Source organism: Sneathiella sp., assembly GCF_047631475.1.
In the GTDB taxonomy this organism is placed as follows: domain Bacteria; phylum Pseudomonadota; class Alphaproteobacteria; order Sneathiellales; family Sneathiellaceae; genus Sneathiella.
Map to the genome: position 1 here is coordinate 57672 of NZ_JBLHZT010000011.1, position 40843 is coordinate 98514.

The 40843-nt window shown below is 49.3% G+C and carries 38 protein-coding genes (1 of these 38 running past the window's edge); 11 read left to right on the top strand and 27 right to left on the bottom strand.

Annotated features, from left to right (window positions below; genetic code table 11):
* Nucleotides 1-99, bottom strand: partial view of an Lrp/AsnC family transcriptional regulator gene (locus ACJAYR_RS06650; RefSeq protein WP_415235865.1) — the start only. 366 nt of this gene lie to the left of the window's left edge; only the first 99 of its 465 coding nucleotides appear in the window; it begins with the start codon at nucleotides 97-99; its stop codon lies beyond the left edge, outside the window.
* 197 nt (nucleotides 100-296) lie between these two features.
* Here ACJAYR_RS06650 and ACJAYR_RS06655 point away from each other — a divergent pair, with 197 nt between their 5' ends.
* Nucleotides 297-1790, top strand: coding sequence for an inorganic phosphate transporter (locus tag ACJAYR_RS06655; protein ID WP_415235866.1), 1494 nt, complete (start codon nucleotides 297-299; stop codon nucleotides 1788-1790).
* Nucleotides 1791-1796: 6 nt separating this feature from the next.
* On the opposite strand, the gene ACJAYR_RS06660 is transcribed toward ACJAYR_RS06655, so the two are convergent.
* The gene (locus ACJAYR_RS06660) at nucleotides 1797-2693 is read right to left on the bottom strand and encodes a LysR family transcriptional regulator (protein WP_415235867.1); all 897 of its coding nucleotides are present in this window, start codon (nucleotides 2691-2693) and stop codon (nucleotides 1797-1799) included.
* A 98-nt stretch (nucleotides 2694-2791) separates the two neighbouring features.
* On the opposite strand from ACJAYR_RS06660, the gene ACJAYR_RS06665 reads away from it, so the two are divergent.
* A complete protein-coding gene (locus ACJAYR_RS06665) occupies nucleotides 2792-3256 on the top strand; it encodes a PaaI family thioesterase (RefSeq protein ID WP_415235868.1) in 465 nt (154 codons plus the stop codon).
* Between the two features lie 17 nt (nucleotides 3257-3273).
* Here ACJAYR_RS06665 and ACJAYR_RS06670 read toward each other — a convergent pair whose 3' ends face one another.
* The gene (locus ACJAYR_RS06670) at nucleotides 3274-3966 is read right to left on the bottom strand and encodes an NnrU family protein (RefSeq protein WP_415235869.1); all 693 of its coding nucleotides are present in this window, start codon (nucleotides 3964-3966) and stop codon (nucleotides 3274-3276) included.
* 101 nt (nucleotides 3967-4067) lie between these two features.
* Nucleotides 4068-4319 carry a hypothetical protein gene (locus ACJAYR_RS06675; protein ID WP_415235870.1) on the bottom strand — a complete coding sequence of 84 codons (252 nt, stop codon included), beginning with the start codon at nucleotides 4317-4319 and terminating at the stop codon, nucleotides 4068-4070.
* 125 nt (nucleotides 4320-4444) lie between these two features.
* Between ACJAYR_RS06675 and gpt the strand changes: the two genes are divergently transcribed.
* The 5 genes from gpt (at nucleotide 4445) to ACJAYR_RS06700 (ending at nucleotide 10773) form a co-directional block, all read left to right on the top strand.
* Complete coding sequence (gpt, locus tag ACJAYR_RS06680) at nucleotides 4445-4936, top strand: xanthine phosphoribosyltransferase (protein ID WP_169542799.1); 492 nt, start codon at nucleotides 4445-4447, stop codon at nucleotides 4934-4936.
* A gap of 42 nt (nucleotides 4937-4978) precedes the next feature.
* Nucleotides 4979-5740, top strand: a complete 762-nt coding sequence (locus ACJAYR_RS06685) for a hydroxypyruvate isomerase family protein (RefSeq protein WP_415235871.1) — start codon at nucleotides 4979-4981, stop codon at nucleotides 5738-5740.
* A gap of 84 nt (nucleotides 5741-5824) precedes the next feature.
* Nucleotides 5825-7624 carry a chloride channel protein gene (locus ACJAYR_RS06690; RefSeq protein ID WP_415235872.1) on the top strand — a complete coding sequence of 600 codons (1800 nt, stop codon included), beginning with the start codon at nucleotides 5825-5827 and terminating at the stop codon, nucleotides 7622-7624.
* A 7-nt stretch (nucleotides 7625-7631) separates the two neighbouring features.
* Nucleotides 7632-9929 (top strand): ATP-dependent helicase, encoded by a 2298-nt coding sequence (locus ACJAYR_RS06695; RefSeq protein WP_415235873.1) that lies wholly within the window; start codon nucleotides 7632-7634, stop codon nucleotides 9927-9929.
* Complete coding sequence (locus ACJAYR_RS06700) at nucleotides 9913-10773, top strand: 50S ribosomal protein L11 methyltransferase (RefSeq protein ID WP_415235874.1); 861 nt, start codon at nucleotides 9913-9915, stop codon at nucleotides 10771-10773. Before ACJAYR_RS06695 ends, ACJAYR_RS06700 begins: the two co-directional genes overlap by 17 nt.
* Before the next feature lie 55 nt (nucleotides 10774-10828).
* On the opposite strand, the gene ACJAYR_RS06705 is transcribed toward ACJAYR_RS06700, so the two are convergent.
* On the bottom strand, nucleotides 10829-11350 hold the full coding sequence (locus tag ACJAYR_RS06705; protein WP_415235875.1) for a DUF1127 domain-containing protein: 522 nt from the start codon (nucleotides 11348-11350) through the stop codon (nucleotides 10829-10831).
* 46 nt (nucleotides 11351-11396) lie between these two features.
* Nucleotides 11397-11681 (bottom strand): hypothetical protein, encoded by a 285-nt coding sequence (locus ACJAYR_RS06710; RefSeq protein ID WP_415235876.1) that lies wholly within the window; start codon nucleotides 11679-11681, stop codon nucleotides 11397-11399.
* A 208-nt stretch (nucleotides 11682-11889) separates the two neighbouring features.
* On the opposite strand from ACJAYR_RS06710, the gene ACJAYR_RS06715 reads away from it, so the two are divergent.
* Nucleotides 11890-13896, top strand: coding sequence for an aminopeptidase P family protein (locus ACJAYR_RS06715; RefSeq protein ID WP_415235877.1), 2007 nt, complete (start codon nucleotides 11890-11892; stop codon nucleotides 13894-13896).
* An 8-nt stretch (nucleotides 13897-13904) separates the two neighbouring features.
* Here ACJAYR_RS06715 and ligA read toward each other — a convergent pair whose 3' ends face one another.
* The 3 genes from ligA to ACJAYR_RS06730 are packed head-to-tail and all read right to left on the bottom strand — an operon-like array spanning nucleotide 13905 to nucleotide 18517.
* Nucleotides 13905-16010 carry an NAD-dependent DNA ligase LigA gene (gene ligA / locus ACJAYR_RS06720; RefSeq protein WP_415235878.1) on the bottom strand — a complete coding sequence of 702 codons (2106 nt, stop codon included), beginning with the start codon at nucleotides 16008-16010 and terminating at the stop codon, nucleotides 13905-13907.
* A gap of 6 nt (nucleotides 16011-16016) precedes the next feature.
* Complete coding sequence (recN, locus tag ACJAYR_RS06725; RefSeq protein WP_415235879.1) at nucleotides 16017-17678, bottom strand: DNA repair protein RecN; 1662 nt, start codon at nucleotides 17676-17678, stop codon at nucleotides 16017-16019.
* Nucleotides 17679-17689: 11 nt separating this feature from the next.
* Nucleotides 17690-18517, bottom strand: coding sequence for an outer membrane protein assembly factor BamD (locus tag ACJAYR_RS06730; RefSeq protein ID WP_415235880.1), 828 nt, complete (start codon nucleotides 18515-18517; stop codon nucleotides 17690-17692).
* Between the two features lie 374 nt (nucleotides 18518-18891).
* Here ACJAYR_RS06730 and ACJAYR_RS06735 point away from each other — a divergent pair, with 374 nt between their 5' ends.
* Nucleotides 18892-19278: a helix-turn-helix domain-containing protein gene (locus tag ACJAYR_RS06735; protein WP_169542807.1), complete on the top strand. Its 387-nt coding sequence runs from the start codon at nucleotides 18892-18894 to the stop codon at nucleotides 19276-19278.
* A gap of 73 nt (nucleotides 19279-19351) precedes the next feature.
* Here ACJAYR_RS06735 and lpxC read toward each other — a convergent pair whose 3' ends face one another.
* The 17 genes from lpxC to ACJAYR_RS06820 all read right to left on the bottom strand — a co-directional run bounded on the left by lpxC (nucleotide 19352) and on the right by ACJAYR_RS06820 (nucleotide 39056).
* A complete protein-coding gene (gene lpxC / locus ACJAYR_RS06740; RefSeq protein ID WP_415235881.1) occupies nucleotides 19352-20287 on the bottom strand; it encodes a UDP-3-O-acyl-N-acetylglucosamine deacetylase in 936 nt (311 codons plus the stop codon).
* A gap of 191 nt (nucleotides 20288-20478) precedes the next feature.
* Entirely contained in the window at nucleotides 20479-22161 is a 1683-nt protein-coding gene (gene ftsZ, locus ACJAYR_RS06745) for a cell division protein FtsZ (protein ID WP_415235882.1), read from the bottom strand.
* Between the two features lie 109 nt (nucleotides 22162-22270).
* A complete protein-coding gene (ftsA, locus tag ACJAYR_RS06750) occupies nucleotides 22271-23512 on the bottom strand; it encodes a cell division protein FtsA (RefSeq protein WP_169542809.1) in 1242 nt (413 codons plus the stop codon).
* 5 nt (nucleotides 23513-23517) lie between these two features.
* Nucleotides 23518-24558: a cell division protein FtsQ/DivIB gene (locus tag ACJAYR_RS06755; protein ID WP_415235883.1), complete on the bottom strand. Its 1041-nt coding sequence runs from the start codon at nucleotides 24556-24558 to the stop codon at nucleotides 23518-23520.
* Nucleotides 24546-25457, bottom strand: a complete 912-nt coding sequence (locus ACJAYR_RS06760) for a D-alanine--D-alanine ligase (RefSeq protein WP_415235884.1) — start codon at nucleotides 25455-25457, stop codon at nucleotides 24546-24548. Before ACJAYR_RS06760 ends, ACJAYR_RS06755 begins: the two co-directional genes overlap by 13 nt.
* Nucleotides 25454-26404, bottom strand: coding sequence for a UDP-N-acetylmuramate dehydrogenase (gene murB, locus ACJAYR_RS06765; protein ID WP_415235900.1), 951 nt, complete (start codon nucleotides 26402-26404; stop codon nucleotides 25454-25456). Before murB ends, ACJAYR_RS06760 begins: the two co-directional genes overlap by 4 nt.
* Nucleotides 26405-26409: 5 nt before the next feature.
* Entirely contained in the window at nucleotides 26410-27834 is a 1425-nt protein-coding gene (gene murC, locus ACJAYR_RS06770; RefSeq protein ID WP_415235885.1) for a UDP-N-acetylmuramate--L-alanine ligase, read from the bottom strand.
* Entirely contained in the window at nucleotides 27831-28976 is a 1146-nt protein-coding gene (murG, locus tag ACJAYR_RS06775; RefSeq protein ID WP_415235886.1) for an undecaprenyldiphospho-muramoylpentapeptide beta-N-acetylglucosaminyltransferase, read from the bottom strand. Before murG ends, murC begins: the two co-directional genes overlap by 4 nt.
* Nucleotides 28976-30097, bottom strand: a complete 1122-nt coding sequence (ftsW, locus tag ACJAYR_RS06780; RefSeq protein WP_415235887.1) for a putative lipid II flippase FtsW — start codon at nucleotides 30095-30097, stop codon at nucleotides 28976-28978. The genes murG and ftsW overlap by 1 nt, the downstream gene beginning before the upstream one ends.
* Nucleotides 30094-31467: a UDP-N-acetylmuramoyl-L-alanine--D-glutamate ligase gene (murD, locus tag ACJAYR_RS06785; RefSeq protein ID WP_415235888.1), complete on the bottom strand. Its 1374-nt coding sequence runs from the start codon at nucleotides 31465-31467 to the stop codon at nucleotides 30094-30096. Before murD ends, ftsW begins: the two co-directional genes overlap by 4 nt.
* A gap of 4 nt (nucleotides 31468-31471) precedes the next feature.
* The gene (gene mraY, locus ACJAYR_RS06790) at nucleotides 31472-32560 is read right to left on the bottom strand and encodes a phospho-N-acetylmuramoyl-pentapeptide-transferase (RefSeq protein WP_415235889.1); all 1089 of its coding nucleotides are present in this window, start codon (nucleotides 32558-32560) and stop codon (nucleotides 31472-31474) included.
* A 2-nt stretch (nucleotides 32561-32562) separates the two neighbouring features.
* A complete protein-coding gene (locus tag ACJAYR_RS06795; protein ID WP_415235890.1) occupies nucleotides 32563-34002 on the bottom strand; it encodes a UDP-N-acetylmuramoyl-tripeptide--D-alanyl-D-alanine ligase in 1440 nt (479 codons plus the stop codon).
* Complete coding sequence (locus ACJAYR_RS06800) at nucleotides 33999-35453, bottom strand: UDP-N-acetylmuramoyl-L-alanyl-D-glutamate--2,6-diaminopimelate ligase (protein ID WP_415235891.1); 1455 nt, start codon at nucleotides 35451-35453, stop codon at nucleotides 33999-34001. The genes ACJAYR_RS06795 and ACJAYR_RS06800 overlap by 4 nt, the downstream gene beginning before the upstream one ends.
* Entirely contained in the window at nucleotides 35440-37224 is a 1785-nt protein-coding gene (locus ACJAYR_RS06805) for a peptidoglycan D,D-transpeptidase FtsI family protein (protein ID WP_415235892.1), read from the bottom strand. The genes ACJAYR_RS06800 and ACJAYR_RS06805 overlap by 14 nt, the downstream gene beginning before the upstream one ends.
* Nucleotides 37221-37646, bottom strand: a complete 426-nt coding sequence (locus ACJAYR_RS06810; protein ID WP_415235893.1) for a hypothetical protein — start codon at nucleotides 37644-37646, stop codon at nucleotides 37221-37223. The genes ACJAYR_RS06805 and ACJAYR_RS06810 overlap by 4 nt, the downstream gene beginning before the upstream one ends.
* Nucleotides 37643-38596, bottom strand: a complete 954-nt coding sequence (rsmH, locus tag ACJAYR_RS06815; RefSeq protein ID WP_415235894.1) for a 16S rRNA (cytosine(1402)-N(4))-methyltransferase RsmH — start codon at nucleotides 38594-38596, stop codon at nucleotides 37643-37645. Before rsmH ends, ACJAYR_RS06810 begins: the two co-directional genes overlap by 4 nt.
* Nucleotides 38589-39056 (bottom strand): division/cell wall cluster transcriptional repressor MraZ, encoded by a 468-nt coding sequence (locus tag ACJAYR_RS06820; protein WP_415235895.1) that lies wholly within the window; start codon nucleotides 39054-39056, stop codon nucleotides 38589-38591. The genes rsmH and ACJAYR_RS06820 overlap by 8 nt, the downstream gene beginning before the upstream one ends.
* Nucleotides 39057-39474: 418 nt before the next feature.
* On the opposite strand from ACJAYR_RS06820, the gene ACJAYR_RS06825 reads away from it, so the two are divergent.
* Nucleotides 39475-39945, top strand: coding sequence for a Dps family protein (locus tag ACJAYR_RS06825; protein ID WP_415235896.1), 471 nt, complete (start codon nucleotides 39475-39477; stop codon nucleotides 39943-39945).
* A gap of 70 nt (nucleotides 39946-40015) precedes the next feature.
* Nucleotides 40016-40480, top strand: a complete 465-nt coding sequence (locus ACJAYR_RS06830) for a YaiI/YqxD family protein (RefSeq protein WP_169542822.1) — start codon at nucleotides 40016-40018, stop codon at nucleotides 40478-40480.
* A gap of 12 nt (nucleotides 40481-40492) precedes the next feature.
* On the opposite strand, the gene ACJAYR_RS06835 is transcribed toward ACJAYR_RS06830, so the two are convergent.
* Nucleotides 40493-40843 (bottom strand): NAD-binding protein (locus ACJAYR_RS06835; RefSeq protein ID WP_415235897.1); only part of this gene is annotated, 351 nt, incomplete at its 5' end.

The following is a 40843-nucleotide window of genomic DNA, read 5'->3' on the forward strand; positions in this document are numbered from 1 at the left end:
GGCCGTTATCGACAAACCCACTTGTCTACCGACCTCCGCATAAGCAATTCGACCATCTTTCTGGGCTATATTTAGAATCTTTCGATCCAGGCGATCCATTCCAACACTCATTTTGACGAATAAATTTCTGTGAATCTTTATAATAGAAGAAAAAATAGAATGTAAATCTGATATTTGTAGAAAATATAACTTATAATTCAAAATTATAATTCTTCCATTGCCTTTCTCGAGCTTTCTTTCTAATACTCTGCCAATTGCGAATAATGACAAATCCGAGACAGTCGATAGGCGGGCCCGTGGTTAAAAAGACGCTGGATAAAGATCTAGAACGCATTGTTCAGATCGAGACACAAACGCTTCAAGCAACCCAAACATATAAATCGCTTGCGATTGCCCTTTTATTCTTGCTGGGCGTCTGGCTGTTTGCCGCAAGTATCATTGGAACGGGTGAACATTCGACGCTGATTATCATCGCGGCGATCATTGGCGGTTATATGGCCCTGAATATTGGTGCCAATGACGTTGCCAATAATGTGGGGCCGGCCGTTGGTTCAAAAGCTCTGTCGATGTTTGGCGCACTGATAATTGCGGCTATTTTCGAAGCCGCAGGTGCTATTCTGGCCGGTGGCGATGTGGTTTCTACCATTAAAAAAGGGATCATCGATCCAGCGGGCGTGGATAACAGCCAGATCTTCATCTGGGCAATGATGTCAGCTCTTTTTGCAGCCGCCGCATGGGTTAACATTGCAACCTGGGTTGGCGCCCCTGTCAGCACTACACATGCTGTCGTAGGTGGCGTTATGGGGGCAGGTATTGCCGCCGCTGGCTTTGGCATCGTCAATTGGCCGACCATGTACAAGATTGCTGCAAGCTGGGTTATTTCACCGGTCATGGGCGGCGTGATCGCCGCTTTCTTTCTAGCAATCATAAAATACAACATCATTTATCAAGAAGACAAAGTTGCGGCGTCGAAAAGATGGGTTCCAATCCTTGTCGCTATCATGGCTGCTGTATTCTCTTCCTATTTGATCATGAAGGGCCTGAAACGGATCTGGAAGCCTGATTTTCTTGTCATTTGCGGATTGGCGCTGGGAGTCCTTGTCGCCACCTATTTGATCGTTCGCCCGATCATTGCAAAAGCCGCGGTCGGCATGGAAAACCGGAATAAATCAGTCAGAACCCTGTTTACAATCCCTTTGATTTTGGCTGCAGCGCTCTTGAGCTTTGCCCATGGTGCAAACGATGTTGCCAACGCGGTTGGCCCGTTGGCGGCTATTGTTGACGCATCTGTTAGTGGTGAAATATCGGGCAAGGTCGGTATTCCATTATGGGTCATGGTAATCGGAGCCGTCGGAATCAGCGCCGGGCTTTTCCTTTTCGGACCCAAACTTATTCGCACCGTTGGTGAGCAAATCACCAAGATGAACCCGATGCGCGCATTTTGTGTGGCGCTATCAGCCGGCATTACAGTTCTTATCGCCTCGGCTTTGGGACTGCCTGTGAGCTCCACTCATATTGCCGTCGGTGCTGTATTTGGCGTCGGCTTTTTTCGGGAATGGATAACTGAAAGGCGAGCGCAGCGTCTTCGCAGCGAAATCCAGAAAAGCAAAATTCATCCTGAAAGTAACTTGCCGGGAACCGCGGAAGATAAAGTAATTTCCAAACGGAAAAAGCTGGTTCGCCGTTCTCATCTTATGACAATCGCGGCCGCCTGGGTAATTACTGTGCCGTGCGCGGCGCTCCTGTCAGCCGGTATTTTCCTGCTCATTTCAAATTTCACATTAAACTAATCTGGTTTAGGGCAGACCATGGGCCAGAAATTCCTGGTCTGCCTTTATCGCATCGAACAGAAAATCCAGTACCGCCCTTACCTTGGGGGTATTCTGCAACTCTTTATGTGTAAGCACCCACAAATCGGCGCTTCCGGAAAGCGTTTCATCAAACAATAGATGCGTATCCGGGAATTGGGACACCATATAGTGCGGTGCAAACAGAATGCCGGCACCGCTTCTCACCGCCTGGATTTGAGCCGCGACCGTATCCGTTTTCAAAACAACATCTGCAGGCCCAACAATTTGTCGCAACGTTGATGTCAGGATAAAGCCGTTCCCGCTGTGATTCCAATCGATGAATTTGTGATATTTCAGCCTGTCCGGCGTTTCTGGGCGCCCAAACCGGTCGATATAGGCAGTGGACAGGTAAAATCCAAAACCAACCTGTCCTGCGACCCTACCGATCATTGTGTCGTGTGTGGGATCGTTAATACGAACCGCGATATCAGCTTCACGCCGCCGGGGGTCCAAAGGTTGAACATCCAGAAGAAGCTCAAAGACAATTTGCGGGTACTGGGTTTGAAATTCGGTTAATTTCCGGGTTAGCCAATACGCACCAAAGCCTTCCGTCGTAGAAATCCGAATGCGGCCGGAAAATTCTTTATCAAGGCCTTCCAACCGCTGCTCTACCGCTGCAAACTCCGAGGAAATGCCCTGAACATTCTGAAGGATTTGCATACCTGCATCTGTCAGAAAATACCCGTGTGATGCACGATTGAACAGAACGGTACCGGTGCGTTGTTCCAGTTCCGCGATTTGCCGGCCCACTGTCGGTTGGCTGACGGACAGCCTTCGCGCCGCCTTAGAAAGGCTCCCCTCTTCCGCAACAGCCAGAAAATAACGATATGTATCCCAATTCATATTTATACATTTTTGTATGAAGATTATTCATAATTAGCATATTTTCGTTTAAACAAAAATGACTATATTCTTGGGAGTTATCTCTTGAGTAGGAAAATATGATGCCCAGTACCCCGGACAAAAAATCATTCCCCAGTGAATTCAGCCAAATGACTGGTCTTGAACAGATGCAACTGGCATTCATGAGTGGAAATCGGCCACCAATTGCCGAGACCATGAGCATCGATTTGGACAGTATTGAACACGGCAAAGTTGTCTTCTCAGGGGAGCCGGCGGAAAAACACCTGAATCCGATCGGCTCTATCCATGGCGGATATGCTGCAACGATCCTCGATTCCGCGTTGGGATGCTCCATCCATACAACACTGGAGCCCGGAGAAAAATATACGACTGTCGACCTAAATGTAAAATATGTCCGCGGCATGAAACCGGGAATGGGGCGGGTAACCTGTACCGCCGAAGTTATTCATAAGGGCCGTAAAATTGCAACTGCTGACGCGAAGCTTGTGGGCGAAGACGGTAAAATCTACGCCCACGGAAATACCACCTGCATCATTCTCTGAATTCAGGTTCTAAACACTTACATTGGGAACGGGGAAACACCGATCACCATAGTATGGAGGTGGAAAAAGGCGAAAAAGACAAAAACGCCAAGCAAAACTTTCCACCAAAGCGCCTTCACCGACAGGCTGGCACGCCCGCGAATGACGGCCAAGAACGGAACATTTGACGTATGGGCAATAAAGTCTTTCCAGTCGGCCCCGACTTCCCGTGCGCGCTTTGCATCAATGAGAAAGGTTCCCGCAAGCGCGAGGCCGCCCATACCGCCAAAGAAAATCAGGGATTTAAGGTCGCCGTTATTTAATAGATGCACCCCCGCCCAAAGGGTCAAAGACCACATTAGGGGATGGCGTGTAATGGCGTTCAGGCCACCCCGTGTTTTTTCATCATTGATTTTTTTCTGCCCGCCGATCGCTGTTGCGCTGGCGCCTGTATAAGGACCAACAAACAAAATGGACGCAAGAAGCATGACACCAATTGCGACATACCGTGCCCAATTCCCGACTTCCCAATAAACCGGGCCGTATGGGGCCTCAAAATAGGCCCAGATCATCCAGATCAGAGACAGGGCCGACAGGAGACTGTATCCTCCCAAATATCCGTTCAAACCAATTTTTTGAATGATTGCTTGTCTTAAAAAACTTGACGGCAAAATATGTATCGCAAGAAAAAGAGCTGTGGCAAAAGCCAACGCTTCTATCGTACCGGTCATGGAGCCCCCCATTTAACAACTTTAATATCGCGCAAGCTTGGCACACTGCCTAACCAAGAACCAGTCTGAATTTTATCAATCTTGTAAAAGTGCGATCCCGCTCACTTATTTGAAGCGACAGCCTGATTTTCGAGGACGGCAAAACCTTTGTCCGTCAATTTACAAACAAGCCAGTCTTTCTTGATGGGATTAACAAACCAAGGCTCTGCCCAACCCGCCTTGATGCAGCTTCGAATGGTAGCCGGGTTGATCTGCTGGCCATTTCTGTCAAACAGAGGAAGTTTTCCCCCGGCTTGGGAATGGCCTAACTTTAGATAACGCAATTGCGCCTCTGATGGAGATTTTTTGCCCATTCGCTTATATTAACCGGTTTTACGAAAAAAATACACAAATTGGGGAGCTGACGTCATTCTAGCCCTTTTCAAAAATACCTAGTCGGTCTAAAGAACAGAAACGTTATAACATGAGGTCTGAAGAGATGTCCGAAGAAGCTGATTATACAAAATATTTCCCCGTGTCATGGGAAGAGTTGCATCGCAATGGTCGAGCATTGGCATGGCGGTTAATGGAATTAGCGCCGTTTAAGGGGATTGTTGCGGTTACGCGCGGTGGTCTGGTGCCTGCGGCAATTGTCGCCCGTGAACTAGATGTTCGCAACATTGAAACTGTTTGTATCGCGGCTTATCGCGACGACAAGACTGTGGGCGAAGTGAACATTATTAAAGGGCTGGACATTCCAGATAATGGAAAAGGCTGGTTGATCGTCGACGACCTCGTCGATAGCGGCATTACGGCTAAATATGTCAGAGACATGATCCCGGAAGCGCATTTCGCAACCATATATGCCAAGCCGAAAGGCCGCCAGCGCGTTGACACATTTATAACAGAAGTCAGTCAGGATACCTGGATCCTGTTTCCCTGGGATCAGGCGCCGTCTTTTGCAAAACCGATTGTAGAAGAAACCCGCTAACGTTTCATCAGGAGACATCTCATTCCGCACTTTGCCGCAAATTTGAGTTTCTTATTTCAGGACGTCTCATTTCTGGATCGATTTTCTCATGCGGCGAATGCAGGATTTAAAGGGGTTGAGTATTTATTCCCGTATGATTGGCCTGTTGATACACTGAAAAAACATCTGGATCGCCTCCAATTGACACAGGTACTTTTCAATCTATCGCCTGGCGACTGGTCCGCAGGTGACAGAGGTCTTGCTGCCCTTCCTGCGCGGCAACTCGAATATCAGGCCTCTATCGAACAGGCTTATCGTTATGCATCGGCACTGAACTGCCAAAAATTGCATGTCATGTCCGGACTTAAAGATGCCACGCTCTCCCAAAGCCAACAACTCGATTACTTTCAGCAGTCCCTTGAGAAGGCAATTTCCTTTGACCCTTCTCAGACCCTTACATTCCTGATCGAGCCCATTAACAACCATGACATTCCGGGCTATTTACTGAACGACTTTGATTTGGGTTTAAGGCTGGTGAAAGAGCTCGATACTCCAAGAATACGGCTTCAGTTTGATATGTATCATTGCCAGAGAATTCATGGCGATGTGAGCCGCCGTCTTACGGAAGCCCTCCCCTACGTCCACCATATTCAAATTGCCAACACACCCGGAAGAACCGACCCTGATATCGGAGAGTTAAATTATCCATACCTTTTTGATATGCTTGACAGAGAAGGCTACGAAGGTTGGGTTGGCTGCGAGTACAAACCTATCCAGCGGTTCGACGCCAAACCGTTTCAATGGATGAACCCGTATCTCGAATAATGCATCGGCAACCGCGCCAGTTCCGGTCATCAAACAGCATCGCACGCTTGCGGGGCAATAAAAATAAGTGATAACAGTAAGCATATGGCTTTATTTGGACACAACCTAAAACAAAAAGATCTGATTACCTCGATCAAATCTTTGCGCAGTAATCTCTCGTTAAAACTAACGGTCGCGTCGCTGCTTGTTGGTCTTCTGGCCGGATATGGCGCTCTGCTGTTTAGACTGCTCATCAATAACGTTCAAGAAATTTTCTATGGTTTTGATAGTGAACTGGTCGTTACCAATGCTCAAAACCTGCCTTGGTGGCAATTTCTGATTGTCCCTGTTCTCGGCGGTTTGATTATCGGTGTTTTCCTGAAATATTGCATGCCCGACAGACGCCCGGAAGGTGTTGCGGATATTATCGAGTCTGTCTTGGTTAAGCGAGGGAAGATGAAGTTAGTACCGGGCATTGGAACCTTTCTGACAAGTGCCGTCTCGCTCGGCACCGGTGGGTCGGGCGGCCGCGAAGGGCCAATTGCCCATTTTGGTGCGATGTTGGGCAGCCAGCTCGGTCAAAGAATGCGCATTCCTTCAGCCTACTACACAACCCTTATCGGGTGCGGTGTCGCCTCTGCCGTTGCCGCGTCTTTCAACGCCCCCATTGCCGGTATGTTCTTTGCTCTGGAAGTTGTGATTGGCTCTTTCGCTACCCAGGCGGTCGCCCCTATCGTTCTGGCATCCGTCATCGGCACCGTCGTTAGCCGCGTTCATCTTGGTGACTTTCCCGCATTTATCATCCCCAATTACCAGATCGTTTCCTGGTGGGAAATTCCGGCGATCGGTCTGCTTGGCGTCGTCTCTGCCGTTGTCGGGCTCTTGTTTATCTGGAGTATTGGCTTTTCAGAACGGACCATTGACCGCTTTAAGATTCCGGAGATTTTGCGCCCTGCCTCAGGCGGACTGGTTCTCGGTGTTATCGCATTGATGTTTCCGCAGATTATTGGAGCAGGTTATGAGGCGACTGATAGTGCCCTTAAGGAAGAATATGACCTGATACTTCTTCTGTCGCTTATTGTTGTAAAAACAATCGCCGTTGGAATTACGACAGGCAGTCGATTTGGGGGCGGTTTTTTCTCGCCCTCGCTCTTTGTTGGGGCCATGACCGGCGGTGCATTTGGTATCATCGCCGCGTCAGCGTTTCCTGAATTAGCCGCCAGCAATGGGTTATATGCAATCATTGGGATGACGGCAGTAGCCTCTTCCGTTTTGGGCGCGCCCATTTCAACAATTCTCATCGTGTTTGAGCTAACCGGTGATTATAAGATCGCCATCGCGGTTATGCTGGCAGTTGCCGTTTCAACGCTTATTAGCAAACAGTTGATCGGTCGCAGCATTTTCCAGACCCAGCTTGCCGGCCGAAACATCGATATTAAGGAAAACAAAGCACTTCGATATTTACAGAACAGGCAAGTCAGAGGGATCATGGACCGAGAGTTTGTAGAAATTTCACCTGATGCCCATATGCCGGAACTGCGCAGCATCGCCAAAAATACCCGCCATGATAAACTGATCGTCGTTGACCCGGAAACCAAGGCCTTTGTTGGGCGTTTGGAGTTTGCTGATTTAAAGCCCCATGTTTTCGCCGATGAACTGGATCAGAACCTAACGGCAAACGATCTTGCTCAGCAGAACAGTCCCGTTCTCTTCGCAGAATCAAGCCTCAAATCCGCGTTGCTTATTCTGACTAAGTCCGGTGCGGACATCCTGCCCGTCATCGATACGGCCAAGGACAGCAGGCTTATCGGTCTTTTGCACTCGTCGGATGTATTGCGCGAGTATAATGACGCCCTTCTCCACATGCAGGACGAAAAACCAACCCGAAAGAACACTGAAATTTGATAGCCTGATGGATGTTCATGGTTTATACCATGCCGTTATGGATGACAGTTTTGATATCGCAAATTTTGACGCCGCACCTGCACCGCAGGCGCCAGACCTTTCTTATCTCGATGGGCTGAATGACGGTCAACGCTCAGCAGTTGAAGCCGTTGATGGACCTGTTCTTGTTCTGGCGGGCGCAGGAACCGGTAAAACCCGCGTCCTGATAACGCGTCTTGCCCATATTTTAAACACCCGTCCCATCAACCCATGGGAAATTCTTGCTGTCACCTTTACCAATAAAGCAGCAGCAGAAATGAGGGAAAGAACCGCCAATATAGTGGGCCCAGCCGCCATCGAAATTAAACTGGGGACCTTTCATTCAATTGGTGTCTGGCTTCTTCGGCGCCATGCTGAACTGGTTGGATTGGGGCAGAATTACACGATTTTGGATACGGATGATCAACTTCGCCTGCTGAAGCAAATTCTCACCGATAACAGTGTCGATATCAAAAAATGGCCCCCGCGTGGTCTGGCCTCTGTTATTGATCGCTGGAAAGACAAGGGGCTGCGGCCCGATCAGGTTGGACGGCAAGACAGCGAGGGTTTTGCCCATGGTAAGGCTGCCACGTTATACAAAGAATATCAGGATCGCCTGAAAGCCCAAAATGCATGCGATTTTGGTGATCTTCTGCTACATCCACTTAGCATTTTCCAAGCCCATCCGGACATCCTCCAACAATATCAGAACCGATTTAAGTATATTCTGGTGGACGAATATCAGGATACTAACGTTGCGCAATATCTGTTGCTACGAATGCTGGCACAAAAGCACAAGAATATTTGCTGCGTTGGGGATGACGATCAATCAATCTATGGCTGGCGCGGTGCCGAAGTTGGTAATATCCTGAAGTTTGAAGATGATTTCCCCGGGGCGAGTGTTGTCAGACTGGAACGAAATTACCGGTCTACGTCTCATATTCTAGGGGCCGCCTCAGGCCTGATCGCCAAAAACGAAGGACGCCTGGGGAAAACCTTATGGACTGAAGACAATCCAGGCGAAAAGGTCGTCCTCAAAGGGCTTTGGGATGGCAATGCCGAAGCCCGATGGGTAGCCGACGAAATTGAAAACCATCAAAGAAAAGGCACGTCACTGGCTGACATGGCTATTCTTGTGCGCGCCAGTTTCCAAACCCGTGCCTTTGAGGAATGCTTTATTTCAATGGGTATCCGGTATCGTGTTATTGGCGGACTCCGCTTTTACGAACGCCGGGAGATCCGAGATGTTCTCGCTTATTTGCGTGTTATCAATCAGGCAAATGACGACCTGGCCTTTGAACGCATATACAACCTTCCCAAACGGGGATTGGGCGCAAAGGCGCTTGATAAGTTGAGAGAGATCAGCCACGAACAGGGGCTCGCCCTCTCACGAAGTGCTGCTTATGCGTCGGAGAACGCCCTGTTCAAAGGTAAAGCAAAAGCCGGATTGTCCGAGCTATGCCATAACCTTATCAAATGGCGCGAATTGAAAGACGTTGTCTCCCCGTCAGAGCTTGTCGAGACAGTTCTGGAAGACAGCGGTTACTTTGACATGTGGAAGCAGGACAAGGCCCCGGAATCTGAAGGTAAGGTGGAAAACCTGAAAGAATTGAGCAAAGCGCTTTCTGATTATGATGATTTAGGTGAATTTCTGGAACATGTCGCGCTTGTCATGGAAAATAATGAAGACAAATCTTCGGATATGGTCAGCATTATGACATTGCATGCCGCCAAGGGCCTCGAATATGACACCGTTTTTCTTCCCGGTTGGGAAGAAGGTTTGTTTCCGCATCAACGGGCTTTGGACGAAAACGGCATAAAAGCATTGGAAGAAGAACGTCGGCTTGCCTATGTCGGTATCACCCGCGCGAAAGTCCGCTGTTATGTCAGCCATGCGAGCAACAGAACAATTCACGGGCAATGGCAATCATCTTTGCCGAGCCGTTTTGTCGACGAACTACCAGCAGAGCATATTGCCTCTGAGAGTGACCAAGGCGTTTATGGAAGCCGTTCTCAATCAAATGAGATAGAAAGTTCGTGGCGCGCCAACACTGCTCAGCAGCTTTCCCACGTGCTGGAACGGCGAGCCGCTCAAAATCGAAATTTAAAAGATAACAGTACCAAGCCTGTCAATTCAGGTGATACGGGCCTTGCAATCGGTGATCGCGTTTTTCATCAAAAGTTTGGTTATGGACGGGTCCTTCTTAAAGATGGCCCAAAAATGGAAGTTGCCTTCGATAAAGCAGGCACCAAGAAAGTGATGGAAAATTTTGTCGAACCAGCCTGACCCGACCCTCTGGCAGTTATCTATAAACCTGCCTCTCCCGGAGTCTGATGCAATTGAACAGATATTTGAAGAACATTTCCTGACAACCTCTCTTGCAGAAATTGTATCTGATGGCAGCCTCTGGCGACTGGACATTCTTTTCGACCATCAACCAGATCAGACCCTGTTAAATCAAGTTCCGGATGAATATGTTTTCGAAATTGCGCCCCTTATTCAGCGGGACTGGGTTTCAGAAAGCCAGAAACAATTACCGCCTGTTTCCGCTGGCCGATTTTATATTCATGGATCTCATGACCCCAAACATACATCCAGCTCGGTTCATGATCTGACCATTGATGCCGGGCGCGCCTTTGGTACCGGGCTTCATGAAACCACGTTTGGGTGTTTATTGGCACTGGACGATATCCATAAGGAACGCAGCATTTTCAATGCTCTGGACCTAGGGTGCGGGTCTGGTGTTTTGGCGTTAGCCATTGCAAAAGCATGGGGCCGTCCAGTTCTCGCCAGTGATATTGATCCGGATGCCGTGATCACCACAAAAGAAAATGCCCGGTTAAACTGCCTCTCACCTCTCGTTCGTGTAGAAGAGGCAACAGGCTTGAATAACAGGCTTCTAGCGAAATCAGCCCCATACGACCTGATCACAGCAAATATTCTGGCATGGCCCCTCGTCGCATTGGCCCCAAAGATCACGGCCGCGCTTTCCACAGGTGGCGTTCTGGTTCTATCCGGATTGCTCGGCAAGCAGGAAAACATGGTCCGAAACGCTTATCGCTTGCAGGGATTACATCTTCATAAGCGCTACAAAATTGGCGACTGGCATAGCCTGATCCTGAAAGCATAAAAAAAAGCCCGGTATAAAAATACCGGGCTTTTTGGTCACTTTGGCTTTTGCGTCGTTAGCTAACCTGGCGACCGTCGTTTCTTTTGGCTGTGTTATCGTTAGCCAATGGCACTTTGCCGGAAACAGCTGCGGCAACATCACCCCGTGTCAGCCCAATATCACTCAGTTGACGGGCATCCATTGCCATCAATTGAGCAAAACCATTGCGGTGGTCGCGCCACTGCGCATAGCGGCTTGCAAGAGAAGCTACAACGCCAGAGACTTTTTTCAACAAACCGCCGTTGGACACCTGCTCACCATAAATCACTTGATCGATTTCAGCGCGGGTAATTCCGATATCACGGAGTTCCCGATTGCTCATACCGCGAAGAATAGAAGCTGCTTTGCTATTTTCACGTCGCGTCCGAATTGCAGTACCTAATTTTTCAGAAACTGCAGAGATCATGATCCGCAAATGTTCACTTCTCTGACGGTGCGCTTTCGCAATCAACGTATCCACATCAATCATGTTATTGTTTGCTGATACTGGGTTCAATAAAGCAAGAGCTTCAATGTCTTTGTTTGTAAAGCTAATCATTTTTCATCTCCAACACACATCGCCACTCGGTCCGGGCGCGGTGAAATCAGGCAATTTTGCCGTTAAATAATTCCTGCTGATTTTCGTTGGCAGCAGCGTCAATATTCCGAAGTTCGCTTTTTACAGCTTGCTCAATTGTTGTGCGGTCCAGATCAACTTCCACGTTCCCCGTTGAGGGCTGTGTTGTCTCGGCCGAATTGTTCATATGGAAAAACGTCTTGAGCATTGCCCAAAATCCAGATTTCGTCTTAGCCTGAGAATCCTGAGCGACAAAATCGAAGCCATACTGTAGGTGCAGGGCTTGACCGTATTTTTCATTCCGACTAAACATTTTTTTCTCCATACCAAACTTACGTGATGGATATTATATTGCACTGCACACAATAAAAAACAATACCTTAAAGGCCAAATTTGGCCGCTAAGATCGAAATGGTGCATTGCAAAAAATGCATAGCTTGGATTGTATTCCCGGTGTAGATAAGCCATATTCCATGAGTAAATGATTGGAATTTCAGGGAAAGCCGGTGTCGGAACAGACTATGACAGCCTATTCAAAACTAGAGCAGTATATACAGGACAACAGGAGCGATTTAGATTTCGCCTCTCTTATCTCTTCCTTAAAAGCAGCAGCAGCTGCACCAAACCGGCCAGACAATGATCGTGTTTTTTCACATCTTGTTGGAGATATCAACGATGATTTTAAGGATCTGATGCGTCAGGTCCGCAATGAATTCCGCCAAAATATTCAAGCCACCATTCTTTCACCGGACGAAACGCCAGACCGCTTGAAACGATTGCGAGAAGCATTGTCCCAGCAAGGGGTCGACGGTTTTCTGGTTCCTTTAAGCGATGAGTTCCATGGAGAAGCCACACCAGCGGCATCAGAAAGATTGAAATGGCTTACCGGTTTTACCGGATCCGCCGGAATGGCGGCCGTCTTAAAAGACAAAGCCGCTATCTTTGTTGATGGTCGTTATACCTTGCAGGTGCGTCAAGAGGTTGATACCGCCCTGTTCACCCCTCGTCATATCTCAGACGAGCCGTTGACAGAATGGCTCTCCGAGAACTTACAAGCCGGTGACATATTGGCATTTGATCCGTGGCTTCATACTGAGACCAATGCCAATGCCCTAAAGGCATTAGCCCAGAAGCTCGATATTACGATTAAAGAGACTACCCAAAATCCGATCGACACAATTTGGGAAGACAGGCCAAAAGAACCTTTGGCGCTCGTTGTTCCACACCCTGACGAGTATTCAGGTCTTTCCTCGGCGAAGAAACGTGAAGAACTTGCCCAAACTCTGAAAGCAAACGGTCAGGATGCGGCCATTCATACCCTACCAGATGTTTCAGCCTGGTTGCTGAATATCAGGGGCGCTGACCTTCCCAGCACTCCTTTCCCGCTTGGCTTCTCTATCTCGCATAGTGACAGTACGGTAGATTATTTTATCTCTCTAGAAAAGGTATCCGAGGATTTGCAGAGCCATCTTGGTAACGCTGTACGGCTCCATGATCGGGCCGAATTTGGGAACGCCCTTAAAGCATTAAAGGGTAAAAACGTACAAATTGATCCAAGCTCAACCAGTCAATGGATTGCATCCGCCCTTACCAAGGCAGGGGCCAATATTCACCGGGCAGATGATCCTTGTATGTTACCGAAAGCGATAAAGAACGGTACCGAGCTTGCCGGGACGCGAAACGCGCATATTCGAGATGGCGCAGCGATCGCTAAATTTCTTCATTGGTTATCAGTAGAGGCACCCGCCGGTACGGTTGACGAATTGAAGGCCGAAGCCAAACTAAGATCTTTCCGTGAGGAAGGGAACCTCTTCAAGGATTTGAGCTTCTCGACGATTTCAGGTGCCGGACCAAATGGTGCGATTGTTCACTACCGGGCCACAAAAGCCAGTAATAGACCGCTTGAAAACGGCAATCTTTATTTGGTGGATAGTGGCGGTCAATATCTTGACGGAACCACTGATATAACAAGAACGATTGCTGTTGGATCACCGTCAAAAGAAATGATGAACCGTTTTACACTGGTCTTAAAGGGTCATATTGCTCTGGCTCAAGCCATTTTCCCAACGGGTACGACCGGTAGTCAACTGGACGCACTTGCCCGATTGCCCTTATGGTCGCGAGGACTGGACTATGACCACGGAACAGGGCATGGGGTTGGCAGCTATCTCTCTGTACATGAGGGACCGCAGCGCATTTCGAAAATGCCAAACACCGTGGCACTTCAACCGGGCATGATTGTATCGAACGAGCCCGGATATTATAAAACCAACGCGTATGGGATACGGATTGAAAATCTGGTTGCCGTCCAGCCGGCTCCTGAATTGGAAGGCGCAGAACGAGACATGCTGGCCTTTGAAACACTGACTTTCGCGCCAATAGACAAACATCTGATTGACCAAACTCTATTGACTGACACTGAAAAAGTCTGGCTGAACACTTACCACCAAAATGTCTGGGACAAGATCTCACCGCTGGTTGACGGCGACGTCAAGCACTGGCTGAAAACCGCAACCGACGCCCTGTAATCTTTCGCCTAACCGCCGATCAGGTCTAGCCATTCCTGTTCGGTCACAACCGCGACGCCAAAGTCTTCTGCTTTTTTAAGCTTAGATCCGGCCTTGGCCCCCGCCACCACATAGTCTGTTTTGGCAGACACAGATCCGCTGACTTTAGCGCCGAGCCCCTCTGCCTTGGCCTTGGCTTCTGCACGGGTCATTAGCTCCAATGAGCCGGTAAAAACGACGGTTTTTCCAGCAACCGGGCTGTCGTTGGACGGCGCTTCAAAATCAATAACGACCAATTGGTTTTGCAGCGCCTTCAGAATTTCACGGTTCTTTTCTTCCGTGAAGAATTCTTTGACTGCATCTGCAACGGCCGCACCGATCCCATCGATGTTTAATAAATCCACATAGACTTTTCCAGGATCAGCCTGATCAGCAGAAAAGGCGTCCAGAAGATTTTCCAGAGTGAGATAATTTTTTGCGAGAAGCCGCGCATTCCCTTGCCCGACATGACGAATACCCAACGCAAAAATAAATCGGTCCAGCTCTATCTCTCGGCGTTGATTGATCGCCTCGAACAGATTTCTGACGGCTTTTTCCCCAAAACCCTCAAGATTTTTAATTTTTTGCAGCCGTGTCTTGTCTGTCTCTTCAAGGGCAAAGATATCAACGGGACTTTTCACCCAACCCAACTTATAGAAAAGCTCTATTTGTTTAGCTCCCAAGCCATCAATATCAAACGCATTTCGAGAGACGAAATGTTTCAGACGCTCCATCGCTTGCGCGTCACATATAAGACCGCCGGTACAGCGACGAACCACATCCTCTTTGCCCGAAAGCGCATTTATTTCGCGCACAGCATGGCTACCGCATACAGGGCAAACAGTCGGATATTGGAACGGCTGACTGGTACTTTCGTCCCGTTTATCGACCAGCACTTCAACGACTTGCGGAATAACATCACCGGCGCGTTGTATAACAACCGTATCGCCAACTCTGATGTCTTTACGTTCTATTTCTTCTTCATTATGGAGCGTGGCGTTAGAAACAACCACTCCGCCAACGCTGACAGGTGCCAGACGGGCAACAGGTGTCAACGCGCCCGTACGCCCCACTTGTATCTCAATATCCTTTACAAGCGTTGTCGCCTTTTCCGCCGGAAATTTATGGGCAATGGCCCAACGGGGGCTACGGCTGACAAAGCCAAGCCTGCTTTGCCAATCCAAACGGTTTACCTTAAACACCACGCCGTCAATATCGTAGTCCAGCGTTGCTCTCAGCTCTTCGATTTTGCGGTAGGCGTCTATGGCTTCTTCCATATTGTGACACACCTTGGACAACGGATTGACAGAAAATCCCCACTGAGAAAACTGCTCTAGCACTTCCGATTGTGTCAGCCCCGGAACATCCGACGCTTCCCCCCATGCATAGGCAAACAATCTTAGTTTACGAGATGCGGTAATCTTTTTATCCAGTTGCCGAAGCGATCCCGCCGCAGCGTTACGAGGATTTGCGAATATCTTTTGGCCCGCTTTTGCCTGATTTTCATTCAATATCTGAAAATCAGAAATAGACATATAAACTTCGCCGCGCACTTCAAAAACGTCTGGATGCAGGTTTTTGTCACCTTTCAGACGCAGAGGAAGATCCTGTAATGTTTTCAGGTTCTCCGTAATATCCTCGCCTTCCTGACCATCGCCGCGCGTTGCTCCCTGCACAAATCGCGCATTTTCATAGCGTAAGGACGCCGAAAGTCCGTCAATTTTAGGTTCTGCGAAAAAGGCAACATCTTCTGTACGTGGCAGCCCCAAAAACCGCCGGACGCGCCCCTCGAATTCTCGTAAATCCTCACTATTGAAGGCATTGTCCAAAGACAGCATCGGTACGGAATGGCGAACCTTGCCGAACCCTTTCGCTGGTGCAGCCCCGACCCGTTGAGTAGGGCTTTCATCATTCACAAGTTCAGGAAAAGCAACTTCGATTTCCTGAAGCTTCCGGAACAGTGCATCATATTCAGCGTCGTCAACCCTTGGCGCGTCTTCCTGATAATAGGCCGCACTGAGGGCTTTCAGTGTTGCTGACATCTCTCTATGTTCTTCCGCCGCTTCTTCAAGTGACAGGTTCGAGGCATCCTGCATCGTGCCTTATCCTTCCATCAAACTTTTGGCTGCTGCCCTTGCTTCACTTGTGACAGTGGCTCCGGACAACATACGCGCAATCTCCTCTGCACGTTGTGTCTCATCCAATCGATCAACTGACGTTCTGGTTGATCCGTCTGAGCCCGATTTTCGGATATTCCAATGGGCGGCGCCAGCCGCTGCAACTTGGGGTGAATGTGTTATAACCAACACCTGCAACTCATCGGACAAACGTGACAGCCGCTCCCCCACAGCATCGGCTGTTGCTCCGCCAACACCGCGATCCACTTCATCAAAAACCAACGTTGGCGCAGATCCTGAGCGCGCAAGCACAACCTTCAAGGCGAGCATAAAGCGAGATAATTCCCCGCCAGAGGCAATTTTAATCAACGGTCCGGGCAAACTTCCCGGATTGGTCGCGATTTGAAACTCCACCCGATCCATGCCAGCAGACGACCAGTTTTCTTCCGGCAATTCAAAAACAAGGGACTCAAATCGGGCACTTCCCAGTTTCAAGGGCTCAAGCTCCGCCATCACCGCCTTATCCATCCGCTTCGCAGCTTTGATGCGTTTTTCTCGCAAATTGGACGCCGCGGTAATGAACGCTTCTCGGGCTTGTCGGGATAATTCTGTCAAACGAACAATTTCGGCATCCCCATGCTCGACCGCCTCCAGTCGTTCTTGAAAGGCCTTCTGTACGTCAGGGAGCTGAGACACTTCGCATTTATGCTTTCTCGCGGCGGCCCGCAGCGCAAAAAGCCGTTCTTCTACATGCTCAAGCCCTGAAGGGTCGATCTCAAGGTCCCGTCCGACCGTATCGATAATCATGGCCGCTTCCGCCATTTCGATCGCTGCACGTTCCAAGCCGTCCAATACTGGATCCAGCTTGCCCGCTGACTTTTCCACAACCCGTTCGATTGCCCGTGTCGCAGTTCTGATTTTTCCCTCGACGCCACCATGTTCGTTCAGTGCTTTTTCAGCGTCCTTAAGGGCGTCTGCAATTTTCTCAGCATGCATCAGTTCAGACCGTGCTTCCGCCAATTCCTCTTCCTCGCCCTCCCGGGGTGAAAGCTCCTCCAGCTCGGCGACAACATGGCGCAAGTATTCTTCATCTACTTTTGCCTGATTTACAGCCTCGATTGCCTCCTGAAGTGCCGTGTTGGCCGCATGCATGTCACCATAAAGACTTGATACGCTTTTCCGTTCATTGTCCAGTTGACCGTATAAATCGAGGATTTTCCGATGTCCTCGCGCATCCAGAAGCCCACGCTCGGCATTTTGCCCATGGATCTCGACCAGTTGTTCGCCCACCGCCTTCAGTAACGAGGCACTTACGGATTGATCATTGATGCTGGCCCGGTTTCGGCCATCGGCGCTAATGATCCGGCGAAGTACCAAAGCTTCCCCGTGATCAACATCAAGATCCGTGACCAAGTCAAAAACTGGATGATTTGCTGGTAACAGGAACTCAGCGCTCACCGTTCCTTTTTCCTCTCCAGCCCTGATGAGGCCCGTATCGGCGCGACTGCCGAGTGCCAACGCCAGACTATCGAGGAGGATTGACTTGCCAGCACCTGTTTCACCCGTTAGAACGCACAACCCTTCTTCAAACGACAAATCCAGCTTGTCGATAAGGACGATGTTGCGAATATTGAGGGAGGAAAGCATCTGCTATGGATTTAAAAAACGGATTTCCAGGCTTTGGTAATCCAGGAATCTTCCTTTACCTCCGGCCTGAGATAATTGTCGTCAAGTAACGCGTAGCTATCCTGATACCATTCGCTTCCCGGAAAGTTATATCCCAAAACTGCAGCAGCTGTTTTTGCTTCGTCTTCAATTCCAAGCGATAAATAAGCTTCCGTAATCCGATGTAAAGCTTCTGGAACATGCGACGTTGTCTGATACCGTTCTACAACCTGACGGAACCGGTTGATCGCCGCAATGTACTTATTGGCCTTCAAATAATAACGACCAATTTCCATCTCTTTACCCGCAAGGTGATCCAGAGTCAGGTCAATCTTCAGCTGTGCATCCCGCGCATATTCCGTATTTGGAAAACGACGCACCAATGTTTGCAACGCATCCAGTGCCTGCCGTGTCACTTTCTGATCCCGGCCGACACCTGTAATCTGTTCATAATATGAAATGGCGATAAGATAATAAGCATAAGGGACATCTTTGTTGCCTGGATGCAGTTCAATAAACCGTTCAGCCGCAAGAATAGCCTGATCGTATTTATTACTCTGATAATAGGCAAATGACGACATCACCTGCGCTTTACTGGACCATATAGAATACGGATGCTGCCGCTCCACTTCATCAAACCCTTTTGCAGCCGCTGCATATTCTTCATTATTCAGGGCAGCCAAGGCTTCGTTATACAGCTTCTGAACAGGTTGTTCCTGATAGGTATCCACCTCATCAGAACTACACCCACCCAGCAATACGATCGCTGTTGCGCCAATTATCAACGCATTGCGAACTGTCGAATTCAAAAATTTGACCATACCCACTTTCCAGGCTTTGGAAGAAAATTAGCGCTATTTTAGACAATATCAAACCGGATGGAAAGCGATGCTTCATCTTTTCTAAAGACGTGAAACAGATTCACGATAATTCAATCTTAATGGGCCTAAAAATAAAATGATATCAGAATTAACTGTTATACTACAGAATGTTAGCTTAGGTAGAATTTTAGTAGATTTTCTTTTTACTGTCCGTGTGCTACATTACTAATAAGGGTAATTAGTATTTTCTGATCTTCTTCTGATAAGAAGTGATCCAAAGGATTGGAATTTGCGCCGTTCCCCTTACCCTTTTTGTCGAAGTAGTAGTAATTTGGGTGGTCCAGACGCCCAAAGAAAGAGAAAGGTACCAGCTTATGAGCAAACTCGCAAAACGAGTTGACGATCACGTGGGCGAACGCATCAGGGAAAGAAGAACCATGATGGGCCTAACTCAGGAACATCTAGCCCAAGCGCTCGAAATTTCCTATCAGCAGGTGCAGAAATATGAAACTGGCGCGAACCGCGTTAGTGCCGGAAGACTGTACGAGATCGCACAACGACTAGAAGTAGACGTTGCATTCTTTTTTGAACAGCTCGAACCCCTCACAACAAGCTCCCCCCTTGAGCATGGTGGAAAAAACCGCTCAACAATCGAATTGGTGCGCAATTACGGCGAAATCAATGAACCCGCGGTACGCTCTGCTGTCAGCGGCTTGATAAAAAGCCTGGCTGGCAAAGAACGCAAGAGGAAATCAGCCTGACGTCAGTCAGCCTCCAATGAAAAAGGCACGGGCTTCAACCGTGCCTTTTTTAATATTAATAAGTCTTGATAACTTAGGCTGTTGCAGGCGCCGCAGCTTGCTGCATTGGCCAATGAGCCCCGCCTATTGTAGACGCTCTCACTGGGGCTTCAGTCGTATAGCACCAGGCACTATCATCAGCCAGAAACGCATGCAGCAATTTATTGTTAAGCGCATGGCCCGACCGGTATCCATGGAACTGCCCGATAATTGGAGAGCCCGCCAAATACAGGTCACCAATTGCATCCAAGGCCTTATGACGAACAAACTCGTCATTATACCGCAAGCCCTCTTCATTCAGAATGTCTTGACCGCTCAATACAATTGCGTTTTCTAAAGAGCCGCCTTTCGCCAATCCCATTTCTTTCAGTTGTTCAAGTTCACTTAAAAAACCAAAAGTCCGCGCCCGGCTCAGTTCGTTCTTAAAGGTGCCATTGCGCAAATTGAAACTGCAATTCTGTTTACCGATACGTTGGTTGTCAAAGTCAATCTCGAAGGCAACTGACACATTGTCTCCGGGAGACAAAACCGCCCGCGCATCCCCTTCAGTGACGCTGACTTCCTTCAAAACTTTAATAAAGCGACGAGGCGCAGCAAGATCAACAATGTCTGCACATTCGATCAGGAAAACAAACGGTGCGGAGGAGCCATCCATCACTGGAACTTCAGAGCCGTTCAGCTCGACAATTGCATTATCAACACCTGTGCCGGAAAAAGCTGCCATCAAATGTTCAATGGTTGCCACTTTGACACCCGCGTCATTTTGAATGGTTGTGCACATTATGAGATCAGAGACCATATTATAGCGCGCAGGGATAACCGACACCTCTTCAGCAACATCTGTACGCTTGAAAACGATACCAGTGTTGGCCGGCGCGGGCTTGATCGTCATGTTAATCAGCTCACCGCTATGAACGCCAACGCCTGTGCAGCTTATATTATTCCGTAAGGTCTTCTGATAAGTCACCATAATATTGTGGCTTTTCCTGCTAATTTTCGACAGCTTATTTCTACTTAATTCGGTTGGGCAAGACAAATCACTCTTTGTTACTAAATATTTCCTGATTGAAACAAAAGCACTTAAACCGGTCGCCAGCACAAAAAAACCGGAAGCACTATCATGCTTCCGGTTTTATAATTCAGGGAAAATCCCGTTTAAGCTTAATTGGCCTGACGGCGCAAGAAAGCGGGAATATCAAGAAGGTCTTCATCTTCTTTCTTTTGCTCAATTCGAACAGAAGGGGAAAGTGCTTCTTGCCTCACTGTCTCTTCAACCGGTTTGGAGGGTTGAGATGCAACAGGTTCCTGCTTTGCGTGTGCCGCGGCCTGCTCTTCTCTCGCCGCGCGCTCAGCCTCAGCTTTACGGTTTACACGACCCACCCCTGTCATACGCTCAAACAGGCTTGGCCCCTTGCGCTTACGGCGAGGCTCAGACGCCTCTTCAGCACTGCGACGTGCGTCAGGATTAATTAAATCCTCTTCACGCTTTTCAACTTTGATCACCGGCGGCGCTTTAAACGGTGCGTTATGTCCGTCTGTATTTTGACTGACAGCATCACTCTCTTCCATTTCTACATCGATACCTGCCAAAAGGTCAGGCTCAGAATCCAATGCAAGACTGCTCTCTGAAACGAGGCCTTCTACAGACCCTGCCTGCAGGTCAGAAGAAACATTATCTGCATCCGCACTCATCATTGGGTGACCAGCAGACGCACTATCCGGAACGATTGCACCAAATCCGGATGACGCGAAATTTTCAGCGCTCTGTGCAGGTGTCGAGGCTGGTGAAGAATTGCTCCCGCCCCAACCTGTCCGCTTGGTATCACCAGACACTTTCAGCAAAGATGTAACATTTGGTGCCACTGGCTGCATCTGTTCAGCCGCGTCAATTCCCGTTGCGACGACGGAAACACGCATTGTGCCTTCCATGTCTTTGTCAAAAGTAGAACCAACAATAATATTGGCTTCCGGATCGACTTCACTACGGATCCGGTTCGCGGCTTCATCCAATTCATAAAGCGTCAAATCCATACCACCCGTGATATTGATCAGGACGCCGCGCGCTCCCTTCATGGAAACATCATCCAGAAGTGGGTTGGAAATAGCGGCTTCAGCAGCTTCAATGGCCCGGTTTTCGCCTTCGGCTTCACCGGTTCCCATCATCGCCTTGCCCATTTCACTCATAACGGTGTTGACATCTGCAAAATCAAGATTGATAAGCCCAGGCATCACCATCAGGTCAGTGACGCCTCGAACGCCTGAATGCAGAACATCATCGGCCATGTTAAAGGCATCAGCGAAGGTGGTTTTTTCGTTAGCAATACGGAATAGGTTCTGATTGGGGATAATAATCAGGGTATCAACATACTGCTGTAATTCTTCGATGCCAGCTTCGGCAATCCGCATACGATGATTGCCTTCAAACTGAAATGGCTTGGTAACCACACCAACGGTCAAAATACCGAGTTCGCGTGCCGCTTTTGCAACAATCGGGCCCGCGCCTGTTCCGGTACCACCACCCATTCCGGCAGTGATAAAGCACATGTGGCAGCCTTTCAGATGCGAGACGATTTCGTCGATCGCTTCTTCCGCGGCCTCTGCGCCAACCTGCGGCTTGGAACCTGCACCCAATCCTTCTGTAAGCTCAGCCCCCAGTTGAATTCGATCTTTCGCCAAATTTTGTTTTAAAGCCTGCGCATCCGTGTTGGCAACGACGAATTCCACCCCTTGAAGTTCGGAATTGATCATATTGTTTACGGCATTGCCACCGGCACCGCCGACACCCAACACTAGGATTTTTGGCTTCAGTTCTGTTTGGTCTGGTACTGACAAATTAATCCCCACAGTACTACCCTCCTTCTCCAAGCAACCTGATAGTTAATTAATACCAAATATTGTGGGTAATGGAACCCTACTTCTTACATATTGATGATTTTTGATCATTTTTTTTCATTTAAAAATTCTCTTTAAACCAATTTCCGATTCGCAAAAGGCGGTTTTTCGGGGTTTTATCACCGATTAACAGGTTTGCGTGATCGTCAAAATTTTCTTTCACCGCAAAGGATAAAAGTCCCGCAGCAGTTGCAAACGCTGGACCACCAGTTGCATCCGCTAGTGACTTAACACGCATAGGTTTACCCATGCGGACTTGTTTATCCAATATTCGACTTGCTAGCTCCTGCACTCCTGCCAGTTGAGAGCCGCCACCGACCAACACTGCACGCCGTCCAGCGACTTTTTCAAATCCGGATTGGGAAAGCCGATCTCTGACAAGTTCAAGAATTTCTTCAATTCTGGGCTTGATAATACCGACCAACATGGAGCGGGGAACATGGTTAGCAACTTCGTGATCCGCTTCGCCAATCAGCGGCACATCAATCAGTTCCTTTTCATCTGCAGGACTGGATATCGCACTACCATAAAGAGTCTTCATGCGTTCCGCATTGCTGAGGGTCGTGGAAAGTCCGCGGGCAATATCATTACTAACATGTGCACTTCCGACCGGGATAACCTCATTGAAAACCATTTCTCCGTCGTAAAAGACAGCGAACGATGTCGAACCACCACCAAGATCAATTACTGTAACCCCAAGATCCATTTCATCCTGAACCAGACTGGCAAGTCCCGACGCATAGGGTGCAGACACCACTTTCGCCACACTCAGGTGACAGCGTTCGACGCAATTGATCATGTTGCGGTACTGGCTGTTCAGGATGGAAACCATGTGCATGCTGACGCCAAGATTTTCACCATACATCCCGCGCGGATCTCGTATACCCCGGTTTCCATCAACATTGTAACCGACAGGCAGCGCATGGATCACAGTCCGGTTTTCCGGGTTATAACTCGCCTTTGCTTCTTTTAACGTTCTTTGCAAATCTCGCTCGCCTATTTCCTGACCGGCAAGCGACATTTCGACTTCAACCGTCTGAGAGGCGGGTTGGCCAGCAGAAACGCTCAAATACACTTCCCGAATGGTTTCCCCGGCCATTCGTTCAGCAGCATCCACAGCAGATCGAATAGACTCCTCAGCCATCTCCATATTGGTGATACTGCCGGCCCTCAATCCTCGGGCGACCTGATGACCAATACCTTTCACGCGAAGACCCGAGGTTTCTTCAACCGCCACAAAACAACAAATTTTTGTTGTTCCTATATCCAGTGCCGCTAAAGGCCCATTTCGTCCAGCTGCCATTGCCCTTATGTTTCCTTGCCTGCATTCGCTGCCACACGGCGGAAGTCTGCATCATCCGATTTCAGTCGCACATACATTTTCTGAGCCGATCTCATATCAATCGATAAAACCGCCTTGTTCAAGATGGCCTCCTCATCATGCATCCGGGCCAAACGCTGCCAGGCCTGTGCGGCGTGCTCCTCAGGGAGAAAAACCGAGACACCATTATCAAACTCCAGGTTCCAACGACGACCGCGGATCCGGACCGCATTTTGCAAACGGGTAAATAATTCAGGAGACCCCGCCAGAACGTCAAACAGCGCGGCAGCATCCATATTCGCCTCTTTCCCCACGACCTTTGGCAAATACCGGAATTCTTTACTGTCCCGCGTTGACACCACAGCCCCTTTACGATCAATAACCACAGTTTTATTGTTCGACTGCCAGCGGGCAAAGGGGCGCCTTTCCGTTACGCGAATGAACACTTCATCAGGAAAACGCCGCATAACTGAGGCATGTTCAACCCAGCCAAGGCTTTCAACCCGGCGCCGTGCCTCTTCAGGATTAAAGGTTAGAATGTTGTCGCCGCGGGCAACTCCCAGCGCCTTCATCATGTCACGCGTTGACGTTCTTTCGCGCCCGGCAACAGTCACTTCCTGCACCGTCAAGCCGGACGACGTTACCAATGCGTTCGTTGTTTCAGAGATCCAAGCTGTCGTTCTTTCTATGACTGAATTCTGAACGATATAATATCCCAGGCCGCCGATAGGAAGCATGACTGTAAGAAGTAACAGCGCCGGAACACCATATTTGCGGAGTCCATTCGGTGCGCCCCTTCGTTTCCCTTTGCGTCCCTGTTTGGGCGTCTTCCGACCCATGGAAAGCAGACTTACCGACAGATTGCGAAGGCCCGCAAAGAAACGACCAACAGAGTGGAAAACGGAGAAGAACCTCGGTGAAGAAACCGTCTGTTTCCGTTGCTTTTTAGACCCTGCAGCTTTCTTTTTACGCACTTTGGGCGGCGCCTTAACCGGCCGGTCCTGCGCGGAAACTTTTATCTCTCGCATGACGCATCCTCTACCATCCAACGAACCAGTTCTTCAAAAGAAATACCCATATGCGCGGCAATTTCAGGAACCAGACTTAATTCCGTCATTCCCGGCTGGGTATTCGTTTCAAGAATATAGAAATCCCCTTGCCCATCTCCGTTCAGATCATCCAGTCGAAAGTCCGACCGGCTAACCCCTTTGCATCCCAAAACCTGATGGGCCGTAACTGCCATTTGAAGGACTTCGTTATACCGATCCTGAGGCAAGGGTGCGGGCATTAAATGTTCTGCTTTTCCGGCCGTATATTTGGCTTCATAGTCGTAAAACCGTCCGAGAGGCTTGATTTCGACTGCCCCTAAAGCCTGATCCCCCATGACCGCAACCTGAATTTCCCGCCCCGGAATGTAGGTTTCAATCAGAACTTCATTTCCAAATGTCCAGGGAATATCTTGTAAGGTTCGGTTTTCATTATCCAGAATTATGGTAACACCGACACTAGACCCTTCATTCAACGGTTTGATGACAAAAGGTTTTTCATATTCCGCGCCGTCCAAAACCTCTTTTCGCGTAACAATCCGACCCTCTGCACATCGAAGCCCCGCCGCCTTAAAAAGTGTTTTCGCCTTTGGCTTATCCATCGCAATTGCAGATGCCATTACACCGGAATGCGTATAGGGAATACCCAGAACTTCGAGAACACCCTGAACGGTTCCATCCTCGCCATAACGACCATGCAAGGCATTGAAACAAACGTCTGGCGCCATCACTTCCAGAACAGACGCAATATTCCGTTCTACATCAACCGGTATCACCTCATATCCGCATCGTTCCAGCGCTGCGGCACAGGCGCGCCCACTATCCAAAGAAACTTCCCGTTCAGCGGACCACCCGCCCATTAAAACAGCTACTTTTTTCATGAGCGGTCCTCTTTTTTATTGGTCATTGCACCCGTCTCTTTTTCACCCAGGCGCACGATCTCCCATCGCAGCAGCGTGTCAAATTCCTTGAAGACCCGGCGGCGGGCTTCTTCCGCAACTCTTTCGATATCAGCAGCCGTTGCACCGCCGTTATTGATCAGGAAATTACAGTGCTTTTCTGAAATCTGCGCCGCCCCCTTCGACAAACCACGTGCACCGACAGCATCGATCAGCTCCCATGCCTTCTTACCCGGTGGGTTGGCAAAGGTGGATCCACCTGTTCGACTTCTGACAGGTTGGCTGTCTTCGCGGGTTTTGGCAATTTCTGCCATCTTCCGGGAGATACTCGGCGCTTCTCCCTCTGACAGTTTTAAAACGGCTTCTGTAAAGATCCAGTCGCCGGGCAATTCGCAGTGACGGTATGAAAAACCGAATTCTTCCGCCGATACTTCATGGCGGATGCCCTGACGATCATACGCGGTTGCTGATACCAGAATATCACTTATTTCATTACCATATGCGCCTGCATTCATTCGAAGAGCCCCACCAATACTTCCGGGAATACCACTTAAAAATTCCGCTCCGGTTAATCCCTTTTCTTCTGCATAGCGCGCCACCTGTAAATCACTTGCCCCAGCGCCAACACACAACAGGTTCTCACCGATCAGTGCAATCTTGGAAAATTCCCGACCCAGCCGGATCACAACACCGCGAAAACCACTATCGCGAACCAACAGGTTCGACCCAACACCAAGAACAAAAACCGGGATATCTTCAGATGTACTCTTCAGGAAATCGGCTAAGTCAGTTTCATCGGCAGGTTTGAACAAAACATCCGCCGGACCGCCCACTTGAAACCAGGTAACCTTACTCAAAGGCACATCTCTCTTAATCCGCCCTTTTACCTCAGGCAGCGCCTCCGCCAATGATTGTATGTTCACAGCCATTGGGTTCATTCTGCCTCCTCTATGTCCTGACGGGCAGCAAGTTCAGATGGCAATTTGTTTGCCCACAAAGAAATTGACCCGGCACCAAGACACACGACAACATCACCGCTGTTCGTCTCTTCGCGTACCATATCGGCAAGATGTTCCGGCCCTTCCAAAGCCAGGACTCTGCGGTGACCACGTGTTTTCAGTCCCTCCACATAGCTGTCCTGACTGATGCCTTCCAATGGCTCTTCACCGGCCGCGTAAATGTCTGCCACGATGACAACATCAGCATCATTAAAACAGGTGCAAAAATCTTCAAAAAGATCCTTCAAACGGGAATACCGATGCGGCTGAACCACTGCAATAATCTTACCAGTATAGGCTTGACGGGCCGCACTCAAGACAGATGAAATCTCGACGGGGTGATGTCCGTAATCGTCGATAATCGTGACACCGTCTACCTCGCCCGTTTTCGTAAATCGACGTTTCACACCGCTAAATTCGCGCAGTGACTTTTTGAGAGTAACCTCGTCAAATCCCATTTCATGACCAACAGCCACAGCCGCCATGGCATTTTGAACGTTATGCGCGCCGGGCATCGGTAGCTCGAACCCTTTCATAACGCGGGCGTTGCCGCCTGCCCGGTCACTAATGGATACGCTAAACCTTGCGCCGCCAGCCTCATAGCGGACATCAACCGCCCGATAATCAGCCTGAGGAGACAAGCCATAACTAATCAATCGACGATCGGAAACCCTTCCTATTAACGCCTGGACCTCGGGGTGATCAATACACAAGGCGGCAAATCCATAGAACGGGATATTTTCAACAAACGTAAGAAAGGCATCTCTTACACCGTCAAAATCACCATAAAAATCGAGATGTTCCGGATCAATATTCGTCACAATGGCGATAGTGGCTGGAAGTTTTACAAAACTACCATCAGACTCGTCCGCCTCGACAACCATCCAGTCGCCTTTTCCAAGACGCGCATTTGTACCATAGGCATTAATAATACCGCCGTTGATGACCGTCGGTTCCATTTTCGCTGTATCAAGCATCCCTGCAAGCAAGGAAGTTGTTGTTGTTTTACCGTGGGTACCGCCAACAGCAATGGCCCAGCGAAGACGCATTAGTTCCGCCAGCATTTCCGCCCGGCGGACAACTGGAATAAGGTTCGCCCGCGCTTCCCTTACCTCAGGGTTGTCGCTTTTAACCGCTGACGAAATAACAACAACGCGGCTTTCTCCAAGGTTCTCCTCCTGGTGGCCTATAGACACCTTGATCCCCAGCGCCTCAAGACGCTCCACGTTCGGGTTACGGGACAGGTCGGACCCTTGGACGCTATAGCCAAGATTGTGCATCACTTCTGCAATGCCGCTCATTCCAATTCCGCCGATACCAACGAAATGCACCAGGCCAATATCAAGGGGAAGCGCTCTCATGCCGCGACCTTTCCGTTCGAGCGAGATGTCCCGCTTTTAGTCGATTTGTTCAATTTTGCTACCATGTCGGCTAATTTCTGAGCCGCGTTAATTTCGCCAAGTTGCGCAGATGCTCTTGCCATACAGGTCAGCTTGTCCGGATGACTGAAAAGATCCTCTAAATGATCTTTTAGTGAGGCCACAGAAAACTCATCCTGGAGGATCAATCGGGCGGCCCCTTTTGCAACCTCATTCTCAGCATTTTTGAGCTGATGGTTATCCATGGCAAACTTGTAGGGCACCAAAATCGCGGGCCGACCAGACACAGTAAGTTCAGCAATTGTGGAAGCCCCAGAGCGGGTAATCGCAAGATGGCAGTCGTTTAGTAATTCAGGAACATTATCAAAAAAGGCCGCGAGGGTCGTTGTCACGGATGTTTTCTGATAGGCCGCCTCGACACGGGCAAGATCTTCTGGCCGGCATTGCTGAATGACATGAAGCCGTGATTGCAGACTGTCTGGAAGATCAGCGATCGCCGCTGGTACAACATCTGAAAGCACCGTCGCCCCCTGACTGCCTCCCAGGATCAACAGTTTGATCGGATCTTTGGCGGTGGGTTCAGCGTATCCGCGTCCATGGAGTGCAATAATTTCCTGACGAACCGGATTTCCAGTGAAACTCATTTTTGAGGCAATCTCACGCGCACCGCTTTCAGTATGATGGAAGGATGTCGCAATCTTCTTTGCCATGCCGGACAGCAACCGGTTGACCCGGCCAAGGACGGCATTCTGCTCGTGCAAGATCAATGGAACACCCAAAAAAGATGCTGCTGCAGCGGGGGGCATGGATGGGTATCCACCGAAACCAACGACCGCGTCCGGCTTTAACTTTCTTAGAATAAAAATCGATTGAAGCGTTCCAACCAACAGCTTGAACCCTGCCACCAGCTTGCCCAACACGCCTCCAACAGAGGGGGACGCGGATGTGACGGGCACAATTTTAACCCCGGGGAAAAGTTGTTCGTATTTTTCGCCCCGCTGATCAGTCATCAGTGTAACATCCATATTGCGGGAGATTAATTCCTCGGCCAGCGCGCGCGCAGGAAAGATATGGCCGCCGGTTCCGCCACTGGCCAGAACGATATGTTTGCGTTTTTCAGTCATTACACATCACCTGAACCCACACGGCGCCGACTGAATGCCAGCAACATTCCCATCAGAAACGCCAATGCCAGCATGGAAGAGCCGCCATAAGAAATAAAAGGTAAGGTCATGCCTTTCGTTGGCATCAGACGAAGGTTCACTCCCATATTGATAATTGCCTGCAAACCGAACTGCGTCAGCAATCCGGCGGCGGCCAACACGACGAAGAAATTTTTCTCGGCGAGCAGACGGCTTAAACCTCTTAGAATGACAAAGGCAAACAGTGCGACAAGAACCAGACAGAATAAAACGCCGAACTCTTCACCAACCACAGCAAAGATAAAGTCTGTATGCGCATCAGGAAGAACCGTTTTCACCGATCCGTCCCCGGGACCCACACCAAAAAAACCGCCCGTTTGAAAGGCTTCCATTGCGCGTTCGATTTGATAATTCCCGCCGCCAGAAGGGTCCATAAAACGATCAACGCGACTGGCGACATGTGGAAACAGGGTATAGGCCATTGCCGCACTGACAATGCCGATGCCAAGGAACATGACAACCCAGATAATTGGCAGGCCTGCCAGAAAGAACTGTGCGAACCAGACCGCTGAAATAACCAATGTCATCCCGACATCCGGTTGGGCCAGCAACAAGCCGACGACCAACACGAAAAGTCCCATAGAGATCAGGTTGCCCGGAATTTCGTCGCTTTTACGTTGCTGAGCAAACATCCAGGCAGCAACGACCGCAAAGGAAGGCTTTAAAAACTCGGTAGGTTGCAACGTAAAACTTCCAAAATGCAACCAGCGCTTTGCGCCTTTCACCTCGGGGCCAACCAGCAGTGTCGCCACTGTCAGCAGAACACAAACGCCGAAAACAATAACCGCAAGCCGCCTCACCCATAAAGGGGACATCAAGGAAATTGAAAAAATAATGCCAATGGCCACAGGCAGATAAAAGAACTGACGTTTCACAAAGTGAAAACTATCCAGTCCGATACGTTCGGCCACTGCCGGACTTGCAGCCAGCACCATCATTCCGCCCATAGCGAGCAACAGGCCCACAGCCAACAACGTCCAACGATCGACAGTCCACCACCACCGACCAACAACCGATCTATCCAGCCGCGTAAATGTCGTCATGAACGTTCCCCTTCTACCAAAGACCGAAACGCATCACCGCGCGCTTCGAAGCTTGGAAACTGATCGAAGCTGGCCGTCGCGGGAGATAACAGGATCACGCATTCCTCATCAAAGGCCTTGGCATCGGCCAATGCCGACTGGAAAGCGGTTTCCAACTCTTTGCATTTCTGAAGTTTTACATGACCCGCCAATGTAGTTTCAAACTGGTCCGCGCATTCACCAATCAGATAGGCTTTTTGAATTCTGGAAAAATAGGGAGAAAGGCTCTCAATCCCTCCCGATTTTGCGCGTCCGCCGCAAATCCAGAAAATATTCTCAAATGACGACAACGCTTTTTCAGCAGCTTCCGCATTGGTGGCTTTCGAGTCATTTACAAATCGAATTTTTCCTCTTTTGTCGATCTGTTCCATCCGATGGACCAACCCGCCAAAACTTCGCAAGCCCTTTTCAATCTGCTCACTATCCAGACCCAAAGAACGAACAACACCAACAGCCGCCGCTGCATTCTGCCAATTATGGACACCTCTCAAGCTATCGACATTGCTTATATTAATGGACCAGCCCATGCCCCGTTCAGTCTTATCCGTCAAAATACCGTTCAGCACATAAATGCCGGTTTGCAAAGGACGTTTGGTTGAAATGGGAAGCACACGCTGAGCGCCATTTTTCAGGATATCCTCTGCCATGGACTGGCAGAACGGATCATCTGAATTTATGACTGCCACTCCCTCTGATGTCTGGTTCTGGAAAATACGCTGCTTGACAGACGCGTAGTGCTGAATATCGCCATGCCGATCAAGATGATCCGGCGTAACATTCAGAATAACCGCGATATCGGCCTGCCATGAAGGTGTCAGATCCAATTGATAGGAAGATAATTCAAGAACATAGACCCCGTCTTGCCCCAACTGCGGCAAATCCATAACCGGCGTACCAATATTTCCGCCCATCGCGGTCTCGCAGTTATTCACAGCCAGAATATGATGGATCAGCGCGGTTGTTGTTGATTTACCATTGGTTCCTGTAATCCCAACAACTCTGCCAGCGTCTTTTTCCTGCATAAATATTTCCACATCGCCAACAATTGGAATGTGGTTCTGCTGGGCTTTTTTAACAACGGGGTGGGGTTCAGGATGCGTCAGGGGAACACCAGGACTCAGAACCAGGGCATCGACAGAGGACGTTTCAGTGCCACCGAAGTCCTGAACAGAAAGGCCCATTTCCTGAGCCGCACTCCGCCGTCCTTCATTATCATCCCAAACAAAGACACGCGCCTGTCCCTCTTGCAACCGCAAAGCTGTTGCAAATCCGCTTTTACCAAGACCAAAAACGGCTATTTCTTTATTTTCAAACGCGTGACTTTTCATCATTCCCTTATCTCAGTTTCAACGACGCGAGGCCGATCAACGCCAGGATCACGGCAATAATCCAGAACCGAATTACGATTGTGGGTTCAGCCCAACCTTTCTTTTCATAGTGATGATGCAAGGGTGCCATCCTGAAAACACGTCTCCCTGTTAATTTGAACGAGGCAACCTGAACAATCACTGACACGGTTTCCAGAACGAACAAACCACCAATAACCGCAAGAACAATCTCATGCCGGGTTACAACGCTGATCGCGCCTAAGGCGCCCCCCATCGCAAGAGATCCTGTGTCCCCCATAAAGACCATTGCAGGCGGGGCGTTAAACCACAAAAAACCAAGGCCCGCACCGATCAAGGCACCGCAAAAGACAAGCAATTCACCGGCACCCGGCACTGCCCTGATCTGCAGATAATCTGAGAAAACCGTATTACCCACCAGATAGGCAATCAGACCAAACGAGGTCCCTGCAATCATGACCGGCACAATGGCAAGACCGTCCAGCCCGTCTGTTAAATTAACAGCATTGGACGCGCCAACCATAACCAGCATGCCGAAAGGAATATAAAACCAGCCCAGATCAATCAGTACGTTCTTCAGGAAGGGAATGGTCAACCCCATCGCAATATCGGGATTACTTGTTTTAACAATCCACATCGTTGCAGCAAACGAGATGAGGATCTCCATCAATAGCTTGACTTTGCCGGGGACGCCTTTTGGATTGTGCCGACTGACCTTCAGATAGTCATCGGCAAAACCAATGGCGCCGAACCCCAATGTCACCAGCAAAACCGACCAAACATAGGCATTTGTCAGATCGGCCCACAAAAGTGTTGCCGTTCCGAGTGCAAGCAGGATCAAAAAACCGCCCATCGTTGGCGTGCCCTGCTTTGCAATAATATGAGACTCTGGTCCATCATCCCGGATGGGTTGCCCTCTATGCTGTTTGCTTTTCAGCCAGTTAATGACCATTGGGCCGAAGATGAAACTGATCATCAGGGCTGTCATAATGGCACCGCCTGTCCGAAATGTCAGATACCGGAACAGATTAAAAATAGCGAAGTCGTCTGCTAATGGATAAAGAAAATTATATAGCATCCCTACACCCCTTTATCCACGACTGCCGATACATCTTTGGACTTTGCCTGTACGGCATCCAACACTACTTTCATTTTACTTCCCAAAGAGCCCTTGATCAAAACGATGTCCCCAGCTGAAATATCGTGTAACAGCGGTGCCACCAGATCATTGGAACTGGTGCCATAACCGGCTTGTTTAGTGTTCGGAAGAACGTCAAATAAATATCGCATATTGGGACCGCACGCATATACCATATCAATGCCGTTCGCCAAGATATCATTTGCCAATTCAGCATGAATTTCAGGGGATTTTTCGCCTAATTCTCTCATATCTCCCAAAACTGCGATTTTTCTCCCGCCATGGGGGATTGTATGGCGCCCCAACACTCGAAAGGCCGCCTGCATAGCGACAGGACTGGCATTGTAACTCTCATCAATAACCTTGAACGAACCACCGTCACAGGGAACCTCAATTACCGCCCCTCTGCCGCTCGGTGCGACCATCGTTCCTAAAGAGTGACAGGCCTGCTGCAAATTTCCACCCAAGGATTTTACAATCCCTAAAACACCCAAAATATTTTGCACCCAGTGACGCCCCGGAACGGACAGTGTAAATGCATGTCTTTCACCTGAGACATCTGCTGTAATACTGCTGCTAGTGGGCAATAATTCGACTTCTTCAAGATGAATTGTGGCAGAAGGTGACTCGCCGAAATAGGCGATTTCAAAACCGCCTGCTTTTTCTGCTTCTTTTGTCAAAATGGGACAATGGGTATCATCAGCGTTAAGCAGAAGAAGGCCGTTCTCTTCGATCCCCTCGCAGATTTCGGCTTTAGCCAGAGCGATTTCATCTGTGCTGTTAAAAAACTCTGTATGCGCGGCGGCGATCGCCGTGATCATCGCAATATGAGGGCGAACCATGCGCGATAACGGCCCTATTTCGCCGGGATGGTTCATACCCAGCTCGAATATGCCATATTCAGCGTCGACAGGCATCCTTGACAGCGATAAAGGGACGCCCCAATGATTGTTGAAACTACCCACACTGCAATGGGTCCGGCCCTGCTGCTTCAGAATATGCGCAAGTGTTTCTTTGGTACTGGTTTTACCCACACTGCCCGTAATCGCAACGATTTTTGCCCGGCTTCGCTGCCGAGAAGCGCGCGCAAGATCTTCCATACCGGCCTGAGTATCAGGAACCAATACAAGCCTGCGGCAGTACTTCGCTGACAATCCCTCTGGAATATGATCAACGATCGCGGCACTGGCGCCGTTTGCAAGCGCCTGCTCAACATAATCATGGCCATCGTTATTCGGGCCAACAATAGCAATGAACAAGTCTTCCTTTTGTACAGAACGGCTATCAATCGTGACGCCATTTGCAAGCCAGGAAGTATCGTCACAGGTACCTTTTGTGGCGGCAAGTATTTCGGATGCGGACCAAAGCGGTGCAGCCATCATTTCCCCGCCTCCAATCGGCTTGTGATCCGCTGGGCCACTTCTTTATCGTTAAAAGGAATGACCGTATCCCCAATAATTTGGCCGCTTTCATGTCCTTTTCCGGCAATCAGGACGATATCATCATTTGCCGCACGGCTTAGCGCTTCATGAATGGCCTTTTCCCGATCAGCAAATTCTTTGGCTTGCGGGCATGCAGCCAGTATTTCAGATCGGATCTGGGCAGCATTTTCAGTTCTTGGATTATCGTCAGTCACATAGACAATATCTGCAAATTCTGCGGCCACTCGTCCCATTACAGGGCGCTTGGTTTTGTCCCGGTCACCACCGCATCCAATTATTGCATGGATAGCGCCATGCGCATGCGGCCGCAATGCTTTCAGGACTGTCTCCAATGCGTCCGGCGTATGGGCAAAATCAACATAGACGTCAGCTCCGGCAGGTGTTTTAGACACCAGCTCCATTCGGCCCGGCACATTCCCAACTGTTGGCAACACTGACAATGCACTTGCGAAATCCCCCCCGGCACTTATAATCAAGCCCAGCGCACAAAGCATGTTCATTGCCTGAAATTCGCCAGCAACTTTGAGTTCAACCACGCAGCGGTTCCCAAAAGCTTCCAATGTAATATCCTGCCCGGCGCCGTGCGACGTTACATCCAGTATTTTTAACTGATCGCCAGAATGACCGTAGCTGAGGACGGACAGACCGCGCGTTTCGGCGGCATCCTTAAATCGGAAATAATCAGGAACATCCGCGTTCAGAACAGCTGCTCCACCAACGGCAACAACACGATCAACCAAGCCTAGCTTGGCTTTCAGATAATCTTCTTTGCTTTCATGGTAATCAAGATGATCATGGGTAAGGTTTGTAAACCCTCCCGCACAAATTTCGATCCCGTCAAGCCGGTTTTGATCGAGCCCATGGCTGGACGCCTCAAGTGCAAGATGCGTCACCCCTTCATCAACTAAATAAGCCAACTTTTTATGAAGTAAAACAGGCTCTGGCGTCGTGTAATTTAGAGGCAGCGTCTGATGCGCTGTAACAACGCCCAATGTTCCCAGACTTGCTGCCTGTAATCCAAGCCCCTGCCAAATTTCCCGAACAAAATGAGCCACAGATGTTTTGCCATTTGTCCCGGTCACCGCAACGACTGTTTGGGGGACCTTTTTATAAAAGCGTGCAGCAAGAAACGCGAGCTCCCGCCGGGGATTATCAACCTGATGACAGTATATAGGGCAATCCGACGGCTCGTATCCGCTATCCGTTAGGATGGCAATGGCACCCTGTTCAACCGCCGATTTTATATAATTTCGACCATCCAGACCTGTTCCAACGAGGGCGGCAAAGATATAGCCAGGGGCAACCTCACGGCTGTCTGCGGTCAATCCCTTTACGTCAACGTCGTTTGCCAGATGGCTCGGATCTATTTGCAGGAGATCAGAAAGTTTCATGTTTCTTCTCCCGTGAGTAAATTGGAATATGCAAGGCTTTTTGGACAGAAGGGCTTTCCTCATCCATCGGCTTAATCTTCAAAATAGGGGCGATCCGGGTGATCACCCGGCTGACAATCGGGGCCGTCGTCCAACCCGCGCTTCTGAAACCATAAGTGGAGGAATTACCCTTAGGTTCATCCAGCATGGCAAACACAACATAACGGGGATCGTTCATTGGAAACGCACTGACAAAAGACGTAATCAAAGCATCTCTCTTATATCGCCCATTAACCGCTTTTTCCGCAGTACCTGTTTTCCCGCCAACCAGATACCCAGTTGCGGCCGCTTTTTTACCAGTTCCTTTTTCCACAACAAGTCTCATCAACCGGCGGACAACATCTGAAACCTGTTTGCGAATAACCTGCTTGCTTTCCACCGAAGCGTCACTGTTCTTTTTCAAGATTGTTGGCTGCACCAATTGCCCGCCATTTACGATCGCACCAATCGCGGCACTGAGTTGAAGCGGGCTCACCGATAGGCCATGTCCATACGAAATAGTCATGGTCTCAAGCCTATTCCAACGAGGCGGCAAAATTGGGGCGCCAACTTCAGGAAGTTCAATCACCGGTTTGTCCAACAGTCCCAATCGGCGCAAGAACGCCTTATGTCTCTTTGGACCGATGGCTTCTGCCATTTTTGCTGTCCCGATATTGGACGAGTACATGTAGATTTCCGGAACGGACAACCATCTTTTCTTGGCATGGTCATCCCGAATCCTAAATCCGGCGATCCGAATAGGATTGGTCGCATCATATCCATCGCGCAGGGAAACCGAACGGTGCTCCAACGCCATCGCTGTTGTGAAAGTCTTAAACGTGGACCCCATCTCGTAAACACCAAGGGTCGTTTTGTTAAACTTACTATCAACCGGATAGTCTTTTGGCCGATTGGGATCGAAGTCCGGCAGGGATGCCATCGCCACCACTTCACCGGTTGTAACATCCAAGACCATGCCCGACGCCCCGATCGCCCGGAATACGGACATATACTGCGCAAGCTCATCTCGAAGGGCATGCTGTACACGCACGTCAACGGACAAGTTTATTCCGGCCTGCTTCGTGCCATTTTTTCCAGCCAGCTGATCGTCAAAATATTTCTCCGCACCGGCGATGCCGTTATTGTCAATATCGGTATAGCCGATCATATGAGACACAAGTGAGCCAAGCGGATAGAACCGTTTTTCTTCATCTTCAAAAAACAACCCAGGAATACCCAAATCATTGACGGCCCGGTGTTGTGCAGGCGTCAAATGTCGCTTGATCCAGACGAAATTCCGTTTTGCCGATAATTTTGTGGAGAGTGATGCTTCATTCAAATCATCAAATACGCCGCGCAGCTTTTGGACGGCGTAATCAACATTTAGAATTTTCCGGGGATCCGCATACAAAGAAACTGTATTAAGGGTCGTTGCCAGCAAAACCCCATTTCGATCATAGATTTCCGCACGCGCCCCCAAGGGTTGGCTAATTCCGGTTTTTTTCGGGGCAATATTGGCAACCTCTTCCTCAGTGCCAATCCCGCTCCAGGCAAGACCCACCAACCGCCCGGCAAGCACAACAAAGCAAAAAGCGAATAAAAAGCCCGCCACAACCAAACGGTTACGGCCCTGCTCCAACGTTTCTTTTGCACTCCCTTCCAAATGAATGGACGTTTTGTTGCGGCTTACAGTGAAACGGCCATCCGCATCCATATTGCCATGGGTTAAAACGGGAAAAGGATCGCCGCTCATTTGACGATCCTCGCTGCCTGATTGTTTTTCTTAAATGCCGCCAAATGCATAGGCCCCCGAACAGGTGGCTTGGACTGCCATTTTTTCAGGCCGGGGCGTTTACGCGGCACTGGTATCGCTTTCGTCGAAACCATGTAAGGATCAATCGCCCTTCGCGGGACTTCTCCCAAAGTCGCCACCTGATGAGGCGATACGAGTAGCAACGGCAGATATTTGGCCGCCAAGGCCTGTAATTTTTCCGGCCTGTTTTCATAAGCCCATTCAGCTTTCAAAATACGAATTGCCTGCTTGTTCTTGGAAATATCTCTCCGCAACTCGCTCAAATCCTTCTCCAGCTGCTGTGTTTCGTAATACAGCTGATAAGGAATGTAGGACACGATGGCGATGGCGATAACCATGGCAAGTGTAATTGTTCTTTTCATGCCACATCTCCCCAGACGGGAGCCTCAGTACGCACAGCCCCACGCAAGCGGGCAGAGCGTGACCGGGGATTTTGTGACGCTTCGTCTTCGCGCGCCTTGATTGCGCCGCGCTTCACCAATTTAAAAGACGGCGCGGGTCCATCTTCCCCTGGCGGCAAATGGCGAGAGGGATTGGCCCGTGCTGAAGACCGTTCTGTCAGGAATTTCTTCACCCGGCGATCTTCCAGACTGTGAAAAGACACAACAGCCAGACGACCACCCGGCGCCAGCAATTTCTCTGCCGCCGCCAAACCCTGATCAAGCTGACCCAACTCATCATTTACATATATTCTCAGGGCCTGAAACGTACGGGTTGCAGGGTTAATCCCCTTCCCCGTAGGACGCACCACTGTTGCGACCGCGTCGGCCAGCTCCAATGTGGAGGAAAAAGGCTTCTCCTGCCGCCGAGCAACCAGAACCTTGGCGATTGCACGGGACCGGCGTTCTTCACCATAGTGGAAAATAATGCGGGCCAGTTCGGCTTCTGATTCAGAATTCACCACATCTGCGGCCGTTGGTCCATCTGCAGACATTCGCATATCAAGGGGCCCATCCCGCATAAACGAGAACCCACGCTCTGCTTCATCGATCTGCATGGAGGAAACACCAATATCCAGCGCAATTCCGTCAACCGCAGAAACACCCACCTTTGCCAACAGCGCCTGCATATCGGCGTAACAGCCCTCCAGCACTTGCAATCGGCCCGGGAACTCCTTCTCCATCACCCGCCCCATAGCAATGGCGCGGGGATCCCGATCAATGCCGTAGACCTTACAGTCAGACGCTTCGAGGATCGCGCGACTGTAACCACCAGCCCCGAAAGTGCCATCAACAATAACCTCACCGGATGCCGGCATCAAAACGTCAAGAACTTCATTTAAAAGAACAGAAATATGCGGACGGTCAGTCATTTGCACCCTCCACCATCCGGGCTGACTTACGGGCTCTTTTTGCCCGGGCGCGTTCTTTCGCTGCCGCGATGTTTGCCTCGTAAGCCTTTGGCTCCCAAATACGGAAACTATCACCCCGCCCCGCGAAAACACAGGCATCCTGAATACCAGCAGCCCGCAACATTTCCAGGGGGATAACAATTCGCCCGTCGCCATCGATCGGCAATTCGACAGACTCGGCCATCAACACATCCGCATCAGAATCCTGCTCTTCTGAATACAGGTCCAGACGACCAAGACTTTCCAGCAAACCTTCCATGACATCCATGCCACAAGCGTTGATCGCGTCGCCCCCGATAGTCGGAAACAGGATGACAGTCGTATAGCCTTTTTCTGCCAAGGTCGCACGAAAGCGGGCTGGCACGGACACCCTCCCCTTCTTATCAACCTTGTTTAAATATTTAGACAGAAACAGGGCCATCAAGCCTCACCCTCAAAAAACTCCCTCTCCCACCGGTCAAAACCGAAATATATGGTACTGACATGGTATACTATGGAATATCATGGAATTATATGTCCGTCAATGGAGATATGCCGAAAAACCTTGGATTTACAGGCATTTCAAATAAATGACGAAGTAACGATTTTAAGTTTTTCTTAACCATTATTTTCACCACACAAGAACTTGTGCCGAATAATTACGTTTTCTCTAATTGACCACAATGTTCATCTTTTGTTCTTATTAAGTTGAGTGAAAAATGAGGACCAAGTAGAAAGACGTTTCTTGAAGCCGGATGTGAAATATATTTTTAAGTGAGGGTTTAAATACGAAAAATAGACCCTAAGTCTAGAATCGTTCTAAACTAATTTTCTATCATGAAAGCCAAAAGGGGAACAGAATGAGCAAAATCGATATTGGCATTAATTCAAACGATATGGATAAGATCGCAGATGGTTTGAAGCATTTGCTCGCGGATTCCTACACCCTTTACCTGCAAACCCACAATTTCCACTGGAACGTAACAGGGCCGAAATTCAGGGATTTGCATTTGATGTTTGAGGAACACTACACGGAACTGGCCGTCGCAGTTGATGACATTGCGGAGAGAATTCGCACCTTGGGGGTTGCGGCTCCGGGCACCTACAAAGCCTTTAACGAACTCAGTGCGATCGAAGAAATAGACGGTGTCCCTGATGCCGAGGAAATGGTTTCAATCCTCAACAAGGGTCACGAACAAGTTGTACGAACATGCCGGAAAGTCTTGGCCGTCGCACAGGAGGCGGACGACGAGTCCACTGCGGCATTGGTTTCCGATCGTATGAGGATCCACGAAAAAACCGCCTGGATGCTCCGATCACTCCTGAAATAAAGGAAGAGGGCGCGGCATTATCAGCTGCGCCCCTTCCTTTCTTTCTGGGTCAAACCTGATATAAGCAGGCATGACTGAAATTTATATCGACGCAGATGCGTGTCCTGTCAAAGACGAAATCTACCGCGTAGCCGGCCGCCACAACCTGAAAACGTTTGTTGTCAGCAACAGCTGGATGCGGATCCCTCCGAGTGAATTGATCGAGCAAATTGTTGTCGATGATGGTTTTGATGCCGCTGACAACTGGATCGCTGAGAAAGTAACGGATCAGGATGTGGTTATCACCTCCGACATTCCGTTGGCGGACCGGTGTTTGAAGAAATCAGCGATCGTCCTCAATTCATCAGGGAAACCTTTTACAAATCAGTCTATTGGCATGTCTTTGGCAATGCGTGACCTGAACGCACATTTGCGGGAAACTGGTGAAATCTCAGGATATAATGCCGCTTTCACGAAAAAAGACAGATCCAGTTTCCTGAACAATCTGGAGAATATACTGCAAAAACTGAAAAAAGGTCAGCGCCCCCGGTTTTAACGGTCAGGAGTTCTAATGGAGGATTTCAGACCTCTCATGGGATTTCCCATGCTTTTCTTCCTGTTCCTGTCGATAATCGCTTAACGTACCATCCAGGGTTCGTTCGATTATCTCTTCCAGCGCACGGGCAGTATTGACCCGCCCCATGTAAACATAATCAGCCCCCGCCTCGTAAATATCTTTGGCGTTCAGTGGTTGCTCGGCATTGGAAATAACAATAGCGTCCGGATTGATCTGGCGAATGGTTTGAACAAGTTTATGGTTGCTTGTGCCGCGCAGAATATCGTCAGAAATCGTTGCGACAACGACCTTTGCTTTTTCAATGCCTGAATGACTGAGTGTTTGTTCACTAGCAAGATCACC

Excerpts from the sequence above, each read along its gene's own strand:
- ACJAYR_RS06660 (WP_415235867.1), bottom strand. The coding sequence starts at position 2,693 with ATGAATTGGGATACATATCGTTATTTTCTGGCTGTTGCGGAAGAGGGG.
- ACJAYR_RS06665 (WP_415235868.1), top strand. The coding sequence starts at position 2,792 with ATGATGCCCAGTACCCCGGACAAAAAATCATTCCCCAGTGAATTCAGC.
- ACJAYR_RS06670 (WP_415235869.1), bottom strand. The coding sequence starts at position 3,966 with ATGACCGGTACGATAGAAGCGTTGGCTTTTGCCACAGCTCTTTTTCTT.
- ACJAYR_RS06675 (WP_415235870.1), bottom strand. The coding sequence starts at position 4,319 with ATGGGCAAAAAATCTCCATCAGAGGCGCAATTGCGTTATCTAAAGTTA.
- gpt (WP_169542799.1), top strand. The coding sequence starts at position 4,445 with ATGTCCGAAGAAGCTGATTATACAAAATATTTCCCCGTGTCATGGGAA.
- ACJAYR_RS06690 (WP_415235872.1), top strand. The coding sequence starts at position 5,825 with ATGGCTTTATTTGGACACAACCTAAAACAAAAAGATCTGATTACCTCG.
- ACJAYR_RS06695 (WP_415235873.1), top strand. The coding sequence starts at position 7,632 with ATGGATGTTCATGGTTTATACCATGCCGTTATGGATGACAGTTTTGAT.
- ACJAYR_RS06705 (WP_415235875.1), bottom strand. The coding sequence starts at position 11,350 with ATGATTAGCTTTACAAACAAAGACATTGAAGCTCTTGCTTTATTGAAC.
- ACJAYR_RS06710 (WP_415235876.1), bottom strand. The coding sequence starts at position 11,681 with ATGTTTAGTCGGAATGAAAAATACGGTCAAGCCCTGCACCTACAGTAT.
- ACJAYR_RS06715 (WP_415235877.1), top strand. The coding sequence starts at position 11,890 with ATGACAGCCTATTCAAAACTAGAGCAGTATATACAGGACAACAGGAGC.
- ligA (WP_415235878.1), bottom strand. The coding sequence starts at position 16,010 with ATGCAGGATGCCTCGAACCTGTCACTTGAAGAAGCGGCGGAAGAACAT.
- recN (WP_415235879.1), bottom strand. The coding sequence starts at position 17,678 with ATGCTTTCCTCCCTCAATATTCGCAACATCGTCCTTATCGACAAGCTG.
- ACJAYR_RS06730 (WP_415235880.1), bottom strand. The coding sequence starts at position 18,517 with ATGGTCAAATTTTTGAATTCGACAGTTCGCAATGCGTTGATAATTGGC.
- ACJAYR_RS06735 (WP_169542807.1), top strand. The coding sequence starts at position 18,892 with ATGAGCAAACTCGCAAAACGAGTTGACGATCACGTGGGCGAACGCATC.
- lpxC (WP_415235881.1), bottom strand. The coding sequence starts at position 20,287 with ATGGTGACTTATCAGAAGACCTTACGGAATAATATAAGCTGCACAGGC.
- ftsA (WP_169542809.1), bottom strand. The coding sequence starts at position 23,512 with ATGGCAGCTGGACGAAATGGGCCTTTAGCGGCACTGGATATAGGAACA.
- ACJAYR_RS06755 (WP_415235883.1), bottom strand. The coding sequence starts at position 24,558 with ATGCGAGAGATAAAAGTTTCCGCGCAGGACCGGCCGGTTAAGGCGCCG.
- ACJAYR_RS06760 (WP_415235884.1), bottom strand. The coding sequence starts at position 25,457 with ATGAAAAAAGTAGCTGTTTTAATGGGCGGGTGGTCCGCTGAACGGGAA.
- murB (WP_415235900.1), bottom strand. The coding sequence starts at position 26,404 with ATGGCTGTGAACATACAATCATTGGCGGAGGCGCTGCCTGAGGTAAAA.
- murC (WP_415235885.1), bottom strand. The coding sequence starts at position 27,834 with ATGAGAGCGCTTCCCCTTGATATTGGCCTGGTGCATTTCGTTGGTATC.
- murG (WP_415235886.1), bottom strand. The coding sequence starts at position 28,976 with ATGACTGAAAAACGCAAACATATCGTTCTGGCCAGTGGCGGAACCGGC.
- ftsW (WP_415235887.1), bottom strand. The coding sequence starts at position 30,097 with ATGACGACATTTACGCGGCTGGATAGATCGGTTGTTGGTCGGTGGTGG.
- murD (WP_415235888.1), bottom strand. The coding sequence starts at position 31,467 with ATGATGAAAAGTCACGCGTTTGAAAATAAAGAAATAGCCGTTTTTGGT.
- mraY (WP_415235889.1), bottom strand. The coding sequence starts at position 32,560 with ATGCTATATAATTTTCTTTATCCATTAGCAGACGACTTCGCTATTTTT.
- ACJAYR_RS06795 (WP_415235890.1), bottom strand. The coding sequence starts at position 34,002 with ATGATGGCTGCACCGCTTTGGTCCGCATCCGAAATACTTGCCGCCACA.
- ACJAYR_RS06800 (WP_415235891.1), bottom strand. The coding sequence starts at position 35,453 with ATGAAACTTTCTGATCTCCTGCAAATAGATCCGAGCCATCTGGCAAAC.
- ACJAYR_RS06805 (WP_415235892.1), bottom strand. The coding sequence starts at position 37,224 with ATGAGCGGCGATCCTTTTCCCGTTTTAACCCATGGCAATATGGATGCG.
- ACJAYR_RS06810 (WP_415235893.1), bottom strand. The coding sequence starts at position 37,646 with ATGAAAAGAACAATTACACTTGCCATGGTTATCGCCATCGCCATCGTG.
- rsmH (WP_415235894.1), bottom strand. The coding sequence starts at position 38,596 with ATGACTGACCGTCCGCATATTTCTGTTCTTTTAAATGAAGTTCTTGAC.
- ACJAYR_RS06820 (WP_415235895.1), bottom strand. The coding sequence starts at position 39,056 with ATGGCCCTGTTTCTGTCTAAATATTTAAACAAGGTTGATAAGAAGGGG.
- ACJAYR_RS06825 (WP_415235896.1), top strand. The coding sequence starts at position 39,475 with ATGAGCAAAATCGATATTGGCATTAATTCAAACGATATGGATAAGATC.
- ACJAYR_RS06830 (WP_169542822.1), top strand. The coding sequence starts at position 40,016 with ATGACTGAAATTTATATCGACGCAGATGCGTGTCCTGTCAAAGACGAA.